Annotated in this window: 40 protein-coding genes, 3 tRNA genes, 1 pseudogene and 1 riboswitch (1 of these 45 running past the window's edge); of the genes and pseudogenes, 21 read left to right on the top strand and 23 right to left on the bottom strand. The window is 37.6% G+C overall.

Annotation, left to right across the window (positions count from 1 at the left end):
* The 5 genes from ESZ26_RS14855 to ESZ26_RS14835 all read left to right on the top strand — a co-directional run.
* A protein-coding gene (locus ESZ26_RS14855) for an XrtA/PEP-CTERM system exopolysaccharide export protein (protein ID WP_146800249.1) crosses the window boundary here: on the top strand, window positions 1-312 show its end. 324 nt of this gene lie to the left of the window's left edge; only the last 312 of its 636 coding nucleotides appear in the window; the start codon falls outside the window, past its left edge; it ends in the stop codon at window positions 310-312.
* Window positions 313-373: 61 nt separating this feature from the next.
* The gene (locus tag ESZ26_RS14850) at window positions 374-1,969 is read left to right on the top strand and encodes an XrtA system polysaccharide chain length determinant (RefSeq protein WP_146800248.1); all 1,596 of its coding nucleotides are present in this window, start codon (window positions 374-376) and stop codon (window positions 1,967-1,969) included.
* The gene (locus ESZ26_RS14845; RefSeq protein WP_146800247.1) at window positions 1,966-2,850 is read left to right on the top strand and encodes an XrtA-associated tyrosine autokinase; all 885 of its coding nucleotides are present in this window, start codon (window positions 1,966-1,968) and stop codon (window positions 2,848-2,850) included. The genes ESZ26_RS14850 and ESZ26_RS14845 overlap by 4 nt, the downstream gene beginning before the upstream one ends.
* Window positions 2,816-4,417 carry a TIGR03016 family PEP-CTERM system-associated outer membrane protein gene (locus ESZ26_RS14840; protein WP_146800246.1) on the top strand — a complete coding sequence of 534 codons (1,602 nt, stop codon included), beginning with the start codon at window positions 2,816-2,818 and terminating at the stop codon, window positions 4,415-4,417. Before ESZ26_RS14845 ends, ESZ26_RS14840 begins: the two co-directional genes overlap by 35 nt.
* A gap of 4 nt (window positions 4,418-4,421) precedes the next feature.
* Window positions 4,422-5,540, top strand: coding sequence for an XrtA/PEP-CTERM system-associated ATPase (locus ESZ26_RS14835; RefSeq protein ID WP_146800245.1), 1,119 nt, complete (start codon window positions 4,422-4,424; stop codon window positions 5,538-5,540).
* Window positions 5,541-5,598: 58 nt separating this feature from the next.
* Here ESZ26_RS14835 and prsR read toward each other — a convergent pair whose 3' ends face one another.
* The 4 genes from prsR to ESZ26_RS14815 all read right to left on the bottom strand — a co-directional run bounded on the left by prsR (window position 5,599) and on the right by ESZ26_RS14815 (window position 13,874).
* Window positions 5,599-6,951, bottom strand: coding sequence for a PEP-CTERM-box response regulator transcription factor (prsR, locus tag ESZ26_RS14830; RefSeq protein WP_146800244.1), 1,353 nt, complete (start codon window positions 6,949-6,951; stop codon window positions 5,599-5,601).
* A gap of 805 nt (window positions 6,952-7,756) precedes the next feature.
* Entirely contained in the window at window positions 7,757-9,790 is a 2,034-nt protein-coding gene (prsK, locus tag ESZ26_RS14825) for an XrtA/PEP-CTERM system histidine kinase PrsK (protein WP_146800243.1), read from the bottom strand.
* 27 nt (window positions 9,791-9,817) lie between these two features.
* Complete coding sequence (locus ESZ26_RS14820; protein WP_146800242.1) at window positions 9,818-12,868, bottom strand: efflux RND transporter permease subunit; 3,051 nt, start codon at window positions 12,866-12,868, stop codon at window positions 9,818-9,820.
* 4 nt (window positions 12,869-12,872) lie between these two features.
* The gene (locus tag ESZ26_RS14815; RefSeq protein ID WP_146800241.1) at window positions 12,873-13,874 is read right to left on the bottom strand and encodes an efflux RND transporter periplasmic adaptor subunit; all 1,002 of its coding nucleotides are present in this window, start codon (window positions 13,872-13,874) and stop codon (window positions 12,873-12,875) included.
* Between the two features lie 205 nt (window positions 13,875-14,079).
* Here ESZ26_RS14815 and ESZ26_RS14810 point away from each other — a divergent pair.
* Window positions 14,080-14,156 (top strand) — tRNA-Arg (locus tag ESZ26_RS14810).
* A gap of 84 nt (window positions 14,157-14,240) precedes the next feature.
* On the opposite strand, the gene ESZ26_RS14805 is transcribed toward ESZ26_RS14810, so the two are convergent.
* The 11 genes from ESZ26_RS14805 to ESZ26_RS14760 form a co-directional block, all read right to left on the bottom strand.
* Window positions 14,241-15,221 (bottom strand): DHHA1 domain-containing protein, encoded by a 981-nt coding sequence (locus ESZ26_RS14805; RefSeq protein WP_146800240.1) that lies wholly within the window; start codon window positions 15,219-15,221, stop codon window positions 14,241-14,243.
* Between the two features lie 60 nt (window positions 15,222-15,281).
* Window positions 15,282-15,932, bottom strand: coding sequence for an adenylyl-sulfate kinase (gene cysC, locus ESZ26_RS14800; RefSeq protein WP_146800239.1), 651 nt, complete (start codon window positions 15,930-15,932; stop codon window positions 15,282-15,284).
* A gap of 32 nt (window positions 15,933-15,964) precedes the next feature.
* On the bottom strand, window positions 15,965-17,689 hold the full coding sequence (locus ESZ26_RS14795; protein ID WP_146800238.1) for an SLC13 family permease: 1,725 nt from the start codon (window positions 17,687-17,689) through the stop codon (window positions 15,965-15,967).
* 155 nt (window positions 17,690-17,844) lie between these two features.
* Window positions 17,845-19,257, bottom strand: a complete 1,413-nt coding sequence (gene cysN, locus ESZ26_RS14790; protein WP_146800237.1) for a sulfate adenylyltransferase subunit CysN — start codon at window positions 19,255-19,257, stop codon at window positions 17,845-17,847.
* Entirely contained in the window at window positions 19,257-20,165 is a 909-nt protein-coding gene (gene cysD, locus ESZ26_RS14785) for a sulfate adenylyltransferase subunit CysD (protein ID WP_070375155.1), read from the bottom strand. The genes cysN and cysD overlap by 1 nt, the downstream gene beginning before the upstream one ends.
* 375 nt (window positions 20,166-20,540) lie before the next feature.
* Window positions 20,541-21,575, bottom strand: a complete 1,035-nt coding sequence (locus ESZ26_RS14780) for a hypothetical protein (protein ID WP_146800236.1) — start codon at window positions 21,573-21,575, stop codon at window positions 20,541-20,543.
* A 362-nt stretch (window positions 21,576-21,937) separates the two neighbouring features.
* Window positions 21,938-22,876 carry a phosphotransferase gene (locus tag ESZ26_RS14775; protein WP_146800235.1) on the bottom strand — a complete coding sequence of 313 codons (939 nt, stop codon included), beginning with the start codon at window positions 22,874-22,876 and terminating at the stop codon, window positions 21,938-21,940.
* A 4-nt stretch (window positions 22,877-22,880) separates the two neighbouring features.
* The gene (gene pnuC / locus ESZ26_RS14770; RefSeq protein ID WP_146800234.1) at window positions 22,881-23,552 is read right to left on the bottom strand and encodes a nicotinamide riboside transporter PnuC; all 672 of its coding nucleotides are present in this window, start codon (window positions 23,550-23,552) and stop codon (window positions 22,881-22,883) included.
* On the bottom strand, window positions 23,552-23,818 hold the full coding sequence (locus ESZ26_RS14765) for a hypothetical protein (RefSeq protein ID WP_146800233.1): 267 nt from the start codon (window positions 23,816-23,818) through the stop codon (window positions 23,552-23,554). The genes pnuC and ESZ26_RS14765 overlap by 1 nt, the downstream gene beginning before the upstream one ends.
* A 350-nt stretch (window positions 23,819-24,168) precedes the next feature.
* Window positions 24,169-24,324 carry a hypothetical protein gene (locus tag ESZ26_RS19275; RefSeq protein ID WP_170246392.1) on the bottom strand — a complete coding sequence of 52 codons (156 nt, stop codon included), beginning with the start codon at window positions 24,322-24,324 and terminating at the stop codon, window positions 24,169-24,171.
* Window positions 24,325-24,362: 38 nt separating this feature from the next.
* Complete coding sequence (locus tag ESZ26_RS14760) at window positions 24,363-26,486, bottom strand: TonB-dependent receptor (RefSeq protein ID WP_146800232.1); 2,124 nt, start codon at window positions 26,484-26,486, stop codon at window positions 24,363-24,365.
* Between the two features lie 89 nt (window positions 26,487-26,575).
* Window positions 26,576-26,694: riboswitch (TPP riboswitch) on the bottom strand.
* A 118-nt stretch (window positions 26,695-26,812) separates the two neighbouring features.
* On the opposite strand from ESZ26_RS14760, the gene ESZ26_RS14755 reads away from it, so the two are divergent.
* From ESZ26_RS14755 to ESZ26_RS14745, 3 genes are read left to right on the top strand one after another with little or no spacing between them, the layout of a single operon-like run.
* Complete coding sequence (locus tag ESZ26_RS14755) at window positions 26,813-27,463, top strand: single-stranded DNA-binding protein (RefSeq protein WP_146800231.1); 651 nt, start codon at window positions 26,813-26,815, stop codon at window positions 27,461-27,463.
* A 45-nt stretch (window positions 27,464-27,508) separates the two neighbouring features.
* A complete protein-coding gene (locus ESZ26_RS14750) occupies window positions 27,509-29,611 on the top strand; it encodes an SHOCT domain-containing protein (protein WP_146800230.1) in 2,103 nt (700 codons plus the stop codon).
* A gap of 9 nt (window positions 29,612-29,620) precedes the next feature.
* Window positions 29,621-30,289, top strand: coding sequence for a TVP38/TMEM64 family protein (locus ESZ26_RS14745; RefSeq protein WP_146800229.1), 669 nt, complete (start codon window positions 29,621-29,623; stop codon window positions 30,287-30,289).
* 33 nt (window positions 30,290-30,322) lie between these two features.
* Here the strand turns inward: ESZ26_RS14745 and ESZ26_RS14740 are convergent, their stop codons facing one another.
* The 4 genes from ESZ26_RS14740 to ccoG all read right to left on the bottom strand — a co-directional run bounded on the left by ESZ26_RS14740 (window position 30,323) and on the right by ccoG (window position 39,620).
* Window positions 30,323-36,361 (bottom strand): beta-propeller fold lactonase family protein, encoded by a 6,039-nt coding sequence (locus tag ESZ26_RS14740; protein ID WP_146800228.1) that lies wholly within the window; start codon window positions 36,359-36,361, stop codon window positions 30,323-30,325.
* A 167-nt stretch (window positions 36,362-36,528) separates the two neighbouring features.
* Complete coding sequence (locus ESZ26_RS14735) at window positions 36,529-37,161, bottom strand: thiol:disulfide interchange protein DsbA/DsbL (RefSeq protein WP_146800227.1); 633 nt, start codon at window positions 37,159-37,161, stop codon at window positions 36,529-36,531.
* Between the two features lie 48 nt (window positions 37,162-37,209).
* Window positions 37,210-38,187 carry a serine/threonine protein kinase gene (locus tag ESZ26_RS14730; protein WP_146800226.1) on the bottom strand — a complete coding sequence of 326 codons (978 nt, stop codon included), beginning with the start codon at window positions 38,185-38,187 and terminating at the stop codon, window positions 37,210-37,212.
* On the bottom strand, window positions 38,187-39,620 hold the full coding sequence (gene ccoG / locus ESZ26_RS14725; protein WP_170246391.1) for a cytochrome c oxidase accessory protein CcoG: 1,434 nt from the start codon (window positions 39,618-39,620) through the stop codon (window positions 38,187-38,189). Before ccoG ends, ESZ26_RS14730 begins: the two co-directional genes overlap by 1 nt.
* Window positions 39,621-39,754: 134 nt before the next feature.
* Between ccoG and ESZ26_RS14720 the strand changes: the two genes are divergently transcribed.
* Window positions 39,755-40,111, top strand: coding sequence for a hypothetical protein (locus ESZ26_RS14720; protein WP_146800224.1), 357 nt, complete (start codon window positions 39,755-39,757; stop codon window positions 40,109-40,111).
* A gap of 85 nt (window positions 40,112-40,196) precedes the next feature.
* Here the strand turns inward: ESZ26_RS14720 and ESZ26_RS14715 are convergent, their stop codons facing one another.
* Complete coding sequence (locus ESZ26_RS14715) at window positions 40,197-41,558, bottom strand: formimidoylglutamate deiminase (protein ID WP_146800223.1); 1,362 nt, start codon at window positions 41,556-41,558, stop codon at window positions 40,197-40,199.
* A gap of 19 nt (window positions 41,559-41,577) precedes the next feature.
* On the bottom strand, window positions 41,578-42,363 hold the full coding sequence (gene hutG, locus ESZ26_RS14710) for an N-formylglutamate deformylase (RefSeq protein WP_146800222.1): 786 nt from the start codon (window positions 42,361-42,363) through the stop codon (window positions 41,578-41,580).
* 308 nt (window positions 42,364-42,671) lie between these two features.
* Between hutG and ESZ26_RS14705 the strand changes: the two genes are divergently transcribed.
* Both ESZ26_RS14705 and ESZ26_RS14700 read left to right on the top strand, forming a co-directional pair.
* The gene (locus ESZ26_RS14705) at window positions 42,672-45,935 is read left to right on the top strand and encodes an ATP-binding protein (protein WP_146800221.1); all 3,264 of its coding nucleotides are present in this window, start codon (window positions 42,672-42,674) and stop codon (window positions 45,933-45,935) included.
* A 146-nt stretch (window positions 45,936-46,081) separates the two neighbouring features.
* Window positions 46,082-46,810, top strand: a complete 729-nt coding sequence (locus tag ESZ26_RS14700; RefSeq protein WP_146800220.1) for a glutathione peroxidase — start codon at window positions 46,082-46,084, stop codon at window positions 46,808-46,810.
* A gap of 102 nt (window positions 46,811-46,912) precedes the next feature.
* Here the strand turns inward: ESZ26_RS14700 and ESZ26_RS14695 are convergent, their stop codons facing one another.
* Window positions 46,913-48,793 carry a methyl-accepting chemotaxis protein gene (locus ESZ26_RS14695; protein ID WP_146800219.1) on the bottom strand — a complete coding sequence of 627 codons (1,881 nt, stop codon included), beginning with the start codon at window positions 48,791-48,793 and terminating at the stop codon, window positions 46,913-46,915.
* A gap of 162 nt (window positions 48,794-48,955) precedes the next feature.
* Here ESZ26_RS14695 and ESZ26_RS14690 point away from each other — a divergent pair.
* The 7 genes and pseudogenes from ESZ26_RS14690 to hemN all read left to right on the top strand — a co-directional run.
* Window positions 48,956-49,192: pseudogene (locus ESZ26_RS14690) on the top strand (VF530 family protein); the annotation flags it as partial.
* A 131-nt stretch (window positions 49,193-49,323) separates the two neighbouring features.
* A complete protein-coding gene (gene purU, locus ESZ26_RS14685; protein WP_146800217.1) occupies window positions 49,324-50,184 on the top strand; it encodes a formyltetrahydrofolate deformylase in 861 nt (286 codons plus the stop codon).
* Window positions 50,185-50,308: 124 nt separating this feature from the next.
* Window positions 50,309-52,126, top strand: a complete 1,818-nt coding sequence (locus tag ESZ26_RS14680) for a M61 family metallopeptidase (RefSeq protein WP_146800216.1) — start codon at window positions 50,309-50,311, stop codon at window positions 52,124-52,126.
* A 127-nt stretch (window positions 52,127-52,253) separates the two neighbouring features.
* Window positions 52,254-52,778 carry a VOC family protein gene (locus tag ESZ26_RS14675; RefSeq protein ID WP_070375174.1) on the top strand — a complete coding sequence of 175 codons (525 nt, stop codon included), beginning with the start codon at window positions 52,254-52,256 and terminating at the stop codon, window positions 52,776-52,778.
* A gap of 824 nt (window positions 52,779-53,602) precedes the next feature.
* Window positions 53,603-54,187: a Der GTPase-activating protein YihI gene (yihI, locus tag ESZ26_RS14670; protein ID WP_146800215.1), complete on the top strand. Its 585-nt coding sequence runs from the start codon at window positions 53,603-53,605 to the stop codon at window positions 54,185-54,187.
* Window positions 54,188-54,196: 9 nt separating this feature from the next.
* Entirely contained in the window at window positions 54,197-54,688 is a 492-nt protein-coding gene (locus ESZ26_RS14665; protein WP_146800214.1) for a DUF2489 domain-containing protein, read from the top strand.
* Between the two features lie 153 nt (window positions 54,689-54,841).
* Window positions 54,842-56,212, top strand: a complete 1,371-nt coding sequence (hemN, locus tag ESZ26_RS14660; protein WP_146800213.1) for an oxygen-independent coproporphyrinogen III oxidase — start codon at window positions 54,842-54,844, stop codon at window positions 56,210-56,212.
* A gap of 49 nt (window positions 56,213-56,261) precedes the next feature.
* Here the strand turns inward: hemN and ESZ26_RS14655 are convergent, their stop codons facing one another.
* Window positions 56,262-56,819 (bottom strand): DUF1285 domain-containing protein, encoded by a 558-nt coding sequence (locus ESZ26_RS14655; protein ID WP_146800212.1) that lies wholly within the window; start codon window positions 56,817-56,819, stop codon window positions 56,262-56,264.
* A gap of 234 nt (window positions 56,820-57,053) precedes the next feature.
* Between ESZ26_RS14655 and ESZ26_RS14650 the strand changes: the two genes are divergently transcribed.
* A tRNA-His gene (locus ESZ26_RS14650) sits at window positions 57,054-57,129 on the top strand.
* 46 nt (window positions 57,130-57,175) lie between these two features.
* Window positions 57,176-57,252, top strand: a tRNA-Pro gene (locus ESZ26_RS14645).
* The last annotated feature ends 419 nt before the right edge of the window (window positions 57,253-57,671 follow it).

Here is a 57,671-nt window from a genome sequence, read left to right as displayed (position 1 = left end):
GAACCAGTAGTTACTGTCACCGTGAATAATTTTGTAGGTCCATTTAGTGAACAAATTCGCGTAATAGGTGAAGCCTCAGAGCCTAAATCAATTAACTACATACAACAAATGACACTACTTGATGTAATGATTCAAGTGGGTGGTTTAACTGAATTTGCTGATGGTAATGATGCTATTTTAGTCCGGGTTGAAAATGGCGAACAGAAACAGTATGAAATTTACATCGAAGATTTAATTAAAAATGGTGAAATCGGTGCAAATATTGATGTTTTACCCGGTGATATTATTGTAATACCAGAAACGTGGTTTTAGTTTTTAGTTAACAAGAAAACAAACACCTATTTTATTAATTGCCTGTATTTAGAGGTCGGGAATGCAAGAAGTACTTGAACAAATTTTAGATTATTTAAAAGGTATGTGGATAAAACGCCGTTACCTGATGATAGCGACTTGGCTTATCTGCCCTTTAGGTTGGTTAGTTGTTTCACAACTGCAGGATACTTATGAGTCAGAGGCGCGAGTATTTGCTGATACTCAATCAATTTTAAGACCGTTGTTAAAAGGCATGACCGTTGAGTCAAATCCAGATGTTCAAATTCGTTTAATGGTGAGAACCTTATTAAGTCGGCCCAATCTAGAACGTATTTCTAGAATGACCGATTTAGATGTGCAAGCCAATACCCCACAAGAGTTCGAAAATTTAATTACCCGCCTAAAAGACAATATATCCATAACAAAAACGGGTGGTAAAACGGACAATATCTTCACCATAAACTTTACCGATAAAGATCCGATAATGGCTCGTGATGTTGTACAATCAGTCATTACTGTTTTTATTGAAAATACTCGCGGTGAGAACCGACGAGACTCTGATTCCGCGCAAAAATTTCTTGATAGCCAAATAAATGAATATGAGAATCGCTTATTAAAAGCAGAAGCCCGGCTAACGAATTTCAAACAAAAATATAGTGAAGTACTGCCTAATCAATACGGCGGTTATTACCAAAAACTCAATAATGCAAAAGAGCAGTTAAAGACTATTGAGCTTATTTTATTAGAAACAAAAACACAATTAGCAGGTTCAAAAGTCAAGTTAGAACAACCCGCTGCCGCAAACTCTTCTCAGCAAAGTAATATTGTCGATTCAAATAGCGTTAAAACCACCTACGATGATCGAATTTCAGAATTAGAAGGCCAGTTGGACTCACTTCAGCTTAGATACACCGAACAGCACCCTGATGTAAAAGAAGTTCAACGTCGTCTTGAGCATTTATCTAAACAAAGAGATGCTGAAATCGAACAGTACTTATCGAACAGTAGTGATGATAATGACTACGCACCGATTAGTCAGAACCCGGTGATTCAAGAAATTCAAATTCAAGTAAATCAGCTCGAAGGTCAAGTTGCTTCTATGGAAGTTAGAGCAAATAACTATAGAAACACCGTTAGAGAACTTGAAAACAAAATTCATACTCTACCAGAAATCGAAGCTGAATTAGTCGCGCTTGATCGTGGCTACGATATCACTAAAAAGCAATATGAAGATTTACTAAACCGTAAAGAAAAAGCCTTGATAGGCCAATCTGCTGATGAAACCACTAGTAAAATCAATTTCAAAGTGATTGACCCTCCTCTTGCACCTTTAAAACCAGCCGGACCTAAGCGTATTTTATTTTATGCCGTTGTCACCTTTTTAGGGGTTGGCGTGGGTTTAAGCGTTTCATTTTTATTTAGTCAAATTAATCCAGTGGTCACTTCGAGTAGCCAAGTGGCAAAGGCAACCGGTATTCCTATTTTTGGTATTGTTTCTGCTACGGAAAATATAGGCCTGCAAAGTAAAGATAAACGTAAAACCATTCTGTTTGTTGTTTCTAATAGCTTGCTGATTTTACTCTTGTGCTTTTTTGTCGCTTACACATTATTTCCAGAGGCAATACAAGCGCCGATACATAGGATTTTTAATTTATGAGTACCATAGAAAAAGCGCTCGCAAAGCAAAAAATTGCTCAACAAGGAAATACGCCGACTACAGCCACTGAGGATGTAGTTACAGCTGCACCACAAAAAATAGCAGAAAGCGTAGCGAAGGATACAAGTTCAGAAAACCATAGCAATAATGAAATTTTAGAACTCGACAAAAAAGACCTAGAAAGCCGTGGTTTTTTAATTGATAACGGCACAAGAAAAAGCATTAAAGATGAGTTTCGTCAAATTAAACGTAAACTATTAAACAATGCCTTCGGTGCTAGCTCTAAAACCCTTAACAACAGTAATTTGGTGATGGTCAGTAGCTCTAAGCCAAATGAAGGCAAAACCTTTATCTCGATTAACCTTGCCCTGAGTATCGCCTTAGAGCAGGATAAAACGGTATTGTTAATCGACGCCGATGTGCTACGCCCAAGCATGAATAGAGAATTAGGCTTTAAACAAGTACCTGGTTTAATTGAATACTTGCTGGGTGAGAAGTATGATATTTCTGAAATAATATACAGCACCAATATTGATAAACTTAAAGTTATACCAGCCGGTGAACCTCATCATCTTTCCAATGAATTACTGGCCAGTGATCGTATGGAGTCTTTAGCTAAAGAGCTGGCAGAGCGATACCCTGACCGTATTGTGATATTTGATTGCCCACCATTAATTGGTGTTACAGAAACCTTGGTATTGGCAAACTTAATGGGACAAGCGTTGGTAGTGGTTGAAGAATCAAAAACGCTCTTAGCAGACATTGAAAAAGCGACAGAAAACCTCAATGAAGATTTAGCACTCGGTTTAGTGCTAAATAAAGCAATCAGATCTCACAAGGATATGTATGGCTATTATGGTTATGGATACGGCACAAAATAAAAAAAAATTTGCTGTAGCAATCTTTGCCATTTTGTCTGCAAACACTTTCGCAGGGGAATGGCAGTTTACACCTCAGCTAATTATTGATGAAACCTATACAGATAATGTCAATTTAGCTGTTAGTGACCAAACATCTAGTTTAGTCACTCAAGCAGGCCTTGATTTCAGTACGTTATTCTCATCAAAAAAATTAGAGTTCAGCCTAAATTCTAGCAGCGTTTATGCAATGTATAGCCATGACCATGATACTGATGATGACTTTCATACCTTAGATAGTAATTTTCGCTTGAAGTTAGGCCCTAATGGACTGGCTTTAATTGGCAGCGCTTCGATATCGAATCAATCTAGAAATTCATCTAATAACGCTTTAGCTGATATTGTTTCTGGCGATACGACTAGGGTCGAAAATTATACCGCTGGCTTTGAGTACACAATTAATAATAGTGATTTCAGTATCAATTCAATCATTCAATACCGAACCACTAAATCACAAGATGCCATAGGCGAACGACAAGGTTATGGTGCGAACTTATTAAGCAAAAATGGTTCTGCTGCGCGACATATATACTGGGATGCATCATCTGAATTTGCTGATTATACTAACCAAGGTAGAGTTGGCACGCTTTTTAAAGGGGAGCTTAAAATAGGCTTGATCACCAATTATAAAATCACGCCGTTTTTACGCTACTATGATGAGACCAACGAGGGTGATCTTACCAGAAATAATAGTTCATCACTTGAATCAGACTCTTATGGAGGTGGGTTACGTTGGTTAATAAGCCCGAAACTACTGTTAGATGTCTCTTATAATACCCCGACAGGCACTCAATTAGACCTCGATGGCAAACAGCAACAAGACTATACAGCGGCTTCAATTCATTGGGTACCTAGTCAAAGAACATCATTAAAAGTTGATTACGGACAACGCTTTTACGGAGAAAGCTATGGACTCGACTTTACGCATAAAAACAAACGCTTAACTAATTCAATTACCTACGGAGAAGAAGTTAGAGCGTTTACCCGTAATAATTACCAAAGCGTTGCGCTAGGAAGTTATTATTGTCCCCAGAGCGAGATAATTGACACTTCGGCTTGTTTTCTTAGTAATAATGATAATATTAATATTGATGATTATCAGCTGGTAAATTTAAATGATTTTGTTCTAGTGGAAGATCTAGGTTTATCACTAAATAAAGAACTAAAATGGTCATCGGCATTAACACTTACCAGAACAATATTTAATATTTTGGTATCAAGCTCAAGCCGAGAAGATTTAAACACAAGACTTAAAAGTAAAAATCAAAGTGCTTCATTTGCCATTAAACGCAAAGTAAGTGGTAAATCAAACTTGCAATTAAAGCTTGAATATAACGATAATCACTTTTTACTTGCACAAGAAAATGAGCGCCAAGATCGCTACCGGCGTTATAGTCTTGAATATGATAAGTCCCTAAATAGTCGATTAAATATTAAGTTAGGTTTAAGCCATCTTAATCGTAGTTCAACTGCGCAGTCGTTCAATTATCAGGAAGACCGGGTCTACCTCAAATTTAGTAAAGGTTTTTAGCAGTATGTACGAAAATTATTATGGTTTTAAAGAGCGTCCTTTTCAGTTAAGTCCCGACCCACGCTTCTTTTTCGCGTCAAGCAACCACCAAAGAGCAATGTCTTATTTACAATATGGTTTAGATCAAGGCGAAGGCTTTATCGTGGTTACTGGGCCCATAGGCACAGGTAAAACAACAATAGCGCGTAACCTTTTAAATAATATTGCTGACGATTCAATTGTTGCTGCTCAATTGGTTACGACTAAGCTTGACCCACAAGAATTACTTGAACTTGTCGCTTTTGAATTTAAGATCGCCGTTAAAGGTAAAAGCAAAGCTGAATTACTACAGTCGATTGAACAGTTTCTTATTGATTTGAATCGCCAAGGCAAACGTGCGTTATTGATTGTTGACGAAGCACAAAACTTACCAATAGAAACTGTTGAAGAATTGCGGATGTTATCTAATTTTCAGCTGGATAATAAGCCATTAATACAAAGTTTTTTATTAGGTCAAGAAGAGCTTAAAGATATTATTCAAGCACCTAATATGGAGCAATTTCGTCAACGTATTATTGCATCTGCGCATTTAAAGCCACTCACTAGTGACGAAGTTAAAGAATACATTAATCATAGATTGCAGCAAGCAGGCTGTATTAAAGAGGCACTCTTCTCAGATGAAGGTTTTAAAGTTATTCATGAAAAAACCTTAGGCGTTCCAAGAAAAATCAATATTTTTGTTGATCGTTTATTATTGTTTGGCTTTTTAGAAGAGCTAACTTGTATTGATGTTGACGCGATTAACGAAGTCGCGTTAGAGATGCAAGTAGAGTTAACCGGTTCACTTCATAAAGTACAATTAACTAGTAATGAACCTAGCCAGGCAAGCGCACAGCTCATCGTGAATTCAACTGAGAATGTTGAAAACATGAAAGAAATATTAAGAGAAGTCGAAGAGATATTGGAGTCGTCGATTAAGCAGAAAATTAAAATGGCGCGTTACGTTGATAAACTACTTAAGCAGAAGAGTCGTTTATATGCTGAAAATAATATCGATGAAAGTGTTGAAGCTATCTCAGAGCTAACGGCTGATACAACTGTAAGTGCTAATTCTGAACCAAGTAGTGAAAACAATAAGAGTTAACGTGATTAATTAGTGGAGAAGATTTTATAAAAAAACCTTCTCCATAGTTTCAGATCATCTAGGTTTCGTTAATTGTTAGGTCATATTTTTCAATTAATGAATACAATGTTGGTCTAGTAACACCCAGTAATTCTGCAGCTTTTGACATATTACCTTCGGCTAACGCATACGCTTTTTGAATAGCCAGTGACTCTGCTTTTTCTCGCACCGAACGTAAATTCAAAGATAACTCAAATTCAGTACTCGTATGATCAAAAAAGCCTAAGTCAAAGGCAGTCACTTGTGTACCAGTCGTCATAATTACCGAACTTTTTACTTTATTTTGTAATTCACGAATATTACCCGGCCATTTATGAGCCTTAATTGCGCTTAAACCATCTTCTGAAAAGCTTTTTACATTACGCTTATATTCGAGGGCATACATTTGTAAAAAGTATTGAGCGAGTATCAATACGTCTTCATCTCGGTCGCGTAACGGCGGTATATTTAAGGTTATTTCACTAACGCGGTAAAATAAGTCTTCACGGAAAGTTTTATCCTTCACCATTTGTTCTAAGTTTTGATTGGTTGCACAAACCACTCGAACATCAACATTAATTTCTTGTCGACCGCCAAGACGTTCAATGGTTTTTTCTTGTAAGAAGCGTAATAGCTTTGCTTGTAAGCTGAAGGGCATATCACCAATTTCATCAAGAAATAACGTACCACCCTCCGCACACTCTATTTTTCCTTTAGTTGCGCGATGAGCACCGGTAAAAGCTCCTTTTTCAAAGCCGAACAATTCACTTTCTAATAAGTTTTCAGGGATAGAAGCACAGTTAATCGCAACAAAGGGCTTATTACTGCGCTCACTGGCAATATGCACAGCATTAGCTGTTACTTCTTTACCTGTGCCGCTTTCACCCAACAGCAAAGCTGTGATTTGCGTTGGTGCAATGCGCTTTACCATCATGCGGAGGCGGTCAATAGCTTCGCTGTTGCCAATAATGCCAATATCATTGCCAGCAACTTGACGCATCTTACGATTTTCTTCTTCGATTACCGATACACTAAAAGCTCGAGCAATAATGACATTAATCACATCAGCATCTATTGGTTTTTGATAAAAGTCGTAGGCACCCGCTGAAATAGCTTTTAACGCATTAGTACGATCATCATTACCGGTGATCACTATCACCTTAGTATGGGGAGCTATAGTCAAAATTTCCTGTAATGCCGCTAAGCCTTCAGTGGCATTCGCTTCATCTGGCGGCAAACCTAAATCAAGCGTAACAACTTTGGGTTCATAGCGACGAACTGCGGCAATAGCACTTTCACGGTCACCTGCTAATACTGCTTCATAGTCAGAAAGGCTCCACTTAAGTTGCTTTTGTATTCCTTTATCATCATCAATGATCAGTAACTTTTCCATACTGCTAAAACCCTTTTATTATTTATACACTTTACTTAAGCGCGTAATTGAAACAACTATCGAATCAACGACGTCATCCTGAATTAACCAATGTCATCCTGAAGCCACGAACGTCATACTGAATCAACGAACGTCATCCTGAATTTGTTTCAGGTACTTAGCCCAGATACTGAAACGAGTTCAGCATGACGGAAAAAGAGCCCTAATACTGAAACGCGTTCAGCATGACGGGAAAAAAGCCCTAATACTGAAACTATCATCCTGAAGCCACGAACGTTATCCTGAATTTATTTCAGGATCTTAGCCCAGATACTGAAACGAGTTCAGCATGACGGAAAAAGAGCCCGAATACTGAAACTATCATTCTGAATCAACTACGTCATTCTGAAGCCACGAACGTCAGCCTGAATTGACCAACGTCATCCTGAATTTGTTTCAGGAACTTAGCCCAGATACTGAAACGCGTTCAGCATGACGGAAAAAGAGCCCGAATACTGAAACTATCACCCTGAATCAACTACGTCATTCTGAATAAACGAACGTCATCCTGAATTGACCAACGTCATCCTGAATTTATTTCAGGATCTTAGCCCAGATACTGAAACGAGTTCAGCATGACGGAAAAAGAGCCCTAATACTGAAACGCGTTCAGCATGACGGGAAAAAAGCCCTAATACTGAAACTATCATCCTGAATCAACTACGTCATTCTGAATTAACGAACGTCATCCTGAATCAACTACGTCATCCTGAAGCCACGAACGTCATCCTGAATTTATTTCAGGATCTCAGTCAATATAAGCCATTTATAAACTCGGACTGATCGGTAAATCAATTATAAAGACAGTACCCTGTCCTTCGACACTCTCGACCTTAATTATTCCGGCAATACCTTCAACAAACTGTTTCGCTTCAAAGACACCAATACCCATACCTGCATTGCCTTTAGTGGTATCAAAGGGTTTAAATAGTCGATTATTGATAAAGTCTGTCGACATACCGCAACCATTATCAGAAATTTTAATGCCGATATGGTTTTCTATCTGAGTAAGTTCTACTTTAACCCAACCGTCATTGCTTGTCGCTTCCTGAGCATTCTGTATTAAATGATTGAGCACCGAATGAAACGTTTCATTATCGATAGCCATTTCACAATGATCGAATTTATTAAAAATCACCTTAGGTAAATCAATATTTCGTTGCTCTATAACACTGCTAATAATTTCTGAGATATCTACCAACTCACTTTTAGATTGAGCGGCTTGTTTATTACGTAGTTGCGAAAGCACTTTAGATAAGCGTTCTGTCGCTGACTCTACCGTTTCAAAAACATCGGCAATGAATTCCGGGTTATCCCGATGCTTTTCTGCATTAGAGGTGATCAGTGCTAACTGAGCTTGAACATTTTTCAAATCGTGTACTAAAAAAGCAGACATCCGATTAAAGGCATCAAACTGCTTTGACTCTGCTAATTTATCATTAGCTTCATGTAAAGAAACGAAGTTTCCTAATTGTTTTGATATAGCAAAAAGTAAATCTCTATCTTCCCAATTTAATTGCTTGATTTCGTTTTTGCCCGCTAGGATAAACATCCCATAAAATGCTTTACCTATAAATATAGGCACTATAATTCTGATATTTTTTGCATCAAATAATGATAAATCGAGATTCAGCTCAGGATAAACTGTCGGTGTTTGCCGATATTCTTCAATATCAATAATCCAGCCTTGGCGTTGACAAAAGTGACTACACTCCACCAGTTGCTGATTAAAGATGTCATCTATGATGAGTTTTTCAGAATATTGAACACTAAATCGTTGCCCGGTTACTTTTTTCAAAATAGCGCCCGCATGAGCCGCTACTTTTGACATCATAATCTGGGTTGCCATTTGGTAATAACTTTCCGCATTGGTAGTTTCTATTTTACCGATAAGGTTTAACCACTCATCTCGGTATTCATATTTATTGGCAAAAAAGTTTTTTGCTATAAATACTTTCAATCTCCGGCGTAACGACTCAGTAATCAATAAAGCGATTAATACCAAGGCACTTAACATTAAGAAGCTAATGCTAACAACACTGCCCCATTCTCCACCTATGTAGTTAATAACATACCCGGCAAAGGCCATAACCAACAAGTAAATACCGGCGATCATCAACATTGAACTATAAAAAACCACATGTCGAGAAACAAAAATTCTTACCGCGCCATTACGGATACGTCGAGTACTAATGAGTAACAAAGGCACGACAATAAAAGAAATAAAGCCTCGGCTAAACCAAAAATCAAAATCAATACTATCAACCATAGTGGCTTGCGCATATAAAACAAAGTCAAATATCGCCACACTGGCTAAGGCGATAACCAACGGCCATATAGCCCATCGTACTTGTGAATCTGCACTACGGTATAGCTGTTCAAGGAGTACTAGGCTCCATAAATTAAGTACAATAAAAAGCAAGAATATATATTCGTAGGAGTAATTCAATAAGACACTTGCCAGCCAACAAGCAACCATTAACATGCTCCAAACTTTTGCATATTGACGAATTTGTGAATTAGCTATCATCGCCCGAAAAGAGCGCTGTTCTGTGTTACAAAGCAATATTAATAACGACCAGCAAGCTACTTTAAAGCCATCGGCAAGCATCGCCCACTGTAAGCTAAAACCTAGTTTTATTTGCAAGGCAGCCACCCCATTAGCAATAACAGTGACTAATACAGAAACTAATACCCAGCGAGCGAGCGTTGTCTTATTTCGTGCAGCAAAAATTAGTAGCGCAAAAACCAAATATGCAATGCCGGCTAATGAATAACCAAATAGACCTAATGAATCCATAATATAAACTTCTTGTTGAGTTTTTGTTTAGTCGTTGTTTTGTTTTTTATCTTCAGTAAATACGTCAGTTAATACCGGTACTAATAAAAAGCTCGCAATAGCTGATACACATAAACCTGAAATAATAACCGTGCCTAAAGGCTGCCATAGCGCACCACCAAAAAGAGTTAAGGGCAACAGCCCACCAATGGTTGTTAGCGTTGTTAATAATATTGGGGTAAAACGGCTTGCGCTAGCAGTTATAATGGCTTCTTTTAAGTTAGCTGACTCTGCAAGGTTTCGATTGGTGGTATCAATTAATATAATGGCATTATTGACCACTATCCCAAACAGACTGATTAAACCAATAAATGCCATCATTGAAAATGATTGTCCGGTTAAATATAAACCTATTACCGAGCCTGCCATAGCAAAGGGAATTGAAGTAAAAATTACGATGGGTTGTAAAAAAGACTTAAACTGCAAGACCAGCACAGCGAAAATACCAATAGCAGTAACCAGCATGATTTGAGTGAGCCCAGAAAAATTTTCTTGACGAGATTCTTCTTCTCCGCCCAAATTATAACTGACGCCATTTGGCATTTTATACTCATCTAAATACTCAATAACGTTAGTCGTAAGTTCACTGACCGTGTAATTTTTATCTACATCTGCAGATACTTTTGCCATACGTAACTTTTGATAATGGTAAAATTCAGTACGACCTTTTTGCAGCTTAGTAGTAATAAATTGATTAAGGGGAATAGCTTCACCTAAACGATTAGTCACATTAATATCGGCTAAACCATCAATGTCTGGGTTTTTACGACGTACAACAATGGGATAATTTTCACCGTTATCATCATTAAATTGCCCTACGGAAGTACCAGAGAGTATCGTCTGTAAAGTGGTATCAAGGGTATTGATATCTATATTGCTTAAACCTGCTTTTTCATAATTTATATCCAAAAGAAGTTCGGTATTAGCAATACCGATTGGGTTATCAATATTTATGATGCCTTTTGTATTTGCCATCATGCTGGCAAGATCATTAGCAACCTGTTCTAAATCAGACAGTGACTCACCCATTAACCTAACGCTTATTGGTAAGTCGGTAACCGGACCTTGCGTAAACTCGCTGACCGTAATTTTAGCTTCCTGCCACTGTCCAAACTCTTCACGAAGTTGATTAACAAAACTAGAGACGCTTACCGCGTCATATTCAGCCAAGACAACAATAACCTGGCCATAAGTGGCTACACCGCGTTTAGGAATTTGATTATAATAAATACGCGGGTTGGCACTACCAACATTTAAAGCAACTTTTTCTACTAAATCATTTTTCTCGATGATTTTAGTCATTTTTTGCATGACTCTATCAGTATAAGCTAACGATGAATTAGGCGGTGTTTCAACATCAAGCATGATCATTGGCTTCTCCGCTTTCGGGAAAAGACTCACGCCCACCTTGCCAAATAATGACAACATGCCTACTAAACATAAAACGGCAATAGCGATAACAATCCAGCGTAAATTGATAAACCGACTTAGCCATTTGGCATAAGTCTGCTCGGCAAATATATTAACATAATGCTGTAAGGTCTTTATCTTAGAGCTATCTTTCTCGGTATTGGCCGCAAAAAATCGACTCGCTAATAGTGGTGTTAATGTTAGTGCAATTAATAAAGAAGCGAGTAACACTAAAACCACAGTAACAGGCATAGAGCGAACAAAATCACCGGTACTGCTCGCTAACATTAGCATAGGTAAAAACGCTAACATCGTGGTAACAGTGCCACTGGTTATTGCCCAGCCAACCTTGCTTGTACCAGATGCTGCCGCGTCACTAAGATTGGTGACTTTTTTCTTTTCGCGATGAATACTCTCAGTAACAACAATGGCATTATCAACCAGTAAACCTAATGCGATGATCAATCCAACAATCGACATTTGTTGTAAACCAAAGCCAATAAAGTCTAACCAACCTATTGCCACTAAAAACGACAACGGAATCACCGCAATCACCACTAAAGATTCACGTAATCCTAAAAATATTAGCGACATAATGCCAACTAAGACCAGTCCTTGCCAAAGGTTATCAAAAAAACCATTAACTCTTGATTCAACACTATCCGCTTGTTTAAACAACACATCAACGTTCATGTTATCAGGTAAACTTTTAGTGAATTTAGCTATTTCATTATCGATATTTTCAGTTAACGCAAAAATATTCGTATCGGGTCGTTGCTCTACGGTCAGAAAAACAACCGGCTTATTGTCATAATATGCTAAATAATTAGGCTCTAAGCCTGAAAACTCTATGGTAGCAACATCTTTTAATCGCAGTATAAAGCTGTCATCTGAGCGAATAACCGTTTCCCTTAACTCGGCTAATTGCACAAAGTTACCACTGGCTTTTACATTAAAGCGCCTTGAACTTGCATCAACATAACCTGGGGTAATATTTACTGCCCGGCCTTGCAAAGTAGCGTTGACATCGGTAACAGATAAACCGTAATGTTTTAATAAGGCTAAATTAACGTCAATCGCGACGATTTGCTGAGGGTATCCCCAAATATTCGCTTTTCGAACATCGTTAATCGCTTCTAAACGTTTTTCTAACTGTTTAGCGTAAAACTCCATAACTTTGTAGTCAATCGGCTCACGCCACAGTGCCAGTTGCATAATAGCGACACTAGAGGGCGTTGCTTTTAAAACAAGTAAGTCATGAACACCTTGAGGTAAACTGGGTTTAACTGATGAAACCGCTTGTTTTACTTTGTTGAAGGTAGCCTCGGAGTCTGTGCCATATAAAAAGGTAATTTCAATACGAGCCCCGCCATTTTTGACCTGCGATTCAATTTTTTTAATGTTTTCTATATCAGAAAATTCTTCTTCGAGGGGGGTTATCACTAAAGTTTCAATATCTGCGGGTGATGCGCCAGGATAAATCACTTCAATTAAGGTGATGGGCATATCGAATTGTGGGTCTTCTGAACGTGGCATTTGAAAGTATGAAACGATACCAACCAGTACTAATAGCACCACTACCGTTAGGGTAAATTGAGCGTTTTTTATAGCGAGTTTAGGTAGTAGCATAAAATTACTTACCTATTGAAATATGTTGCCAACCACTAGTCACTATTTGCAAGGGTTGGTCATCAACCGAAGCAAACAGATAAACAAATTGATTATCTAAACGATAAATATCATAAGATTGATAAGTAAGGTCTTGCTCATTCCTCACAATAACAACAGCCTGGCCATTATCATCAACAGTAACCAATGCTGATATTGGTAAGCGATAAACAAAGTTATTACTGGTGAAATTAATAATAATTTCTGCGATTTGTCCGGCAACAATACCACTTTTCAAATTTATATTTGGCAGTAACACTTCAATAATAAACATATTGCCATCGGTATTCGCAATAGCGGGTATTTTGCTTACCTCGCCAACAACACCACCAAGCGCTTGTAAAGTAACATTCACTTTTTGACCTAAGCGCACTTGGCTGACTTCGTTACCTGTTAAGGCGACCTTTACCACCCAATTTTGTTCTAAAGCGGCAATTTTCAGTATCTCACGGCCGGGAGATTGCAGTTCACCTAATTCAGTATAACGATTTAACACCACTCCAGAAAAAGGCGCAAAGACTCGCGCTTTTTCAAAATGATAAAAGGCAACTTGGTAAGCAGCCCGGGTTGTTTCAACACGAGTTAGAGCCACATCAAGGTCTTGCTCTGAACTTAGTTTATTTTCGAGTAATCTTTTTTGGCGGTTAACTTCACGCTTAGCTTGTAATAATTGCGCATAAGTAGAGTTTTTGTTTTGCCCTAACTCGGTGGTGTCTAAAGAGGCGATGAGTTGATCTTTTTCAAAATATTGCCCTTCATCAACGGTTAGCTTAGCTAAATATCCACTACTTTTGAATGACAAATTTAATGTTCGTTTAAAATCGAGTTTCCCGGTTCGCTTAATGGTGTCGGCGTAAGGTTCGACAATGACCTGTTGAAAATCATAACTCTGCGACAAGGTAGGAAATGATGCTGAAAGTGTTATTCCAATCATCAAAAACTTAATAAAACTATTCCATGATTTCATATGCAATTCTATAACGCGTTAAATTAACTGATTTTATTATAGCCAATACTTTAGGGTTGTTGCTCAATAAAGTACATCTTTTTCCATTATTTATCCTTAGCTTGATTAAGAATTATAAAATTACCTGCTGTACGGAAAATAAAGACGACAAAGCTAGACAATTTTCACGATTAATTATAGTATTTGCCGCGCTTAACACAGCAAACCACCCGTAGCTCAGCTGGATAGAGTTCACGCCTCCGAAGCGTGAGGTCACAGGTTCAAGTCCTGTCGGGTGGACCACTTTTTTCCTTAGAGCAAAACCCCAGCTTAAATAGACAGTTTCATTTTTACAGTGGTTATTCATCTCTTTTACTACGTCACTCATTAGCCATAATAAACTTCTACCGCGGCTAAAAAGTCTTTAATCTTTTCTTTAGGAAGCGCATTTACACCAGCGGCAGCGGCACGTCCTCCACCGGTGGCAAACTGACTACAAATATCACCAGCACCTTGTTTATTGACTAACGGCGCTCTTAAAGAAACCGTATAAGTGTTGTCTGTGTTTATTGTAAAAATAGCGTGTGCTTTATTTGGATTTATATTGGCTAATTCATTACCAAAAACACCACTTATTCTTCTGGCCCATGTTTCATCCGGTAATTCAAATGCGGTTAGGCGCTCTGTGTCATAAAATGCTTTGGTGTTAACGGCTTTTGAATGGTCTTGGTTATATAATTTTTGTAAAATATAATAAGGAGAGTCTCCCTCCTTAATCGCATCAAAAGGGCTGGAATAAGCTAACAATAATTCATATAACCTTGCCGGATGAAAATGCAAATCGTCTATATGTGAGCCATAACCATTGTAGTTAATTAATGTACCTAGCGTTTCTAAATGCTTGCACTCGTTATCGTTTAAACCGGCTAACTTGGCTAATGTGGTCGCTTTAGCAATAAGATTGTCACCAAAAGCGGCACAAATTGCCCAATAATGAAACTTTCCTGCCAAAAGCTTATCAACGATTAAAGCCGTACAAGTATTTGCGTCTAAATCAATATGCGCTTGTAAATTAACATGTTCAGGAACGTCACCGGCACGATGATGATCGATATAGGTTATGTTGCCGCCGTCAGCTAACAAGGTATTCAATGCGTCTTTATTTTTTTCCATTGAAAGATCTAAAACGCGAATAACACTGTCATCTATGCTTTTGCCTTGGGCATTTGTTTTTTCAACGACCTGTTGCAGCAAAGCAATATCGCGTTTAACGCCGGTAATTTTCACCGTTGATGTTGGGTTAGCTAGTTGCAATTGCAGCAAAGCGATTATACCGTCGGCATCACCATTAAATACGTCATAATTCACAGATAAATCCTTTATTATTATTTACAATAATGGCTTTGTGATAAAGCCATAGCTAAAAAACTACGATTTTATAATTTGTTTTTTTATTAACGCGTCTATCACTAAATCAGCACATTGCTCAATAGACAAATGCGCTGTTTCAATATGTATTTCAGCAGCTTCAGGTGCTTCATAAGCCGAACTTATACCGGTAAAGTTAGCGATTTCACCCGCTCTTGCTTTTTTATATAAACCTTTAGGATCTCGGCTTTCGCAAACATCTAAAGGCGTATCAATAAACACCTCTAAAAATAACGCATCTTTGAGTAATGCTCTTGCTTGGTCTCTGTCTTTTTGAAAAGGCGAAATAAAGGCCGTTGAAACAAGTAAACCTGCGTCTACAAATAACTTAGCAACTTCACCTATCCTGCGTATGTTTTCAATACGGTCTTCGTCGGTGAAACCTAAATCGTTATTTAAACCGTGACGAACATTGTCACCATCAAGTAAATAGCTGTGACAGCCACGTTCCAGTAACTTTTGCTCAACCGCATTGGCAACGGTAGACTTACCCGAACCACTTAAGCCGGTATACCATAGCAATACCGCTTGATGGCCTTTTAATTGAGACTTTTGTTCGGCGGTTACACTCTGTTGATGCCAAACAACGTCTGACGATTTTTCTGTATTGTTTATTTCTATATAAGGACTTGCTGGGTTACTTTTTTTCATAATTCACATTTATCATTGAACGCTATTAATAGCTAAAAAGGGAAGAAATATAAAATACTACATATCGCTGTAATGCAATATATAACACTAATTGGCACACCTATTTTTATAAAATCTATTAACCGGTATTGCCCGGCACTAAAGACCATTAAATTGGTTTGATATCCATACGGACTAATAAAACTAGCGCTGGCACCAAAGGCTACCGCCATAATAAAGGGGGTAATATTTACGCCATAGTTCAACGCTATACTATAAGCTATAGGAAATATTAGCGCGGCGGCGGCATTGTTTGTGACCAATTCGGTTAATAATACCGTTAATAAAAATATAATAATCAAGGCAACGGTCGGCGAAAGACTGCCCGAAAAAGAAGTAATAGTTTCAAGAGACGTTAATAACCCGCTATTTATTAACGCACTGGCAAGCATTAGCGCGGTAGAAATAATCAGCCAAATTTGTATCGGGAAACGTCTGATCACTTCGTCTTTAGACAAGCAATTCGACAGTAAGAAGAAAGCAAAAAGCACCAACATTCCTTTAAATAAAGAAATAATCCCTAGTGCACTTAACGCCACGGTTAAGAAGAAACTTAGAATAACAAAAGGTTCTTTTTTTCCGGTAAGTTTTGATTCTGGCTCAACGCCGTTCACGACAATAAAGTTTTTATCAACATTGTTTCTGGCTTTAAAATCTTGGCCTGTGGCTAGCACTAAGTAATCACCCGGACGTATGCTTACATCGCCGAGTTTACCTGTAACTGTTTGCCCGTCTCTTTTCATTGCCACCACAGCGGCATCAAACTTGGCTCTAAAACCAACACTTTTCAATGTTTTATTAATGAGTACACTTTCAGTACGAACAAAGACTTCCGTTAAGTTGTCATCAGACAGACCTTGTTTATGTGCAAAAACAGTTAAGCCATCAAATTGCTTAAGCTGGTTTACTTTAGTAACGTCACCATTAAAAATTAGCTTGTCGTTGGCACAAATAACTTGGTCGGGTGAAACAGGTGTAATGGTTTGCCCAGCACGTATTATTTCAATTAAAAACAAAGAGTCTAAGTGCCTTAAAGCGTTTTCTTCCACCGTTTTGCCAACCAACGTCGAGTTAGGTTCTATTTTAGCATCTAATAAATAATAGCTTTCTAACGTTGAATTTATATCTGTCTCGGGTAAATATTTAGATAAAAACCACAACGCACAGCCACAAGTGATCACTATAAAAATTCCGACCGGAAAAAAATCAAAAAAACCTAACGTTGGCAGATCTGCATTTAACACTAAACTATTAACAATTAGGTTGGTAGAAGTGCCTATTAAGGTGAGCGTGCCACCAAAAATAGCCGCATAAGATAAGGGTAATAATAACCGACTAGCAGAATGATAAGGGTTGTTTCGAATCGGTGCCAGCATGGTAGAGACAACGGCGGTATTATTTAACAAGGCTGAAGAAACAACCGTTAGACTAAAAAGTCTGATCCATGTTTTGGCATAACTTGAGAATAAAACTTTGCTGGCGAGTATACGTAGTAAGCGAGTTTTTTCTAAAGCTAAAGAACACAGTATCAACAAAATAAGCGTTATTAAGCCTTTATTAGACATACTGGCTAGCACAGCTTCATTTGAAACTTGGCCGCTAATAATCAAGGCAAAAAAAGTAAAGCCAAACACCTTTGCAGGCTGCTTCTGAAACTTCAATAAGCCTATAATCGTACTAATAAAAATTAATAATACGCATGCTGCATCTATATTCAAATATATAAATCCTGTTAACTTTTAACGGCTAACTTTAAGGAAAAATTAACGGCAAATAATAACTAAGAGCAAAGCGGCTTAGCAAGAAACAGAAATGCTACCATCTTATTTCTCACTCGTTCCTCATTGCCCTTAGTTTACATCTTTTAGCCTAGTTACTTTTTAGCTAAATTTGTAGCTCCCCAATGAGGAAAGTGCTTACAAACAAAAGCATTCAGTTCAAGTTCGTAATCACTGTACTTTTTAGGCTGCGCTCTTTCCAATTGCGTCAGTTGTGAAGCTATCATACCTGCGCCAACCGTTGCATTGGTTAAACGGTCAATAATAATAAAAGCACCTGTTTGACGGTTCTCTTGATAAGCGTCAAACTGCACAGGTTCGTTTAACGTAAAGTTACATCGCCCTATTTCATTCAAGGCTAAATGCTGTACGTCTTGCTTTTCCATGGTATTAACATTGACGCTGTATGCTATTTTATCAACAGAGCCAAAGGTAGTATGAGTACCCACTTTAATAATATATTCACGGTCTATTTGCAATGCGGCTTCATCCATCCACACAACATCAGCACTAAACGTGTTTGAAGAAACTGGTTGCTCATGTGGTCGCACGATCATATCGCCACGGCTAACATCTATTTCATCTTCAAGCGTTAGCGTTACCGCCATATCAGCATAAGCCGTTTCGAGTTCGCCATCAAAAGTCACTATCGACTTTATTTTACTTTGCTTGCCAGAAGGTAAGGCAACAATGGTATCGCCAACACGTATTTCACCTGAGGCAACGGTGCCAGCAAATCCTCTAAAATCTAAATTAGGACGGCTGACATATTGAACAGGAAAACGAAAAGCACTATTTTTTTCACCGCTAATTTGCACGGTATTTAATAACTTAAGTAAAGGTGAGCCTGGGTACCAAGGCATATGTTCACTTTCGTTGACTACGTTGTCGCCGCGTAAAGCTGAAATAGGCACAAAACGAACATCTTCAATTTTTAATGATTTAGCAAACTCACGATAATCACTTTTAATTTTTTGGTATATTTTTTGATCATAATCTACCGCGTCCATTTTATTAATAGCAATAACCACATGCTTAATACCTAATAATGAACAGATATATGAATGACGTCGGGTTTGCACTTGCACGCCATGACGGGCATCAATTAATATAATAGCTAAGTCGCATGTAGAAGCACCCGTTGCCATATTACGCGTATACTGTTCATGGCCAGGAGTGTCGGCAATAATAAATTTACGTTGCTCAGTAGCAAAGTAACGATAAGCAACATCTATAGTAATACCCTGTTCGCGTTCAGACTGTAAACCGTCAACGAGTAACGCTAAATCAAAGTCGCCATCTGTGGTATTAAACTTTTTAGAATCTTTTTCAATGGCCGCCATCTGATCTTCAAAAATCATTTTACTATCAAAGAGTAAACGGCCTATTAATGTCGACTTTCCGTCATCTACGCTGCCACAGGTAATAAAACGCAGCATATCTTTGTTTTCATGCTGTTTTAAGTAACCTTCAATATCTGTTGCCAATAATGTTTGTTCATTGTTCATTAAAAGTACCCTTCCATTTTTTTCTTTTCCATTGAACCGGCTGAATCATTATCAATCACTCGGCCTTGTCGCTCAGAAGTGGTTGTTAACAGCATTTCTTGAATAATTTCAGGTAATGTTGTTGCCGTCGATTCAATAGCGCCGGTAAGTGGATAACAGCCTAGTGTTCTAAAACGTACTGATTTCATTTCAGGCACTTCGCCCTCATTTAGAGGCATGCGTTCATCGTCTACCATGATTAACGAGCCATCACGTTTAACAACAGGTCTTTTGGCTGCAAAATAAAGTGGTACCATTTCAATATCTTCTTGATAAATATACTGCCAAATATCAAGTTCGGTCCAATTAGATAGCGGGAACACACGAATGCTTTCGCCTTGATCAACTTTAGAGTTATAGATATTCCAAAGCTCTGGACGTTGGTTTTTAGGATCCCAACGATGATTTTTATCACGAAATGAGTAAACACGTTCCTTAGCACGAGACTTTTCTTCATCACGACGGGCACCACCAAAAGCGGCGTCAAAACCATGCATGTCTAATGCTTGCTTTAAACCTTGTGTTTTCATGATGTCGGTATGTTTTGCACTACCGTGAGTAAACGGACCTACACCCATGGCAAGCCCTTCAGGATTTTTATGAACAATTAAATCAAAGTCATACTTTTCTGCTAGATTATTACGAAATTCAATCATTTCTTTGAATTTCCAATCAGTATCAACGTGCATTAATGGAAAGGGAATTTTACCTGGATAAAAAGCTTTACGCGCTAAATGCAATAGAACAGAAGAATCTTTCCCGATTGAATACAACATAACGGGATTATCAAATTCAGCAGCAACTTCACGCATTATTTGAATGGATTCAGCTTCCAGTGCTTTTAAATGTGTTAATTTATTCTTATTCATATATGCCCTATTTTACATTTTTGATGTCGAAATCTTACAAAAAATTATATCAAACCAAAATGAAATAGCGAAATAACTAAATAACTTAGGTTATAACTAGCCTGCAATAAACTCACCATAGCTAGGCTAAAGCTAACTTGGACAACTAAGCTCAAACAACCTAGATAAGAGTGTCTGTTACAACCGCTATGCTAGTATCATTTAATATCACTATCTTACAATGATTATGGCGGTGACGGGTTTACTCTGCAATTAAATATTTAGCTGATTATGCGGGTCTATTTATCTATATATATCGTTATTATTGAGTATTTTTTGCAAAAAAAACCGATAGATAAATCTATCGGTTTTTTATGTAGATAACAGTTACTAAGATTAGTTACCGCCAGTACCGCCAGTACCACCAGTACCGCCAGTAATGTCGTCGTCTAGATCAACAGAAGCTGCAATATCACTTGGGTTGATCACGTCAGGAATATTTACAATACCCACTGTAACACCGGTATCGCCTGAAATAATGACCGCTAAGTCATTAATTGCTTGCGAAACTGTAGCTTGAACAGCATTGATTCTTGCCATTGCTGCAACTGTATCAGCATCTAATGCTGCACCAGGGTTATTAATAATCGCTTTAGTAACCACTCTAACAGCAGCTATATAAGTTTTTATTGCATCAGCAAGAGTTTCATCAGTGCCTGGCTCTAAACCTGAAAGCGAACCGTTAATAAGCGTTAACGTTGCTGCTAGCATATCTTCTGTTGACACATCTGCAGATACAGAAGCATCAACAATAACAACGTCAAAAATGTTAGTTTCAGACAAGTCTAAACCTAAAGTAGCGCCAATAACTCGAGATGCATCTACTTGAAACGCTGCAAAAACTTCAGGATCAGAAAGATCGATGTCTGCATCGTCTTCAATAACAGCTAAAATAGTTTCTGTTGCAAGTGTAGTTAGTGCATTAACTTCAGCAGAAATTTCACCACTACCGTCTGAATTACTCATCGTTGAAAGCTCTAAGCCCACTAATTGTGAAGCTGGAACAACACCACCGCGAACTACGTCACCACAAGCTGTAGCATCACAAATCATTGTAGTATCTTCGTCAGCGCTTACGCGTACGAAAAAAGTACCTGTGATTGCATCACCAGAAGCATCAGTTACTGAAAGTGTGTAATCGCCATTTTCATCGGTCTGAGTGTTAGCTAGAGCCGTTTCTAAATCTGAGCTAGCAAAAACTTCAACTAAAGCGTTAGCTAATACACCTTTGATACCAGAGCCTGAAACATCTAATGTAGAAGGCTCTGGCGGCGCTTTGTTTGGCGCAAGAACAGTACCGTCATCTTGGTAACAGGCCGATAAAGTCAAAGAAATTGCCGCAGCAACCGTTGTAAGCATAATTTTATTCATTGTTAATCCCTGATTTGAAAGTAAAAAACCTAACATTCCTTGTTATATATAAACAACAGAATGATCTTTGTAGTAAATATTAGCATCGACATCACGGCTGATCAACAAAAAAGAATAACAATAAAATAAATATTTAATGGCTAATTTGAATTATTAAAATCTTAAGTCTTTCTTTTAATTTATTACCTTTTTATTACAGTACTGCCCGTTCAATAACTTAAGTAAATAACTGTAACACCAAAAAAACCGCGCTAAAAAAAACAACGTTATCGACTAAATAATAAGTAATTAAATCAACATAGCTACTTTACAAAAATAGCTGTTATTAAGCGGATTACCGACGATAACCAAGATAATGCGCATTAAAATAGTAATGTTATTTTTTCTTTTAACAAACCTAATTGGTCAAAAAGTATAAGCTGCTGGTGTGCATTGGCAATTAATCTTTGCGCTTGTTTGTGCTGATAACCAGCTTCAAAATACCACAGACCATTAATGAGATAACAACAAGCGAGATAAGCGCGCACTTTATCTTCGTTAACTGCTGCATGAGAAAATTGCTGATAGTCATGTATTACAGCATTTATATCCTTAATACCTAGCTTGTTAATCGCGATAAACATCGCGATATCATATTCAGCTTCAGCTAAAGAGCTGCATTCAAAATCAACTAACCAAGCATGTTCTAGTGGGTTTTCAGCATTAAACGAAGCGCTTAAACGAATATTTTCATAATTAACATCACCGTGACAAAGCACCAAGTTACTATGTTTGGTTTGCAGAGGGGTTATTTCACCGATTATATTATCTAGTGCGACATGCTGGTACTGAGAAAGTTTTATATTAGAGGCTTGACGATAAAGCAGTTTTTTAATCGCCAGAATGGGATGATTGACCGGCGGTGTTAACTGATGAGTTTTTACCATTAAGTTCATCGCCACCGTAACTTTGTTCATAGTTGCACTGCCAGTTTGTTGCTGATAAAAATCTGTTAAGGAATTGCCCGTGATAAATTCAGCCACCAGCCATGATGCTGAATAATAAATTATCGCGGGTGCTACACCCTTTTCTGCTGCTACTAAGTTACTGGCAATCTCGGCTTGTGCTGTTTGTTGATGACCGGTGAGAGACTTTACAAAAACACTTTTTTCGATAGCATTTTTATTAACCGTGACTTTAAAACACTGATGACTTTCACCACCAGTTAATCGCTCAATTTTACAATCGCCATTCACAAAATAAGGCAAAGCTTTAATTTCTTCAGAAAGACTGTTAATTTTTTGATTGATTAAAGCCGCCACTCAACTACTCAGTCGCAGAGGCTATGTTGCCCGTTGCTGGTTGGTGGCTCTTTTGATATTTACCATACCAAATTGCATAACCCACCATAGCCATTACTACATATAAGCCAAATAACACCGCGGTAGGTTGTAAGCCTTTTTCTAAATAAAGATAAATAGACACAAAATCGATGACTATCCAGTACAACCAATTCTCTAAGACCTTTTTAGTAACTAAATAGGTCGCAAAAACCGCAAAGACTGTAGTTGCCGAGTCTAAATAAGGGAAATGTGTTGGCGTGTAATTGTCCATTAGCCAACCGACAGCCAAAGAGCAAGCAGTTAGTAATACCACTACCTTAAGATGGAATAATAGCGACCAGCTTTGAATGGTTAATACCGTGCTTTTATTACGGTTATTTGTTGCGTTATTTTGCGCGGGCGAAACGTTACGCCAGCAATACCAGCCAAATACAGCCATCGCTAAATAATAAACCTGCAATAAGGCGTCCATCCATAAATATACATCATAAAAAATAACGCTATATATAACGGTACTGACTAATGCAGCGGGCCAACACCAAATATTTTCTTTTGCCGCTAACACCACATAAAATAATGCCGAAATTACCGCTAATAATTCCCAGAGAGGCAAATGCGTAAAATAATTTACTGTTGCTGATAAAGATTCAACCATTAGCTTTCAGCTTCTACTTCTGAGCGATCGCCACCAATAAACTTACACACAAAAACAGCAGCATTTAAGGTTTGATGGACATGTTTTATTTCTGCCATGACATGACTGGTCGCTAAATCGTAGTCACCGAATACTTGTGTACTCATGCCATTAGTCACCACATTCAAGCCCGCAACATTACGTAGTCGTTTAATGAATGCCCAGATTTCAGTTTTAAATTTTTCTTCAGCTAGTGGGTACAAGCTAATTTCAATTGATATTTTCATGTTATTTCCTAATAGTGTTGCACTTTTTCTATGAACAAGAACTCTGTAATCCTGAATGATAAACCCGCCATCTTGAATGAGAAATCGCTAATCCTGAATGAGAACCCCGTCATCTTGAATGAGAAATCCGTCATCTTGAACGATAAACCCGTCATCCTGAATGAGAAATCCGTCATCCTGAACTTGTTTCAGGATCTCATTACTCTAAACAACAAATACAGATACTGAAATAAATTCAGCATGACGAGATGTTAGTTAAGCATGACGACAACTCTGTCATCATGAACAAAAAACCCGCCATCCTGAATGAGAAATCCGTCATCCTGAACTTGTTTCAGGATCTCATTACTCTAAACAACAAATACAGATACTGAAATAAATTCAGCATGACGAGATGTTAGTTCAGCATGACGAGATGTTAGTTCAGCATGACGAGATGTAAATTCAGCATGACGAGATGTAAATTCAGCATGACGACAAGCTACCACAACATGGCGAGGTGTCAATTTACGATGACACCTTGTTAAATCAAGAGTTCATAGCTTTAGAAGTTATAATCAAACGTTACGCCAATTTGTCTTGGTGCGCCAAAGCGTTGATATTTTTTAGCGACCCAATCTAAATTAGGTTCGTTGCCAAAGAAGAAGCCACGTGTGGCAATTCTTTCATCGGTTATGTTTCTAGCCCAAAGTGAAATAGACCAATCAGCAAGTTCATAACTAACTTTTGCATTCAATAAGTTAGAACTTGACGCTTTTTCGTCATGACTGTCAGAGAAGAAAAATTCATCTTTGCCTGACCAGTTCACATTGAAGACAATGCCATTATCGCTACGATAAGTAGAACCAAGACTAAAGGTATAGCTCGGTGCGTGTGCTAAATCGCGTCCTGAAATGTCGATGTTTGTACCGTACTTGTCAGAATAGCCATAAACGTCATATGTTGCGTTTAGGTAGCCCACTGTTGAGTCGATCGTTAGATTATTATTAACTTGGTAACTTAATTCAAGTTCCAAACCATAACTGCTTGAACTGGTGGCATTTGCTGTGTAAATGGTAAATTGCTGTGGTTTATCAGGGTTCTGTTGAGAAGCATTAACTTGTTGATCTTGTCTGTCCATATAGAATAAGGCTAAACGACTGACTAAGGTGTTATTTAGCATATTCGATTGCAGGCCTAATTCGTAATTGACTAATACTTCGGTATCAAATTCTTTAAATTGGATTAATTGCTCGGGTAAATCCATATTAAAGCCACCCGCTTTGTAACCACGCGCGACACGAACGTATGCAGAATGCTCATTGTTAATAATTTTACTTAAGGCGATGTGTCCGCCCCACATGGTTTCAGACGGATCAAACTCATCGCCAGCACTATCGCTGTAATCGGTTGAACGTTTTTCAACGCGCAAACCTACTGATAACTGATGACCATAGTTAAGAACACTGTCTAACTGGGTAAAAATGGCATAATTATTAGCTGAATATGTCGAGTCCAGTACTTCGTCTGCCCAACCATTATAAAAAGAGTCAAGGTCGTTATCTTCATTCATTTTGCTAAGGTAAGTGCCAACTAACCAAGCCGTTGTATTGTCAAAAATTCTTGATGTATCATTTGATGATAAGCGAAACTCTTGTGACCAAACATCTCTATCGGCGCGTTTATCCCACAGGTAACTGTATTCACATGGCGCACCATCACAATTTTTACTTGCCCAATAATCTGCGTTTGCCCAATCACCGTCATAGGCGTGCTGGTGCTCTGTGGTGGTATAGCTGCTTATCGCTTCGAATTTTGCAAATGATAAACCATTAAAACTAAATTTTAGTGCGCTGCCATGCGATTTTTGATTATCAACACCGGGGTTATCCGTTAGCGTATTAAAGCCGTTGTTATCTAGAGTCCATGGGTCAAAACTATTATCGTTATCAGCAAATATATAAGTAAAATCAACCGTTAAATCTTCTGTTGCCGTATATTGCAATTTGAACTTTCCAGAGAATTCGTCAATGCCATTAGTATCATCTTTCTTTAAGTAAAGGTTGTCTCGATAACCGTTCTGTTGATGTTGCTCTAATGATATGCGGTAGTTCAAGTCTTCACTGATAGCACCAGCGCTATAACCGGCAACATTAATTAAGTCGTCATTTCCTAACGTTACTTTAAAACCATGTTCGGGTACTTGAGTTGCGTCTTTTGATTTGATATAAATTAAACCCGCGAGTGCATTGGCACCAAAACGTGTACCTTGTGGACCTCTTAAGATCTCAACTTGTTGAACATCATACATAGAAGCTGCCATGCCCAAGCCCGACAAATCGATATCGTCGACAATGAAACCCACTGATGAGTTTGGCGCGCCACGGTACTCAGAGCGTTCGCCCACGCCTCTAATTTGTAAATATTTCGGACGAGACGTGCCACCAGAGAAGTTTAAGTTGGCGACACCACTAATAACTTCTTCAAAATGTTGAATGCCTTGTTCAGCTATTTTTTGTTGGTCGATGATTGCAATACTTGTAGGGGCTTGCGCTAAAGATTGCTTATTGAAACTTGAAGTGACAGTTATACGCTCAATATCATTTGATTCATTTGCCTGGGTGACACTAGCAAAAGTCAATAAAGTCGTGGTTACCGCGATTGAAATGGGAGATTTTATAACGTTCATACAGCACTCTTTTTATGGCATGCAAGCAAAAAAGAGCAATAAGACAAATACACCATAAGTAACCACTTAAACTAAGTGTTTATGATAAGTATTCACATATTAACCATTCCTACGCCGGCATTATCCGTTTCAGGTATTAAGGGTAAAAATTCTCAGCAATACAAAAGCCTATTAACAACAGCTTTTTATTGCACCCCTTGGTTTGTTCGGCATACTAACAATTTTATGATCAATGTACAGAAAATTATCGTTATTTATTGCCATGTATTTGCTTAATCTGATGATTTTCAGTAAATTAGCACTATAGTTTTTTTTATTAAATTGCCATGACAAATCATCTAAGCCAAAATCATTTATGTTCAGTAACCTTATTAGGGAATTTAGTTGCTAAACCTGATATTCGTTATCAAGCAAACCCGGTCGTTGCTGTAGCTGAGTTAGTATTAGCAACCCATAGCCGATGGTTTGACAAGACCAGCCAACAATTTAAAGAATGGACGAGTTATCATACGGTTAAAGTTATTGGTGATATTGTTGACCGTTCGCTTATTCATTCGCAAAAAGGCGATGTTATTTTAGTGCAAGGCTATTTACTTAATAGTAAAAAAGCTAATCGTGAAATATTACACGCCACTTACGCACAAACATTTGCAAAAGGTTACGCGCAATCAATAAACCAAGTACATATGAGTGGTGAAATAAGCAGTGATATTAATTTAGTACTGACCGAGAATAATAAAGAATTAGTTGCGCTCAACTTAACTGTTAATAACTTAGTGTATTCGCCGATAACGCAGCAAACCCAAAATATTTCTATTGAACGTTCGGTACATATTTGGGGAAAACAAGCACAATATATTAAGGATAAGGCCGAACTAGGCGACCAATTAGTTGTTGACGGTAGGTTAAGCTATCTCAATGATAGTAAAAAATCACAATTTATTGATTCACACCAAGTCATTTTATTGAAACATTAAAACTGATTCCCTATAATTTTATAAAGTTTGGATTGTTGGCGAAATATGGACGTTTTTCATTATATAAAAAAAACAACTCAGCGAGCACTTCCAATGGTGTTGGCTTTTTATTGCCTGTTAACGTCTTTAACAGCGCTCGCTGAAGACGTTCGGCTCGAGGTTGTAGCGCAGTTACCTAGTCTAAGTGCAGAAAATAAAATAACCGTTATTGCATTACCTAATGAGCGTGATAATAAACATCGATACTTAATTGCAGACGAAGCCGGCGAGTTATCTTTACTTAACGACGCCACACTTACTTCTTTAGCTCGCTTACCTTTAAATAATCACAGCACCGATAAACAAGTCAAATTAACCACATTAACCTTACATCCAAGTTTTGCGTTAGCAGATAAAGCCGGTTACCAACGTTTTTTTACCGCGCATATTGAACCCGCTAAAACAAATAATAATGTTGCACGATTAACACTGTTAGCGGATCCGGTGGCATTACCATTTGACGCAGTTATAACGCAATGGCAATACGACAGCACAGCGCAAAATAAAATTAATGTCCAGCAGCGCAGAGAAGTGATAAGAATTGCAGTGCCCACTGCGACACATCAGATCCAGAAAATTGCCTTTAATCCCTACAATAAAGTATGGCACGACGATTATGGCTTAATGCATGTTGCTTTATCTGACAGCAGCCGCCTGCCAAACATTAATAAAGCGGCTTTATATTCAGGCGTTGTATTACGTATTAATCCTGAAAAATTTGGCCTAAGAAATTATAGGGTGCCAAGTAGTAACCCTTTTGTGAAAACAAATGATGTTAATAATGAGATTTTTATTTTAGGGGCTCAAAAAATCCGTTCTTTTTCGTGGTCAAAACAGCATTATGGTGCATTACTTGTAGAGCATGATTACGATGGCGATCACCAAGTTGTTGTTGCCGGTAAAGGTGCTGACTGGCGTGAATCCTACCAAAAAAACCTTGTTTTTCCGCTGAAATCGACGCAAGGGTCTAGTGAAAATATTCTCCCTTATTATGGCCGAAATCTAAAAGCGTCAGTAGGCAGTATCTTATATCTTATTAATAATACAAAAAATTGGCAACTTGCCCAATTAAATACCACAAGGGAAAATAGTGAGACCAAAAATGGCACTGCGGCATTACCTATTTTGTCGTTTAGTAGTAATGAACTCTCTCCTAAAAATAACGTATCATTGCTCTTTGATCATAGTGGTGAACCTTTACTGTTAGATTTAACCAGCAAGCAACTATTATCAGTAACGGCTATCCCATTAAAAACTGATAACAGTAAGAATATTAAAGCCGATAATAAAAACGATGAACAAACATCGCCAGTAAACAGTAACGCTTATAGCAAACTACTGCTTACCTTGTTGATACTGGTTATCGCGGTGGTCTTCTATCTATTACGGCCAAAAAAGATCAATAAAAAAGCCAAGTTAAGAAGTCAGTTTGCCCGCTTTGAACTCGACAGTAGCCAAACAGCGGTATTGTTTTACAAGCGCCATCAGTCAGAAATAGACAGCCAATTGGCTATTGACGATATTGCTAAGAGCGAAATTTTAATAAACGATAGTAACGTCAGTATTATTAATAAAGATATCGACCATGGTTATAGTGAGCAATACGAGAATCAGCTACGCTTGTCATTTAATCAAGCACATCGGCATAAGCTTATTAATGATGAGACTCGACAAGTGCAGCTTTATTTAACTGATAAAAACGCTAAAATATATGTTGTATGTTTATATCTTAGAGAAGGTAACCAACGCCTAACCAAAACTAAATATTTTGATACTTTAGAATCGTTAATTGATTGGAGTTGGTTTATTGCCAAGCAACTGAACCCAGACGCGACAGCAACACGGCCAATACAAGTTACGGTTGTTAAGAGCGCCATAAAAAAAGTCACTAAGAAAGCCAAGAACAAGCCTGACGCGATTGAAATACCCGTTATAGAAGAACCTTTACCTAATAAGCAAACTGCAGCAGCGTTACACGACATAGTCGTCCATGACTCTGAATTAATAAATGCCCTAGACAAGCTTGTTGATTTAAAGCAACAAGGCTTTTTAACTGATGAAGAATTTAGTTTAGCTAAGGCTAAAATTTTATCGGACATGACGGTTTAATATCGGTGTATGTTGAGCCAACAAACTAAAACACTTTTTTTAATAACGACGTTAATTAGTATTGCCATTCTTTTTAGCGTGCTATTTTCTTTAGATGTATTAAAAAACAACAACCTACAGCCGCTACTTGATCAATTTATTCCTCAAGGATATCTGGGGGTATTAATGGTCTTAAGCCTATTGGCATTACTGACCAGTATCGGTTTACCCAGGCAAGTCGCTGCTTTTTCTTGTGGTTACATCTTTGGCATTTTTTACGGAACGCTACTAGCCACTTTATCGGCAACACTTGGTTGTATGCTAACTTTATTTATCGCAAAAACGTTTTTTAGACAAAGAGTACTTGACGCTTATCCCGACAAAGTAACGGTGCTGTCTACTTTTTTCTCAACAGATACCTTTAGTAAGGCGCTAGTTATTCGTTTGTTACCTGCGGGTTCTAACTTTTTAACCAACATACTGGCAGGTATTGCTAAGGTAAAATTTATCCCTTACGTTACTGGCACTTGTGTTGGCTTTATTCCACAGATGTTGATATTTTCATTACTTGGCGCAGGTATTAAAGTTGGAGAGAACCAACAAATAGTACTGAGCCTGTGCTTACTCGTTGTTGCCTTAATTTTTGGGTATTTATTATATAGAAAAAAAAAGAAGCGCAATAAAAAAGGAGCGACTTAGCTCCTTTTTAATATACCAATTTACATCAATACCTTAATTTATTCTTAACTTGATAACATCAAAATATCCACCCGCAACAAATAGCCACACGGTATCTTCGAAGCTTCGAACGTTTACTTTATACTCAACGTCGCTTGCTGTTGTAACCGTTGAGGTAGCAACACTGGTAATATTACCGCCTATTGAGATATCCATTAAATTAACAGCAATGGTTTTATCAATATTACTGGCTACGAGAAGTATTTGCTCGCTATCTAGCAATGATATACTCCAATGTCCCACAAGTACCTCGGCAGCAATTTCTACTAAAGCCCCAGTGTTGATATTATGAGTATACGTTACAAGTTTATCATTATTATCATCGTTAGCTTCAAGACTGAACACATAGGCACTGTCGGTGGAAAAAACAAACGCGGTTAAACTTGGGAAGACACTTTCTTTAACCGCTATAACGTTATTTTCATAAGTATAATTTTTACCGCTAAGGTGAATATCGTAGCCATTCACTGTCAAGTTGTCCCATTGATAATAAGGGTCATAATTATTTTCAGCGGTTTCAAAGCTACTTAATAAGGTCAGTTGGTTGTTATCTTCAATCTGATATAACGCTAAACCCAAGTAAGAACTAAAGTTATTATTATTTTCAAAAGTTAATAAACGGTTTCCTGGCAGTAAAAGACTCTTATAAACGGTATAACGCCCACTACCATCTCCAAGGTAATACGTTTGAACATTTACAAGTTCACTGCCAGCTGTTGGTATTTCTGCCACAGTATATTGTGTTCTCCTTTCTGCCACTGAAATGTCATCAGTAAAAAACATCACTTTTCCTTCATCGAAAAGAACGGAAGAACGGACATTAGCGCTACTCAGATCCAAACTAGGAAATGCATTGGTCGTTAAACCTAAGCCATTACCTAAGTATCCAATGCTTACCACATTACCCTGGCGGTTTAAGGCTAGAACACTATCATTAACCACATTAAAGTTAGTTAAATTATCAAGGCCTTTAGCGCCAAATTTATGTTGGTTAATCGTTTCTTCTTCAGTTAAATCGATATTATTAACAATATCATTATTGAAGCCAATCCAAGTTGCTCTGCTACCTTCATTATTAAGATGAATGTCATAGACATTATCATCTAAATCAGAGTTACCAAAATGATGAGTAATAGCTGAGTTATTAATGGTTAGATAATTGATTTTATCTCGACCATTAATGTTACTCATAATAACCACTTTACTGTCTGTAGCATCAATATCCATAGCCGTAACAAAAGAGCCAGGAATGTTATAGTTAATCGTTTCATCCACAAATAAACTACCATCATTTGCTATATCTAACGTCATGAAGTATTCATCAGCGGCTATATAGGCTTTATTCGTTACTTTCGATGTTAATAACGACATTCCATAAGAACTATACTGATCAAAGCTTTGAGTTATTGAGCTAATCACTTCACCTGAGTTTTGATCTAAAGTTAATATTTGTACATTAGGTATGCCTGTTGAATACCCGTAATACAAATATTGGTTATCGAAAGAAATATCAAAGTTATGTTCATAATCTGGATATTGATCAAGTGGAAAAGCAGAAATATAAGTTAAATGTCCGGTATCAGTATTAACTCCGTAAACCAGTAAATTATCACCGCTATCACCATAATGTGCCGTAGCATATAAGAAGCGGCTATCTGAAGAAAACTGAAACATTTCAACTGAGTTTACAGAAACATCAGTAATTTCTGATAAATAACTGAACTGCGAACTAACGACCGTGCCTTCAGCGCTATCAACGGTTAATACCATCATTGCACCAGTACTGGCACTGGCATTTGGTGTTTTGGCATATAAGGCCCAATAAAGCTTTCCGTCAGGTGAAAAGTCTACATAGGTGGTGTGTGAGATATTCTCTAAGCCAAGTTCACTTGGTGTTACTAGTTGCGAAGTTCCTGTTGCTTGTCCATCATCACCTATCGTAATAATAACTAAGCCATTTTTGCTGCCAACATACATAAATCGACCATCAGCACTAAAAACAAAGTCTTGAGCTTCTTCAATTAGACCATCTTTTTCTTGGGCCATTATTGTAATGTTAGAGTCGACAATCCCATCACCATTATCATCAGTGTCAGTATTATCTCCTAGGCCATCACCATCGTTATCAACCCATTCGGTATTATCTAGTGGGAAGGCGTCATCTTCATTTAAGTAACCGTCGCCATCGATATCAGGATCTGAATTATTACCCAGCCCATCACCATCGGTATCTAGCCATTCAAAACGGTTTAATGGAAAAGCATCATCGTCATTTAAGGTGCCATCACCATCAATATCTGGATCTGAGTTGTCACCAAGACCATCTTTATCTAAATCGGTTGTTTCTGTTGCATCTAAGTCAAATACATCGGCATTATCAAAGACACCATCGCCATCAGAATCAGTATCAGCAGCAAGTTCAACTTTGATGACATCGTAAAAACCACCTTGTACAAATAACCAGACAACATCGCTATTTTCTACGGGGTAAGTATTAACAAAGTACTCTGTATCGCTTTCAGTGGTAACTGAAGAAGTTGACACAAAAGCTAAACTACCGTCTTCATTTACTTGTACTGATTTTACCGTAATATTTTGATTTTTATTTAGTGATGTAATTAAAAAGTGCTGCTCTGATACCTTAGTCATTCTCCAAGTACCTGGCATTTCTACTACTGAAATTTGAGTTAATTCGCCTGTTTGGCTGTTATTTTCATAGCTAATTAATTGCTCATCAACAAGGTTATAGAAAAACGCTTTGTCCTTAGCATAAATAAATTGGTGAGTATCGCTTGGTAATTCATCAAGCTGTACTATTACATCATTTATTAAACTAAAAGCTTTACCACCATTATAAAAATCACCACCATCAAATGTTAAATTATTTAAATTAGGCAAATTGCCGTTAACACCAATTAAAGCGCTGACAAAAGTTAAGCTCGCATCAGATTCAACGGTATAAAGCGAATAACCTAGTGTTTGCTCAGTATTAACACTTCTTTCATAGGCCAAAATCTGATTTTTACCGGGCACTTTAACAACAGTATAAATACGATAGCCTGCATCGCTATCGCCTAGAAATCGCGTAACAGGATTTAGTAAAGCCGAGCCCTCGTCAGGAATAGACGCGGTCACATAAATAGTCCTAGGCTTATCCATTTCATAATCAGTGGTTATGAACAGTAAGGTCGATTGATCAAGGGCAATACTACTTCTGACTAAACCAATAAGTTCAGGCTGTTGATAATGGTTAACAACTAATCCTTGGTCACTATCTGAGTCGGTAATTGTTACCGCTAACCCTTGATTATTAACTGATAAAGTACTGTTTTCGTTTAGTAATGTACCTTTTAATCCATCGAGATATTGTGAGCCAAATGGAGTCATATCAGTTGTTTCTTCACTTAGATCAAGACTGTATAAAATGTCATTGTAATAACCAAGCCAATTAATTTGATTATCATTACCTGAGTAGTGTAGTGATAATGACAACTCTTTTAGCGCAACTTTTGAAAATGTCACTTCAGGAACTGCATTTTCATCGAGGGTTATATGGTCAAGTCGATTCAATCTTGTAGTAGAGTTGCTGCTAAATACGATAGCTGAGTTTTCGGCCTCATTGAGGCTAAGCGCGAAAGAAGCTGGCTTTGATGAATCATAAGTCATTGAACTTGCAATTGAGAAACCACCATTGGCTTCTGCATCTAGCACCATAAAATCGCCGCCCGCTGTCATATAAGCTTTATCACTGACTTTAGAAGTAACAAAGGATAAACCGCTAGATTCCATATCAAATTCTTGTACCCAAGAATCTATAACAAAGCCTTGTTCTGTATTAAGTTTCATAACGGCTAAAGCAGGTGCTGCAGGAAATAAGTCGTAATTAGTGTAACCGTAATATAAATATTTATTATCAAAAGAGATGTCAAAATTGTGTTCGTAGTCTGGGTAACCAAAAGTATCTAAATCATAGTTACTTACATAGCTTAAATGACCGCTTTCAGTGTCAACTTTATAGATAAGCAATTCATTGTCCGCATCCCCGTAATGCATGGTTACATAAAGGAACTGACCATTTGAAGAAAATTTAAAAATTTCAGGTTGATTGGCCGCAATACCCGATGATTGTTCAAAAGAAACGGTTTGGGTTGATGTAACACTACCCGTTTGCGTATCAACATCAAACACCCTCATAACATTAGTTCGAACATAATTAATTTCGCTTTGCATACCCCAATATAACTTGCCATTGGGAGAAAAATCGATATAAAAGCTTGAACTATTCCAGCGTGAACCTAACTCAGTAGAGCTAACAAGCTCGGTATTGTCGGTTGGTTTACCATTTTCATCTAACGTGACAATCAGCAGTCCATTTTCACTGCCGATATACATAAACTTACCATCGGCACTGACTACAAAGTCTTGAGCGCCTTCAATCAAACCATCTTTTTCTTGAGCGGTAACTTTATATGCTGTGTCATTGAAGCCATCGCCATTATCATCAGTATCCGCATTATTTCCTAGGTTATCGTTATCACTATCAACCCATTCGGTAACATCTAGTGCGAAAGTATCATTGTCATTTAAATAACCATCACCATCGATATCAGGATCCGCATTGTTGCCTACGCCGTCGAGATCGGTATCTACAGACTCAGTGGCATCATAATCAAAAGCATCGTTTTCATTTAAAACACCATCACCATCAATATCAGTGTCATTTTCATTGGCAATACCATCACCATCGAAATCATCAAGTACAATACCACTCTCTGCGGCTTCCTCTAGATTAGTAGCAGTTTCGGCAGCAGCAACAGCAAGGGCTTCAGCAATTTCTTCATCAGTTAAGCCACTATTTTCCAGTACCTCTAACTGTTCCTCTACCGCTTCTGCGGTAATGACTGCAATCTCAGTCAATAAGTTTATATCTAAAGTGCCATCACCATTTTCAGTAATCATCGCGGTAACAACTTCATTGATAACCTCGATAATAACAGCAGCATTTGCAATATCGTCTTCTGTAATAGCATCGCTAGAACTGAGCTCTTCAACAAATAAATCCGCAATAACAGTTCCCATTACGTTGGCTTGTTGACTAGCTTGGGCGATATCTTCAGCTGAAACCTCTTCGGTAGCTGTCACTATTGCTGCAAAAGAATGATAAGTATTTTCATTTAATAACCCAATAACAGCAGTAAAATTATCATTGGTATCATTTGTTAATGCGCTAGCATTACCTTCAACAAAATTAATAACAGCAGTTGCCGTAGCATTAGCAACCGCCGTAATGGCTGCGCTATTTTCAACTAAAACACCCGCTTCGTTAGCTTGTTGCACAATAGATGATATTTGTGAAGAAACGCTCGTTGCGACTAAGAGTTCTCCCGCAGTGACATCATTGGTTAAGTCTTTGGGGATAACTTGGTTAGCAATAATAAGCTCGGTTAATACCGTTAACTGTTGATTTTCAGCCGCTAAATAATCACTTAAAAGATCATCGGTAGAAATCCCTAAACTTTCAGCGACTGCAGTTTTCGCTGCTTCAATATCGCCATTACTTTCAGCGGAGATAGAGACCAGCGTAGTTAATGGCGTAGCAATATTTTCCCCAGGAAGAGATAACATTTGAAAAGCGGTTGCTTCGGTAATCGCGATACCGTCAGGATTTTCATTCGTGATAGTACTTTCATCTACCGCCCCCGCAGGAACAGTGACAATAACTTTTATATCTTCAGGTGGCAGTCCTAATGACGTGGTGTCTATCTGACCAAAGCCACTAGCGCCCGTTTCAATCCAGGGTTCATCATCGTCTAACACTTTATTATCATTTAGATCAATGTAAGCGATAGCACCACGAATATAACCATCTATAACCGTAATATTTTGGTAAGTTGGAGTGGGTTCAGGTTTGGGGGGCGGTATAACAGCGGCTGACTTTGCGTCACTTCCTCCACCACCACATGAAATAAGTAAAAACGATAAGCTACCACTGAGCAATAGCATCCTATTTGCTCTTAATGAACAATAATTCATTATTTATATCCTTATATATGATTTTGTTGAAAATTTATACGACTTAACGTAGAAACATTAGTGTAAGTAAATATGTATTGCAAATATTTATCCAATAAATTAAAAAAGGGCTAAACATTAATATGTTTAACCCTTTATAAAATTTATTATTAGTCTAACCTTGTCATTTAGTCGAGAGTTAACAAATACTTCACTAAGTTGTTGTAGTCAGCTTCAAAGTTATTTTTGTCTAAAGCTGCATTTTCAATTTTATAGCGACCATTAACAATAACGGCTGGAACACCTGTTAAGCCACCACTTTTTGCGTAATAAGTTTGCTTTTTCTTCATTTGTTTTACTTGGCTATTTACGCCAAAGCTTTTCATTAATTTGTCAAACTTTTCGCCATCAGCGCCATTCAACACAAAAACATTACGGATATCTTTTTCAGAAGTAAAGACTGCGCGCTGCACATGAATATAATTAAAAAGTGCAGCCATTAGCTTACTTTCCATGTCCATTTGTTCGGCAACAACTACCGCTTTACTTAACGTTTCCTGCATAACCTGAGAAGCACCACGTAAAAAATCAACATGATTAAATTCAAATTTAACCCCTGCTGGTAACTGCTTTTTCACGCTGGTCATGAACGGTGAAAACTTAAAACAATGTGGGCAGTAAAATGAAAAGAATTCACGTACTTCAGGCTTCTTGGTCGCTTGCTCGCTAACGATGGTGTAATGCGTACCTTCTTGATAATTTGCCGCTGATGCCATTAATGGCAATAATAACATGACAAATAAACTCACTAATTTTTTCATTTAACGTTTTTCCTCAAACAATAGCCCTGCGCTATTTACAATTAATAATTATGCAGGTAATAAACTTAATGGTGGCTGTTGAAGCGCAGACACTTGCTCTTTCAACATTAAAATTTGCTGTTCCCAATATTTATCGGTATTAAACCATGGAAAGTTATGCGGAAACGCTGGGTCTTGCCAACGCTTACATAACCAAGCCATATAATTAACAACACGCATAGTACGTAATGATTCTATCAAAATAAGTTGCTTGGGTTCAAATGAATAAAATTCTTCGTATCCCGAAAGCATAGTATCCAGTTGTAATAACCGCTGCTGGCGATCACCTGAAAGCATCATCCAGAGGTCTTGAATAGCCGGTCCCATTCGACAATCATCTAAATCGACAAAGTGTGGACCTTTATCTGTCCATAAAATATTACCAGCGTGACAATCGCCATGTAAACGTATTTCATGGCTAGGTTGATATTGTTGAGCAGCAATATCAACAACTTGTTCTAAGATAGTAAAAAAAGCTTTGCTCAGATAGTGTGGCACAAAACCTGAATCTTTTATAATATCTGTGGCCTGAAAGAGCATTTCTTGCTTGTTATAGGTCGGGCGATGTTTAAAAGGTTTTGTTGCCGCGACGGCATGAATACGCCCTAAAAATCGTCCCATCCATTCAAGCTGATCTAAATTGTCGACTTCAAAAATACGTCCACCCCGACAAGGATAGATAGCAAAATGAAAACCTTGGTGAGAAAAAAGTGACTCTCCGCCAATTTTTATCGGTGCAACAAGTGGTAATTCATGTTTGGCCAGTTCAAAAGCAAAGCTGTGCTCTTCCCTCAACTCGGCTTCTGTCCAGCGCTGCGGCCGATAAAATTTAGTAACGTATTTTTTCTTATCTTCATCATGAAATTGATAAACACGGTTTTCATAACTATTTAAAGCTAGCAAACCACTATCAACAAAGAGGCCAGTACTTTCTAGGCCATCTAAGATCAAGTCGGGCGATAGGGTAGTAAAATCAAATACAGACATTAGCGTTTATTAAAAAACCTACTTTCATGTTCAAGAGAAACATCATCTTCCTCTGAAACCAACTCAATAACAAATGAAATATCGGTCATATAGCCTTTTAGTTCATAGGGGTCGACGGACAGACTCATCGGTAAAGTATACACGGCAGCCGCTTTTACCATAACTTCTTGCTCGCCATGCCACTTAGTGTTTTCAATGCCTTTAACAGACAAGCGGTAAACATTATCGGTTTGTGATTTATTTAAGATTTTTAAGGTGTAGACATTTTCTATATCACCGTTAAACTTCTCTTTAGCCAATTCATTTCTGTCGCGAATAATGTCCATCGTCACCGGAGCTCGATTTACAATCTCTAATACCAGCAAGCTACACATAACCACGAGAACTATGGCGTAACCTACTAATTTTGAACGAATAAAGTGAACCTTTTTGCCTTGTAATTCATGTTCGGTGGTGTAACGTATTAGCCCTTTTGGGTAATTCATTTTGTCCATAACACCGTCACATGCGTCGACACATGCACCACAGTTTATACACTCATATTGTAAGCCATTACGAATATCTATACCGGTTGGACAGACCTGCACACAAAGGTTGCAGTCAATACAGTCACCTAATTCTAACGATTCGTGTGCTATCTTACGAGAACGTGCGCCACGGTTTTCACCGCGATTAAAGTCATATGAAACCGTTAAGGTATCTTTATCAAACATCGCCGATTGAAAACGCGCATAAGGACACATATGTAGACACATAATTTCACGCATCCAGCCAGCATTACCATAAGTACAAAAAGCAAAGAACCAAACAGTAGCCGCTAAAGCAAACGAAGCCTGAAAAGTAAAAAAGTTAATAAACACTTCATCTACCGGTGCGAAATAACCCACAAAAGTTAGTGCCGTTAGTATCGAGAAAAACAACCAACAAGTATGTTTTAAGGCTTTACGCCAGAATTTGTCAAAATCAAGTTGGCGACTGTCCAGTTTTTTACGCTGATTAGCCGTACCTTCAATTTTTTCTTCAAACCAGATAAAAATAAAGGTCCAGACAGTTTGTGGACATAAATACCCACACCAAACACGCCCTAAAAAGGTGGTAACAAAAAACAGTAAAAAAGCACTAAGAATACAAAGCCAAGCGAGTAAGGTTAAATCTTGTGGCCATAAGGTTAATCCCCATAGCGTGAAACGTTGTTCTGCGATATCAAATAAAATGGCTTGGTGATCGTTATATCGCAACCAAGGTAGCAGCGCAAAAAGGGCTAAGAAAAAAAAGTTCATCCGCTGTCTCAGTAATTGGAAAATACCACTTACTTTACGCACATAAATTTGATCACGGGGCTGGTAGGTTTCTACCTGATTGGGTTGATGTATTTTAATATTTTTAACGGGAATTTGTAGCTGTGCTTTTTTGATCTTGTCTTCTGATTTCACGATAAATCCTTGATATACGAGAGCCCCAAGATTATAACGATATTTACTTAAAAATACGTTATAAAATAATTAATATTAGTGAATAAGCCCAAAATTGATTATTCTTATATAATCATTCAATTATATAAAAAATTATGAAAAATTTATTGATCTTAATCGTTGCCGCTGCATTATTTTTACACTTTTATCCACAACCAGAAGTAGACCAATGGTTTTCAGAACAGAAAAACGTCATTACTAATGCATTTTCAGAAGCTACTGATACCAAAGTGAGATTAAAAGCAGATAAAATTTATACTGACTTAAAGAGTCAACTTGCCAATTTCAGCAGTGAAGAGCAGGACTTTTTAAAAGAAATAACCCGAGATAGAAAAGCCGTAAAAGCCTTTTTTACTGATTTTTGTAATGCTAAGCAGCAATCCCCTCATTTTCACAGTGAAAACCAAGCGAAAGTTTGTCAGACGATTGCCCAGTATAGTGCGCTGTTATAGGCAGATAAACATTAATAACCTATTGAAGGTAAAAGAACTGTTATCGAGAAACCCTAAAGTTTAGATACTCGATAACAGTGTAATGCTAAGCAGAAAGACTCGCCAATAACGTAGAGAATGCTTGCTCAGACACTTGCTCTAAGTGATGAACACCGGCTTTAATCACCCAGTGGCCATTTACCATCACGTCGTTAATCATATTCTGCTGACTCGCAAAAATCATACTGTCTAATAAATGTTGATCATGGTGAGCAAATAAAGCCACTTTTTTGGCATTAAGTACCAGTAAATCTGCTTGCTTGCCTATCGCTAATTCACCGGTATTACTGTTAGTACTTTGAGCGCCACCTAACGCCGCTTGTTGCCATAAATGACGACCAACTGACGGTTGTTTTTCTGTTGCCAAAATAGCACGCTGTTGCTTAATTAATCGTTGGGCATATTCTAACCAACGTAATTCTTCTATAGGATTCACTGAAATATGGCTGTCGGAGCCAATCGCTAAGGTGCCATTTTCAGCTAAAAATTCACTGCTCGGAAAAATACCATCACCCAGATTTGCTTCAGTGGTAGGGCAAATTCCTGCAATCGCTTGACTGGCAATAATTCCTTGGCGTTCTTGTTCATTGATATGTGTCGCATGAATTAAACACCATTGCCGGTCTAATACGACGTTATTTAATAACCATTCCACCGGACGTTGACCATAATGCGCTACACAATCGTCAACTTCTTTTTGCTGCTCGGCGATATGAATATGCACCGGCGCTTTATCATCTAAGCTACGAACATGTTTTACCGCTTGCTCTAGCGACGTTTTGTCAACCGCTCTTAACGAGTGAGGCGCAATGCCAACATTGGTGTTTTCATAATGTGCACTTAAGGTAAAGCAGTCACTAACCAGTTGATTGAATTGTTCAACTGAATTAATAAAGCGCTTTTGACCATCATTTGCGGGTAAAGGACCAAAACCACTAAAACGATAAAGTACCGGTAATAATGTTAAGCCAATCCCCGATTGCTGACTGGCCTTAAAAATAGCTTTTGCCATGGCCGCAAGTTCAACATGGTTTTCCCCGTTAATTTCATGATGTAAATAATGAAATTCTGCAACGCGGGTATAACCCATTTTAAGCATTTCAATATAAAGCTGTTGGGCAATTATTTCGGCATCGTTTACCGTCAGTTGATCGATAAACTTATACATGATGCTTCGCCATGTCCAAAAACTGTCTTGCCCTTCGCTACCTTGTTCACTAAACCCCGCAAAGGCTCGCTGAAAGGCATGAGAATGGCAATTGACCATACCAGGAATAACAACGGCTACTTTTTCAGCGCCATCAATACAGCCTGATGTTATCGCGGTGATCACACCATTTTCTATGGTTAATGTTTGCTGTGTGTGCCAACCACTGCTTAATAAAATACGTTCTGCAAATAACTTCATCAAAAATACCTGTGCTAATTTATTGCTGTGAAAAGTGGATTAACGCTTGCACTAATTGCTCAAGCTTAGGAATAACTTGATCCGCCAACGCTTGATTGTATTCTGGGCTGGGTTCACTCATATAAGTACGTTGTGAAAGCTCTAACTGTACCGCATGAATATTTTTTTGCGGTTGACCATATTGTCGGGTAATAAAACCGCCTTTAAATCGCCCGTTAGTGATCATGCTATAGGGTGAATAATCGAGTTTTTGTAGTGCGGTGATTAATTCGGGCGCACAGCTTTTACCATCAGCCGTACCAAAATTAAAATCGGGTAATTGGCCGGTAAAAAATCTTGGCACGGTTGACAAAATAGAATGGGCCTCGAGTAAAACAGCTTTACCAAATTCAGCCTCCATCTCGGCTAGTGTGGTTTTCAATGCTTGGTGATAAGGCTGCCAATACGTAGTTACCCGATGTGCGATTTCATCTTTGTCAGGTGCTTGGCCATCAAGGTAAAGTGGCGCAAGGTCAAAGGAGGTCGTCGGACACAATTCAGTACTATTGGCGCCAGGATATAAATCAACACCTGCTGGATCTCGATTTAAGTCAATAACATAACGGTTATATTTAGGCATAATAATATAAGCACCAAGCGCTTGAGCAAAGGCGTAAAGTTTGTCTTTATGCCAGTCGGTATCAGCCACTTTTTTACCTTGTTCAGTCATTTTACTGGCAATATTTTCAGGTAAAGCCTCACCGTTATGCGGCATGCTAATAAGTAATGGAATACGACCTTTTATTAACGTGTATGTAATAGACATCTTTAACCCTTTAATTGTATATACAACTTTACCAGCTAATTTATCATGCTGTTGCCCTGGCAAGCAAATTTATTGCTCTATGATGCTAAATTTCAGCTACCTTGCTTGTTAATGGCTAAGCTTTATTCAATATATATCATGGCAATAACTGGCCGTATCACCTATAAAATGTTTTATTTTCATTGTATTAAATAACTCATCTTTTTATTATTATTTGCTGGTTTGCTACTTATAGCATAAAGTGTATTTATTAAAACCTCACTTTTACTCTCATAGATAAACTTAACAACAGACCTAAATATTAAACCATGGATTATGACATTATAAGTAATATAAAGAGTATGTTATGGCGCTTGTCTACTTGGCTTAAATGCACAGTATTGTGCAGTGTTTTGTTAATCACTTTTAGTGCCTATGCCGAGCAGCTGTCCGACAATAAAGCGCCCCTTCGAATAGCTTTACCCGATAGGTCGTCAATCAATGCTGCTTCTGGAGAGAAATTTCAACAGCTGGTTAATTTTCTTAAAGAGTATTGGCAAATTTGGGCAATAGATAATCAACGTGAAGTGTCATTTAGCTACATGCCAACAGAAAAGGCTTATCAGTCGCTCACTAATAATAGTATTGATGTTGTTGCCATTACTCGCTATCAACAGGAACAAACAAACTTATTTTTCAGTATTCCTTATGCTAAATTCAAACAAAAAGTGTTTCGTCGTATTCAAAGTAATAAGAGTAATGGTCTGCAAATAGGCATCTATTCTGACGATCAGACAACTTTAGCTTTTCTTAGTCGCCATATTGAACGTTATTATTATCAAGATATTGATAAGCTGCTCGGCGATTATCAAAAGTATGATGCCTTATATGCAACAGAACCTTGGTTACTTAATCAAAAGTTAAATGAGTATAAGCTCAGTGGTGCTTTTCATATTGCTGAAGATGATGCCCCAGAAGTTTACTTTCGCTTTGCTGTTAGTAAAAAGAATAGAGCATTGATGCATGAAGTTAACGATGGCATTCGCTCAGTAAGTCGACAACAAGCCGAGTTATGGAATAATAAATATTTAGCTTTGAATGAAGGAAATATTTCGTTAACTTTTGGTGCCTATTTTACTAATTTATCGGTTGCTGAAAAAGATTTTATTATTGACCATAATCAACTCTATTTTCCGGTGGTGTCTGGTGGCTTCCCTCCCTATATTATTACTAAAAACTTTAATCACATTACCGAACGAGGCTTCACCATTGATTTATTTATGCTTTCAACAGAGCGCACCGGTATTATTTATAAACCTGTCTATGTAAAAAATATAGAGCAAATTTTTTCTTATTTAGCGCAACAAAAAATCAATGTTCTATCATTGGTTGAGCGCAATAAAGAACGAGAAAAAAAGCTCATTTTTTCTGAGCCTTATTTAAAAGCCAGTTATAGTATGGTCTATCGTCATAATGACACCATAATAGATGGGTTAAGTGGCATAGGTAACAAGAAAGTTGCCGTAGTAAATAACTTTAATGCCACCAGGTTATTAATAGAAAAACTTCCCTTTGCTCATCTTAATTATTTTGATTCGATGAATGCGGCCATTGCTTCAGTATCCTTAGGTGAGTCTGATGTATTTATTGGAGGGTCTCTGGTTTCATCGTATTTGGTTAAAGAAAATCAACTCTCTAATTTAACAAGCCAACCTTTAATAAACTTTAATGATAATGCTCAGTTTTCTTTCGCCAGTAACACCGGTAACGATAATGTTATTAGCTTACTCAACCGGACCATTAAAAGTGTTTCAGCCAACGATTACGAAAGACTTTATGCAAAATGGAGCCAAACGGCTTTTCATGAAAATAATGCCGATAAACAAATTGCTAATGCTTATCGAAATGTCAGCTATTTATTTGTCGCAATAATGCTTTTTGGGTTAATTATTTTTTGGATTTATTATCGACAACTTAAGGTAAGAAAGCTTGCCCAACTAAAAGTGGAACATGCTTTAGCGATTGCTGAATCTGCAAAAATAGAAGCAGAGAAATCAGCTCAAGCAAAAATCACTTTTCTTGCGCGCATGAGTCATGAAATTAGAACGCCGATGAACGGTGTTTTAGGTATGGCAGAAGCACTGGCATTTACGCCTTTAAATACCGAACAGAATGATTTACTTGAAACATTACAGGGCTCGGCAACCAACTTATTAGCTTTACTTAATGATGTGCTCGACTTTTCAAAGATGGACGCCGGCAAGCTTACTTTAGAGTCAGTGCCAGTCAATTTCAACTTACTTTGTAAAAATATTATTAATGGTTTTAATCACATTGAACACCACAAACCATTAGAGATTAATTTACAAATAGATAATAAAATCAGCCATTGCTATTTAACCGACCCAACACGCTTCACACAAGTACTCAATAATTTGCTTAGTAACGCCATTAAGTTCACAGATAAAGGACAAATCGATTTAATTGTCACGGTTGTTAGCAGTGAGGTTATCAATAACAACACCTACGACACGCTTTATTTTGATGTTAAAGATACCGGCATGGGTATAGCGGCAGAAAAACAAACCTTCTTATTTACCCCCTTTATTCAAGCCGATGATGACATTACCCGAAAATATGGTGGTACCGGTTTAGGATTAAGTATTTGCCAAGAAATAATATCAGCGATGGGCAGCGAAATTAAAATTGATTCGACCCTTAATCAAGGGAGTTCCTTCCATTTTAGCTTAAAACTAAAACAATCAACTTTAGAGAGTTCTACCGATAACCGTCGCAGTAATACACGTTTAATTAATGCCGCTGACGATAACCGTTTTCAAGATCTACGTATTCTTATTGCCGAAGATAACCTAGTAAACGTTAAGGTGCTCTGCGCACAACTTGCGCGTCTAAATATTAAAGCCGACATTGCTTACGACGGTAAGGAAGCTTTGGATTTACATGAAAAACAAGCTTATGACATTATTATATCTGACTGTCATATGCCAAATGTTGATGGCTTTGAACTCGCTCAAACGCTAACAGCCGTTGAACAAAGCCGACCGCTTTGGTTAATTGCGGTAACCGCAGATGCGCTGAGTGGCGCAGCTGAAAGATGTATCGCCGCCGGTTTTAATGATTACATGGCCAAACCTTGCCCACAGGAAGAGATAACCAACAAACTCAACAATGCCTATCGACAGTTATTAAAGAAACAGCAAAAAAACAACTTAATTAAACAAAATTTTACCCTCTTTGATTTAGATATGCTGCTGAAAAATAATGAGCATGATATTGAACTGAGTAGAAATGTTGGCCGACTTTTTATTGCCTCATGGCAAAAAGAAAAAAAGCAGTGGCTAAGCGCTACGGCAAATTTTGACCATAAATATATACAAGTGCTTGCCCATAAACTAAAAGGCAGTACACGGTATTTTGCTCACCATGAGATAGCTAAAACGCTCAATGATGTTAGTCAGCAGGCGAAGGCTGAAAATAGTCACGATATAAAAGCGTCTGCTAGCCACCTTTATTTGCAACTTGATATACTCACCGAAGAAATTAAACGTTGGTTATTATCACAAGCACAGTGATTTTTTAATGAGGAATGTAGATTAGCCTCCTTATTATCAATCGCTTTAATCAATCATTATGAATTGTTTTTATCACTTTATTAAATTGAGTTATTCACCCATACTGGTTTCACTTAATCGATTCAAATCAATCAAAGCGAGTGACTATGTTTACCAATAAAGAAACACAGCAAGTTCCAAACACTACTTTTCCTATTATTACTGCCGATGGTTGGGCAAGTCGAAACAGTGATGAAATTTTTGCTAATAAAACCGTAATTGTTTTTTCATTACCGGGGGCATTTACACCGACCTGTTCATCTTCACATTTACCACGATACAATGAACTAGCGAAAAAGTTCTCTGCGAATGGTGTCGATGAAATCGTCTGTATTTCTGTTAATGATACCTTTGTAATGAATGCTTGGGCACAAGACAAAGATGCTGCCAACATTAGTTTTATTCCCGATGGCAATGGCGACTTTACCGAAGCGATGGGCTTATTAGTTGATAAAAAAGAAATTGGTTTTGGTAAGCGCAGCTGGCGCTATTCAATGCTGGTAAAAAATGGCGTTATAGAAAAAATGTTCATTGAACCTGATTTACCTGGCGACCCATTTGAAGTATCTGATGCTGATACCATGCTCAATTACATTAATCCTGAAGCCGTACAGTCTCAAGAAATAACAATTTTTAGTAAGCCAGATTGCCCATTTTGTAAAAAAGCTAAAGCGTTATTAACAAGCCAAGGTTTAAAGTTTGAAGAATTAGTCGTCGGTACTGACGTAAATACTTCAATGTTCCGTGCTATTACCAACTCGGATACGGTACCACAAGTATTTATTGATGGTAAAAACATTGGTGGTAGTGAAGATTTAGCCGCTTACTTTGGCTAAACCTTATCGTTAGACCAGCACTTGACACTGATTGTTGGCGATACCGTAAAAACAAAAAAGCTAGATAACTCACGTTATCTAGCTTTTTTTTAAACTTTAGCGTTAGACTTTAAACTTACCTACTAAGTCATTCAAGCCGGTGAACTCTTGTTGTAAACTGTCACAAGCTTGCTGTGTTTGCTGTAAATTTTGTACGCCTTGCTGATTTAAATCCATCAAATTTAATATATCTTCATCGATCGATCTAATCACGTTAACTTGTTGTTGGGTGGCTTCGGTTACTGCATGATTTTCATTATCAACTTGTTGTAACATATGTATAATTAGTTGCATTTTTTCATCGGCTACTGTGGCTTTCTGGACGCTGCTGGTACTATTTTTTTGACTTTCTTCCATAGACGCGACCACCGCATTGGTGCCCGTTTCTAAGTTGTCAATCATGGTTTCAATTTCCAGTGCCGCTTCTTGAGTGCGTTGAGCTAACTGCCTAACTTCATCAGCTACCACAGCAAAACCTCTGCCCGCTTCCCCAGCACGTGCAGCTTCAATAGCGGCATTTAACGCAAGTAAGTTGGTTTGTGAACTAACCCCTTTAATGACATCTAAAATGCTGACTATATTTTTAGTTTCACTGCTTAACTTTTCAATTTCACCGCTTGACTGTGTCATTATTTTTGACAAATGTTCAATAGACTGAATATTTTCATTGAGTGCCACCAGCCCTTCATTTGACTGCGCTTGCATACCTGATGTTAAGTCAGATGCGGTTACTGCGTTAGTCGAAATTTCTTGCGAGGAGTTATTTAACTCAGTTACCGCTGTCGATACACTCTCGCCGCGATTAAGCTGTTGATCGGCCATATCAATACCGACTTGTGAGCTTTGTCGAACTTGGTTAATGTGTTGTTCTAAATTCGCCGCTGACTCTTTAACTCTTCGCATCGAATGATGCATGGTTTCAATAAAATCATTAAAGTTTTCTGATAGTTCACCAAACTCATCTTGGCTTTCAACCGATAAACGTTGAGTTAAATCACCGTCGCCTCGAGCAATACCTTTTATGGCAAGATTTAAGGTCTGAATAGGTTTCATTAAATAACTGAACAACAAATGTAGAAGAATGATTGTGGCAAGTAAGCTAACAATAACCACAATAATGGCCATGTTTCTCGAATTCACCATAGGTTGATAAGCTTTTTCGCTGTCAAGCACGACACCTACATACCAATTAACCGAGTCAATACCTTTAATGGGGATAAATGAAACTATGGTGTGATTATTAATCTCATTTAAGTCACTCGTAAAAGGCGGTGTTTGACCTAATAATTCACTGACCTCTTTATCGACATATTTCACCTCAGGATGACTGAGAATCTTGCCTTTTGAAGTCATTAAATAGGCATAGCCTAAATCAAGGAAATCAATTTCGTTTAAAATAGATGAAATTTCATCTAGAAAAATATCTCCTCCTGCGGCACCAACAAATTGACCATTTTTCAAAATAGGCGCTACAGCCGTTAATACTTTTTGATCCGTTGTGGCATCTATATAAGTTTCAGTAAAAGAAGACTTACGCCCTTCTTTTGCAAGTAAATACCAAGGGCGCTGACGAATATCAAAACCTTCTGGTAGTTGTATCGTTAAATCATCAAGAATAAATTCGCCAGTACTTGCTAATCCAACAAAGGTATTCTTCATCTTCCCGGCTTTTACTGCTTGCTGAACCGCATGAAAAATCTCTTCATGACTATTAATGTCAGTAATATTAAGCGCCACTGCATCGATTATTTGTAGGCGATTCGTTAACCAGTTAGCAATATTTCCAGAAACCGAACGTCCTATTTCATCAATAGCATTGTTAAGATTTTTTTGAGTATGGTCTTTCAAAAATATATAATTAATTGATGTAGATACCGACAGGGCTATTAATAATAATACGGTAGTCACCATAATTATTTTGTGGGAAAATTTTAATTTAAACACTGATGATCTCTCTTACTTTATTAGCCAACTTTATGGCATTACCATAGCACTGGGAATATCTAGATCCAACTTCCCGTTACATTTAATCTTTTGAAAGCAACTTCAAAAGTAATCTGATAAAATAGCGCTATATTTTTAATGATAGTATCGCTAATTACTCTTATGGACAATCAACCTTTCAACCCATTACATGGCATCACTTTAAAAGCACTTGTTACCGAACTTGTTGAATATTTTGGTTACCCTGCGCTTAGTCAACAAATAAAAATTAAATGCTTCACTGAGGATCCTAGTATCAATTCAACCTTAAAATTTTTACGTAAAACGCCTTGGGCGCGTGAAAAAGTTGAAGCACTTTTTATTAAGAATTATCATAAAGTTCATCAAGTAAATGATGAAAAAAATAGCGGTCAATAATTTCGCAAGCTACTAATACTCAATAAAAATTTTAGCTTATAGCGCAATAAACTAATTGCTTAGTTAAAAACCTGTCACACTGGCTCCATATTCATTATTTTTTGGAGTCAGGTATGAAACCCATTAATCACTACATTTTAACTTGGCAATGCCCTGATACTTCAGGAGTATTAGCAAAAGTTTCTCAAAGCCTTTACCAGCACGGCGCTTTTATTACAGAAACCTCACAGTACAGCGATCCGTATACCTCGATTTTTTTCTCACGTATTGCATTTGATGACAGAAACTTAACGGTTTCAATTGCGCAATTCCGTCAAGCAATCGCTGAATTAGCCCAACCGCTTGCGATGAACTTTCAATTAAGAGAGCGTGACGATTTTCCAAATGTCGTTATAGCAGTATCTAAAGATGATCATTGCTTAGTGTCGTTGTTAACTAAAGTTAAAGCCGGTGTTTTACCGATTAATGTTGCTGCTGTGGTTTCAAACCATCAGGACTGCCAAGCCTTAGTTGATTGGCATAAAATTCCTTTTCATCACTTACCTATTTCCTCTTCAACAAAAGAGCAGCAAGAAAGTGAACTACAAGCCTTATTAATAAACTATAAAACAGACTTATTAGTGCTTGCGCGTTATATGCAAATTTTGTCTGATGATTTTTGTCAACAATGGCAAGGTCAAGCTATTAATATTCATCATTCTTTTTTACCCAGTTTTAAAGGCGCAAAACCATACCATCAAGCCCACCAACGTGGTGTAAAAGTGATTGGCGCAACCGCCCACTATATCACCAGTGACTTAGATGAAGGGCCCATTATTGTGCAAGAAGTTAAAGCAATTAACCATAGCCTGACAATAGAGCAAATGGTTCATAGTGGTCACGACATTGAAGCAACAGCATTGTCTCATGCGGTTAGGATGCATGCCGAGCAGCGCGTCTGTTTGAATCAGGGCAAAACAGTTATTTTACTTTAACGGTTAATTTATAACGAAAACGTACCATTTAAAGCAGCTAGTACGTGAGGTGCTTTACTGTTTTCATAGCCTATTTCTGCTACATTAAGGCATAACCTTTTGCCTTAATTAGTTGTATTTTTCGATGATCCACTACCAAATAACGCCTAAAAACTTAAACAGTCATTTATTTTCTGTTGCGCTTTCTTTTGCCACACAAGTGGGTAAAACTTACCATTTATCACTACCCGCTTGGTTACCTGGTAGCTATATGATCCGTGACTTTGCGAAAAACATTACTGAAATTAGCGCTTATAGCAGCGACCAAGAAACGACTCAACCTATTGAGGCGGTTACGCTAAATAAAACCGATAAGCAAACTTGGCAATTAACCGCAACAAGTGCCAACACCACGATATGTTATCAAATATTCGCTTTCGATTTATCGGTACGCACCGCTTATTTAGACAGTGAACGTGGCTTTTTTAATGGCAGTTCAACCTTTTTACAAGTGCAAGAGTTACCCGATGAACGCTGCCAGTTAACCATTGCATTACCACAAGACCTAGCAGCTAAAGCGTCTACACCATTAAATAGTTGGCGAGTTGCCACCGGCTTAACGCGCGCTAAAGGCACTGACAAATATCAGTTAGGTGATTATATTGCTAAAGACTATCACGAACTTATCGACTGCCCTGTTGCCATTGGTAACTTTGATGCTTTCGAGTTTGTGGTCGAAGGTGTTACTCACCACTTAGTCTTTACTAGCCAACATTTTGGTGATCGGGAACGCTTAAAAGCAGATATTGCTAAACTTTGCCAGCATCATATTAACTTATTTGGCGAGGCCCCTTTTAAAGAGTACTGGTTTATTACCCATTTGTTAGGCAGCGGTTTTGGTGGGCTTGAACATAAAAATTCGACTATTTTACAGGCAAGTCGCTTTGATTTACCTAACCCTAATAGACCTGATGAAACGTCTGAAAATTATCAAACTTTTCTAAGCTTATGTTCACACGAATATTTTCACGCGTGGAATGTGTGCCGTATTAAACCAAAAGAATTTATTCCCTACAACTTGCAACATGAAGTCCATACCAGACAACTATGGGCTTATGAAGGGATCACGTCTTATTATGATGATTTTTCATTGTTTCGCAGCGGATTGATCAGTTTTGAAGACTATTTACTGCAATTATCTAAGACAGCTACCCGAGTATACCGTGGCCAAGGCGAACTAAAACAAAGTGTCAGTGACTCCAGCTTTGATACTTGGACTAAGTTTTATCAACAAGGTCCCGATGGTGTTAATAATATTGTTAGTTATTACACTAAAGGCGCCTTAATTGCACTCTGGCTAGATTTAACTATTCGAGAAAAATCAGCAGGTGTCTACAGTTTAGATACCTTAATGCGTGAATTATGGATACATTTTGGTAGAACAAATATTGGCACTGGCGAGGAAGACTTTATAAATATCGCCAACATTCTCTGTAACGACGATATTACAGCGGATTTTCAAGCTTTACTTAATAATGCTCAACGTGTTGAGTTAGCACCGTTACTTAAGCAAGTAGGTATTGCCTTTACTGCTCGAAAGTTTAAAAAACTTAATAGCTTAGAAACTACTGATAATAACGCCTATGCTCCTTATATCGGTGCACAATATAGCGCGTTACCATTGGGCGTAAAAATCACTCAGGTTATCGAAAACGCTCCGGCAGCTCAAGCTGGTTTAGCGGTTAACGATATTTTACTTGCCGTAAATAATATAAAAGTGACTGAAAAATCCTTGCAGCAACTTGCTGACCATTTACCAGAAAATACTGAGCTAACCTGCCACTACTTCCGTGATGATCAATTAATGACCAGTCACCTTGTTTTCATTGATTCACCTCTGGCGGCCATAGCGATTACTGAGGTGGACAGAACGCTTAGCGAGAAATGGCGTTGTAAAAATTAACTGTAAATTTTTTGCCACAAAAAAGTTAAACGCTAGCGTAATTAAAAAAATCACAAACTAGTAACAAAAGTTACTTTATGTAAAGATAACCTTATTGCTTTCAAAAATAGAATATTAGAGGTTTAAAATGATCAAAATGAAACGAATTCACCACGTCGCTTATCGTTGTACGGATGCAAAAGTTACTGTTGATTGGTACAAAGAACATTTGAACATGGAACTGACGGTAGCCATTGCTGAAAATGAGGTACCGTCGACTAAAGCGCCAGACCCTTATATGCATATATTTTTAGATGCAGGCATGGGCAACGTTTTAGCCTTTTTTGAAATCCCTAATTCCCCAACCATGGGCCGAGATGAAAACACACCAACATGGGTACAGCATATTGCACTAGAAGTTGAAGATGTTGATGCACTTGTTGCCGCAAAAGAAGAGTTACAAAGTAAGGGGGTTGATGTCTTAGGCCCCGTTCATCATGGCGTATTTAAATCAATTTATTTCTTTGACCCGAGCGGGCATCGTTTAGAGTTGGCGGCAAATACTGGTACGGTTGAACAAATGAAAGAATTAAAAAGGGTCGCACCTTTAATGATTGAAGAGTGGGCAGTCACTAAAGTAGCGCCAAAGCACGCAGCTTGGTTACACGAATAAGGCTCTTTCGTCCCTCGCTAGCTCTCCAACGAGATACGATAAATATCACTAAGCTGAATATTTTTTTATCAGCTTAGTTTACTACCCTGACTTTTATTAGCAGTAAACCACCAATTAACTTCCTTGCATTGACTAGGCAAAATGAATAAATAATATCTATTTATTCATTTTACCTTATTCATTAAATAGGACATTAGTACATAAAACGAAAGATTTCGTATATAAAGCAAGCAAAATAAAGTACTACATTTATGATTTTACTTGTAAGACATTAGCCATAAATAAAGCTTATTACTATCATTCACTAAATTTAAAATCAATTAATACTATTTAAAAACAACACGTTAAACTTTACAATTTAATGAATTGTAAATAAATGTATATTTATAACTTGCGGCATTTATAAACTAAGGTAAAGTATTGTCCAGCTACTTTGTAGCCAAATAAAAATATGGATTGAATTGCACGGAAAGCCTTTAACCTTCTCTTAGTAGAATGTTACTTTTAAAGAATACGGATGATTAAGTTAATATCAGGATGATTGTTAATATTTAGGTCGATAGACCGATACGGACAGCCCAATAAAGTGTCAGGATGACCAATAAAAAATGAACCGAGTATTTAACGCAACATAAAAAATAATAATACGTTAAAGCTTATAAAGGGAATTGCTAATAGGTTAGGATAACCACTTAAAGTTTGATGAAAACGATGACTTGTTCATCGTTTTTTTATGCCTGAAAATTAATCATGAAAAACACTATCGCTGTTTCCTACAATATAACGTAAAATAGAAACATTGAACTTAAAAACGAAATTATTTTATGTCTCGTACCAAAAAATCTAGAAAGCAAGGCAATGGCCCTATCGGCGCTGTGAAAGATGATAAGAAAAAAGCCCTAGTTCCTGTTGATAGAAAACCAAAGAAAAAAACAGGAAAGCAAGCTGGCAACCGACAAAAAGAAGCTTTTGATGCAGGTAAAGAATCTCACCTACCTACAGAAAATAAAGATCCGCGCATTGGTAGTAAAAAACCAATAGATCTTGGCGGACCGATAAAAGCAGCGGTGCAACCTTTTAAAGCCAAAAACAAAGTAAAAGTAGATAACTCTCCAATTGCTGCTATTCGTGTTGTTGAAGCTGATACCTCATTGCAACAAGAACTATTCGCTATTGAAGAAGATAGCCGCTTGCAGAGTATTCTTGCCCAGCAAGATGAAGATATTTCGCTAAGTAACGAAGATGTTGATTACTTTAACGAGAAGATGGAACGTCATCAGCAATTACGTGAGATACTCGGCATAGAAGATGAAGATGACGATGAATCGCCTGAAACACTAAGTAAAGCAAAATCGGGTGATGATCTTTGGGACAAATTTGACAACAGCGACCTGTCAGAATTCGAGTAAGGCTTTATCATGTTTTCAAATCCTTGGATTTATGCAATTGTTGGCGCAGTAATTATTATTGCTGCGCTTACCTTTTATGCGGTGAAATTATTAAACCAACTAAAGGCGCAAACGGTTAAAATAAGACAGGCCGAGCAAGATAAAAAAATTGCCTTAGCGAAGCACGACAGTAAAATACTCAGTAGTGTCGTGATCATCGCCCACGCAATGAAAGAAGAGCAATGCGATATCGCTGAGGGTTGTTGGCGCTTAAGTGTATTGCTCGACTCTTTAAAATTGAGTACAGGTTTATCAGCAGAATTTCCTGCTGTCTTTGAACTTTATAATAAAATCAAACATATGCCTATTCTTGAAGCAAGAAAAAAACTTGCAAAAAATGAGCGTATGAAACTTGATTTTGAACGTATGAAAGCAGAAGGCGACTTATCTGCACAGATAAAAATTGATGTTACTTCTTTGCATCAATATGCTCAAGAACGTATCAGTGCTTTGGCAAGCTAACTTTTTTACCAAGTTAATCACGCTTTGTTGCGCTCGATCAATATCGTTAATGTTGGCATTGTTAAACTGTTACTTAGCATATACCCGTTACCATTCAACCTACATCTTGATTGATAGCGAGTATATAAGTAATGGCTAACTCGGTAACAACCAATGCAAGCAAATCAATTTTTTGACCCTAAATTACTGTCTAAATATAATACCAGTGGACCGAGATATACCTCTTATCCCACGGCATTAGAGTTTCATGATGAATTTTCTGAACAAGATTTCATTCAAGCAGTAAAAGATTCACCCAATCGTGAATTGTCTTTGTATGTACATATTCCCTTTTGCCATAGTCTTTGTTATTACTGCGGATGCAATAAAGTTATTACCCGCCACCGTGATAAAGCAGATACCTACTTAGAATTTTTAGCGGAAGAAATTAGTTCTCGTGCTGAATTTTTTACCGACTACACCGTTAAGCAGCTCCATTGGGGCGGTGGTACACCCAGTTTTTTAACCCATATCCAAATCACAAAATTAGTTTCTTTATTAAAAGAAAAATTCACTTTTGCTGAACATGTAGAAATGAGTATAGAAATTGATCCGCGTGAAATTGAAATGAACCTTGCTGAGCACCTCTTTGATTTAGGTTTTAATCGCCTAAGTATTGGCGTACAAGACATTGACAAAAAAGTACAAGAAACAATTAATCGTGTGCAATCAACCGAATTTATTAGCGACTTTATTGCCCATGCAAAGGCCGTGGGCTTCAAATCAATTAATATCGACTTGATCTATGGTTTGCCCCACCAAACTATAGAAACCTTTACAAAAACGCTTAACAAAGCCCATGAGATGGATGTAGACCGTATTTCATTGTTTAGCTATGCACATATTCCCAGCCGATTTGCTGCCCAACGTAAATTACGTGACGAATGGTTACCCAGCGTACAAGAAAAGTTTGCCTTAATGAAACTCGCCATCGAAAAACTTTGTGGCTTTGGCTACGATTTTATTGGGATGGATCACTTTGCTAAGCCTAATGACGAACTTTCTATTGCACAAAAAGAGGGTTCCCTGCATCGTAATTTTCAAGGTTATACCACTAAAGGTGGTTGTGACTTATTAGGATTAGGTGTTTCTTCTATTAGTAATATCGGTACAGCTTTCAGTCAAAACATTAAAGAATTGCAAGACTATTATAAAGCGATAGATACTAGAAAAAACGCTCAAGTGAAAGGGGTTAGTTTATCAACAGATGATGTGATCCGTGGCGAAGTTATTCGTGAATTAATGTGTAATTTATATATTGATAAACAACAGATCAGCAAAAAATACGACATTGATTTTGCAGAATATTTTGCTGAAGATTTACCTCTACTGAAAACATTTATCAGCGATGGTTTGGTTGAAAATACTGCTGAGTTTATTAAAGTAGATCAGAAAGCACGTTTATTGATTCGTAATATTTGTATGAGTTTTGATGCTTATATGAAACAGCACGTTAACCAACAGCGCTTCTCGCGGGTCATTTAAGCGGAACTCCCACCTTTATAAACAATAAATAATTATAAAGGTGAGAAATTTAATCAATTTTGCCTAAACTAAACTTGTGGCCAGCACTTGAAAAAATTAATTCAACACCTTTCTCTGTAACCACTTCTTGTGCTAAATCGGCCCATTGGTAATAAACATTACGGTGAACTTTTGCCAATAAGTTACGACGCACTAAAACATATAATTCGCCGTTAGCGTTCATCGTTAACGGATGGGTTTCATCAAGCACAAATTCATCATCTAGGTTGGTACTAACCGTCATTATTGATTTGTTATCATCTTGCCAAGCCCACTGCGTTAAAACAAAAGGGGCGTCTTCTACCAGAATTTTAACTTTTTCAACGGGTGTCACTAAAAAGTACTCGTCGCGATCACCGGCAACTTCTCTTAATAAAACCGAAGCAAAAAGTTTAACTAAAGATAGCCGTTTAAATATTGTGCCGCCATAAAACCAGTCACCATTACTTTTAACCTGTAAATCAATTTCTCCACAATACGGTGGGTTCCATGATTCTATCGGTGGTAAGTTTTTAGCTTTACCTGGCGTTAGCTTATTTAATTGTTCAGAAATTTTGTCTAGTGACATATATACCGCCAAATTATCCGTTGGATAGTAATTTTAAGACCTAAGGTAAAAATACAGTATGAGGAGACATTAGTAAAACAGCATCTAGAATTAACTTCATAACGAGGTAAAAATCCAGTTAAGTAAAATGTTGCGGATAAAACAGTTAAAAACAAAGATTTTTCTTGTCAATCTGCTTAAAAATGCAATATACTCTCCGCGCCTTATCACTGGGCACTTCAAGTAATATCAGTGGTGGCTATAGCTCAGTTGGTAGAGCCCCGGATTGTGATTCCGGTTGTCGAGGGTTCAAGTCCCTTTAGCCACCCCATTTTTTCTTCCCCATAAGTTAAAATATAAAACTACGAATAAATAATCGGTGATTAGCGCAGCTTGGTAGCGCACTTGGTTTGGGTCCAAGGGGTCGCAAGTTCGAATCTTGCATCACCGACCACTTTTAAATTAAATCCCCCCTTAGAATACACAATAAACTAACACTTCATAAAATCGCTCCGGTGCATATTCTGTGAGTATTTGAAGCTAATTAGGTCTAATTACTTACACGACTATCCAACTTACAGCTCATATCTTCAACATCGACCGGAACTGATTAACTTTGCCTGTTTAGGGCATTTACTGTCTGGTTCCTGTGCCTTTTACTGAAAAGTGAAATATAGACCTAAACGAAAAACACAAAAAAGTGCGCATTATAGACGTTAGTTACAGGTAGTACTTTAGGTCAAGAGTTAGCCAAAAGCTGACATTAGCTTTTGTATATTCTTAATCATATTTAGCAGAACACTAGCTAGGGCTTTCTGCTTGTCTGTGAGACGGATTTAAGAAAATCACTGACGTTGAATAACTATGAGTAGC

This window comes from Colwellia hornerae, from assembly GCF_007954355.1.
Classification (GTDB): domain Bacteria; phylum Pseudomonadota; class Gammaproteobacteria; order Enterobacterales; family Alteromonadaceae; genus Colwellia_A; species Colwellia_A hornerae.
Note: the sequence above shows the minus strand (reverse complement) of the source record. Positions and strands in the feature narration are given on the sequence as shown.

Excerpts from the sequence above, each read along its gene's own strand:
- pnuC (WP_146800234.1), bottom strand. The coding sequence starts at position 23,552 with ATGGTTGAATCTTTATCAGCAACAGTAAATTATTTTACGCATTTGCCT.
- ESZ26_RS14720 (WP_146800224.1), top strand. The coding sequence starts at position 39,755 with ATGAAAAATTTATTGATCTTAATCGTTGCCGCTGCATTATTTTTACAC.
- ESZ26_RS14705 (WP_146800221.1), top strand. The coding sequence starts at position 42,672 with ATGGATTATGACATTATAAGTAATATAAAGAGTATGTTATGGCGCTTG.
- ESZ26_RS14740 (WP_146800228.1), bottom strand. The coding sequence starts at position 36,361 with ATGAATTATTGTTCATTAAGAGCAAATAGGATGCTATTGCTCAGTGGT.
- ESZ26_RS14835 (WP_146800245.1), top strand. The coding sequence starts at position 4,422 with ATGTACGAAAATTATTATGGTTTTAAAGAGCGTCCTTTTCAGTTAAGT.
- ESZ26_RS14735 (WP_146800227.1), bottom strand. The coding sequence starts at position 37,161 with ATGAAAAAATTAGTGAGTTTATTTGTCATGTTATTATTGCCATTAATG.
- ESZ26_RS14780 (WP_146800236.1), bottom strand. The coding sequence starts at position 21,575 with ATGAATAAAATTATGCTTACAACGGTTGCTGCGGCAATTTCTTTGACT.
- hemN (WP_146800213.1), top strand. The coding sequence starts at position 54,842 with ATGCAAGCAAATCAATTTTTTGACCCTAAATTACTGTCTAAATATAAT.
- ESZ26_RS14820 (WP_146800242.1), bottom strand. The coding sequence starts at position 12,868 with ATGCTACTACCTAAACTCGCTATAAAAAACGCTCAATTTACCCTAACG.
- ESZ26_RS14750 (WP_146800230.1), top strand. The coding sequence starts at position 27,509 with ATGGACGTTTTTCATTATATAAAAAAAACAACTCAGCGAGCACTTCCA.
- hutG (WP_146800222.1), bottom strand. The coding sequence starts at position 42,363 with ATGTCTATTACATACACGTTAATAAAAGGTCGTATTCCATTACTTATT.
- ESZ26_RS14850 (WP_146800248.1), top strand. The coding sequence starts at position 374 with ATGCAAGAAGTACTTGAACAAATTTTAGATTATTTAAAAGGTATGTGG.
- ESZ26_RS14745 (WP_146800229.1), top strand. The coding sequence starts at position 29,621 with ATGTTGAGCCAACAAACTAAAACACTTTTTTTAATAACGACGTTAATT.
- ESZ26_RS14700 (WP_146800220.1), top strand. The coding sequence starts at position 46,082 with ATGTTTACCAATAAAGAAACACAGCAAGTTCCAAACACTACTTTTCCT.
- ESZ26_RS14840 (WP_146800246.1), top strand. The coding sequence starts at position 2,816 with ATGGCTATTATGGTTATGGATACGGCACAAAATAAAAAAAAATTTGCT.
- prsR (WP_146800244.1), bottom strand. The coding sequence starts at position 6,951 with ATGGAAAAGTTACTGATCATTGATGATGATAAAGGAATACAAAAGCAA.
- ESZ26_RS14680 (WP_146800216.1), top strand. The coding sequence starts at position 50,309 with ATGATCCACTACCAAATAACGCCTAAAAACTTAAACAGTCATTTATTT.
- ESZ26_RS14665 (WP_146800214.1), top strand. The coding sequence starts at position 54,197 with ATGTTTTCAAATCCTTGGATTTATGCAATTGTTGGCGCAGTAATTATT.
- prsK (WP_146800243.1), bottom strand. The coding sequence starts at position 9,790 with ATGGATTCATTAGGTCTATTTGGTTATTCATTAGCCGGCATTGCATAT.
- ESZ26_RS14845 (WP_146800247.1), top strand. The coding sequence starts at position 1,966 with ATGAGTACCATAGAAAAAGCGCTCGCAAAGCAAAAAATTGCTCAACAA.
- ESZ26_RS14760 (WP_146800232.1), bottom strand. The coding sequence starts at position 26,486 with ATGAACGTTATAAAATCTCCCATTTCAATCGCGGTAACCACGACTTTA.
- ESZ26_RS14815 (WP_146800241.1), bottom strand. The coding sequence starts at position 13,874 with ATGAAATCATGGAATAGTTTTATTAAGTTTTTGATGATTGGAATAACA.
- cysN (WP_146800237.1), bottom strand. The coding sequence starts at position 19,257 with ATGAACAATGAACAAACATTATTGGCAACAGATATTGAAGGTTACTTA.
- cysC (WP_146800239.1), bottom strand. The coding sequence starts at position 15,932 with ATGAAAAAAAGTAACCCAGCAAGTCCTTATATAGAAATAAACAATACA.
- ESZ26_RS14675 (WP_070375174.1), top strand. The coding sequence starts at position 52,254 with ATGATCAAAATGAAACGAATTCACCACGTCGCTTATCGTTGTACGGAT.
- ESZ26_RS14715 (WP_146800223.1), bottom strand. The coding sequence starts at position 41,558 with ATGAAGTTATTTGCAGAACGTATTTTATTAAGCAGTGGTTGGCACACA.
- yihI (WP_146800215.1), top strand. The coding sequence starts at position 53,603 with ATGTCTCGTACCAAAAAATCTAGAAAGCAAGGCAATGGCCCTATCGGC.
- ESZ26_RS14755 (WP_146800231.1), top strand. The coding sequence starts at position 26,813 with ATGACAAATCATCTAAGCCAAAATCATTTATGTTCAGTAACCTTATTA.
- ESZ26_RS14655 (WP_146800212.1), bottom strand. The coding sequence starts at position 56,819 with ATGTCACTAGACAAAATTTCTGAACAATTAAATAAGCTAACGCCAGGT.
- ESZ26_RS14730 (WP_146800226.1), bottom strand. The coding sequence starts at position 38,187 with ATGTCTGTATTTGATTTTACTACCCTATCGCCCGACTTGATCTTAGAT.
- cysD (WP_070375155.1), bottom strand. The coding sequence starts at position 20,165 with ATGAATAAGAATAAATTAACACATTTAAAAGCACTGGAAGCTGAATCC.
- ESZ26_RS14765 (WP_146800233.1), bottom strand. The coding sequence starts at position 23,818 with ATGAAAATATCAATTGAAATTAGCTTGTACCCACTAGCTGAAGAAAAA.
- purU (WP_146800217.1), top strand. The coding sequence starts at position 49,324 with ATGAAACCCATTAATCACTACATTTTAACTTGGCAATGCCCTGATACT.